Source organism: Streptomyces adelaidensis, assembly GCF_016598475.1.
GTDB lineage: Bacteria > Actinomycetota > Actinomycetes > Streptomycetales > Streptomycetaceae > Streptomyces > Streptomyces adelaidensis.
The window spans coordinates 1-56,709 of the sequence record NZ_JAEMUX010000055.1; the positions used below are offsets into that span (position 1 = coordinate 1).

The 56,709-nt window shown below is 70.4% G+C and carries 53 protein-coding genes and 1 pseudogene (1 of these 54 only partly in view); 27 read left to right on the forward strand and 27 right to left on the reverse strand.

The features are described 5' to 3' along the window. The first annotated feature begins 142 nt into the window (after positions 1-142). Together I8N67_RS27290 and I8N67_RS27295 are read left to right on the forward strand one after the other, a co-directional pair. On the forward strand, positions 143-1,081 hold the full coding sequence (locus tag I8N67_RS27290; RefSeq protein WP_200306576.1) for a helix-turn-helix domain-containing protein: 939 nt from the start codon (positions 143-145) through the stop codon (positions 1,079-1,081). Positions 1,082-1,087: 6 nt separating this feature from the next. After that, entirely contained in the window at positions 1,088-1,318 is a 231-nt protein-coding gene (locus tag I8N67_RS27295; RefSeq protein ID WP_200306578.1) for a DUF397 domain-containing protein, read from the forward strand. On the opposite strand, the pseudogene I8N67_RS27300 reads toward I8N67_RS27295, so the two are convergent. From I8N67_RS27300 to I8N67_RS27315, 4 genes and pseudogenes are all read right to left on the reverse strand, one after another. Further along, positions 1,305-1,604 (reverse strand): annotated as a pseudogene (locus tag I8N67_RS27300) (SAM-dependent methyltransferase); the annotation flags it as partial. The gene I8N67_RS27295 and the pseudogene I8N67_RS27300 overlap by 14 nt on opposite strands. Before the next feature lie 292 nt (positions 1,605-1,896). Beyond that, positions 1,897-2,706, reverse strand: a complete 810-nt coding sequence (locus tag I8N67_RS27305; RefSeq protein ID WP_200306580.1) for a hypothetical protein — start codon at positions 2,704-2,706, stop codon at positions 1,897-1,899. Positions 2,707-2,751: 45 nt separating this feature from the next. After that, positions 2,752-3,192: a hypothetical protein gene (locus I8N67_RS27310; RefSeq protein WP_234046371.1), complete on the reverse strand. Its 441-nt coding sequence runs from the start codon at positions 3,190-3,192 to the stop codon at positions 2,752-2,754. Positions 3,193-3,450: 258 nt separating this feature from the next. Further along, entirely contained in the window at positions 3,451-3,600 is a 150-nt protein-coding gene (locus I8N67_RS27315; RefSeq protein ID WP_200306584.1) for a hypothetical protein, read from the reverse strand. A 403-nt stretch (positions 3,601-4,003) separates the two neighbouring features. Here I8N67_RS27315 and I8N67_RS27320 point away from each other — a divergent pair, with 403 nt between their 5' ends. Together I8N67_RS27320 and I8N67_RS27325 are read left to right on the forward strand one after the other, a co-directional pair. Next, complete coding sequence (locus I8N67_RS27320; protein ID WP_200306586.1) at positions 4,004-4,669, forward strand: hypothetical protein; 666 nt, start codon at positions 4,004-4,006, stop codon at positions 4,667-4,669. 182 nt (positions 4,670-4,851) lie between these two features. After that, complete coding sequence (locus I8N67_RS27325) at positions 4,852-5,475, forward strand: hypothetical protein (RefSeq protein WP_307835382.1); 624 nt, start codon at positions 4,852-4,854, stop codon at positions 5,473-5,475. A 427-nt stretch (positions 5,476-5,902) separates the two neighbouring features. Here I8N67_RS27325 and I8N67_RS27330 read toward each other — a convergent pair whose 3' ends face one another. After that, the gene (locus tag I8N67_RS27330; protein WP_200306589.1) at positions 5,903-6,580 is read right to left on the reverse strand and encodes a response regulator transcription factor; all 678 of its coding nucleotides are present in this window, start codon (positions 6,578-6,580) and stop codon (positions 5,903-5,905) included. After that, positions 6,577-7,836 carry a sensor histidine kinase gene (locus tag I8N67_RS27335; protein WP_234046372.1) on the reverse strand — a complete coding sequence of 420 codons (1,260 nt, stop codon included), beginning with the start codon at positions 7,834-7,836 and terminating at the stop codon, positions 6,577-6,579. The genes I8N67_RS27330 and I8N67_RS27335 overlap by 4 nt, the downstream gene beginning before the upstream one ends. Positions 7,837-8,161: 325 nt before the next feature. Between I8N67_RS27335 and I8N67_RS27340 the strand changes: the two genes are divergently transcribed. Further along, on the forward strand, positions 8,162-8,758 hold the full coding sequence (locus I8N67_RS27340; protein ID WP_307835383.1) for a hypothetical protein: 597 nt from the start codon (positions 8,162-8,164) through the stop codon (positions 8,756-8,758). Positions 8,759-9,261: 503 nt separating this feature from the next. On the opposite strand, the gene I8N67_RS27345 is transcribed toward I8N67_RS27340, so the two are convergent. From I8N67_RS27345 to I8N67_RS27355, 3 genes are all read right to left on the reverse strand, one after another. Continuing rightward, on the reverse strand, positions 9,262-10,866 hold the full coding sequence (locus tag I8N67_RS27345; RefSeq protein ID WP_200306591.1) for a cellulase family glycosylhydrolase: 1,605 nt from the start codon (positions 10,864-10,866) through the stop codon (positions 9,262-9,264). A 155-nt stretch (positions 10,867-11,021) separates the two neighbouring features. Then, positions 11,022-11,861: an ABC transporter permease gene (locus I8N67_RS27350; protein ID WP_200306593.1), complete on the reverse strand. Its 840-nt coding sequence runs from the start codon at positions 11,859-11,861 to the stop codon at positions 11,022-11,024. After that, positions 11,858-12,934, reverse strand: coding sequence for an ATP-binding cassette domain-containing protein (locus I8N67_RS27355; RefSeq protein ID WP_200306595.1), 1,077 nt, complete (start codon positions 12,932-12,934; stop codon positions 11,858-11,860). The genes I8N67_RS27350 and I8N67_RS27355 overlap by 4 nt, the downstream gene beginning before the upstream one ends. 88 nt (positions 12,935-13,022) lie before the next feature. Here I8N67_RS27355 and I8N67_RS27360 point away from each other — a divergent pair, with 88 nt between their 5' ends. Beyond that, positions 13,023-13,808: a TetR/AcrR family transcriptional regulator gene (locus I8N67_RS27360; RefSeq protein WP_200306597.1), complete on the forward strand. Its 786-nt coding sequence runs from the start codon at positions 13,023-13,025 to the stop codon at positions 13,806-13,808. A gap of 19 nt (positions 13,809-13,827) precedes the next feature. Here the strand turns inward: I8N67_RS27360 and I8N67_RS27365 are convergent, their stop codons facing one another. Then, positions 13,828-14,847, reverse strand: coding sequence for a WD40 repeat domain-containing protein (locus I8N67_RS27365; protein WP_200306599.1), 1,020 nt, complete (start codon positions 14,845-14,847; stop codon positions 13,828-13,830). Between the two features lie 241 nt (positions 14,848-15,088). On the opposite strand from I8N67_RS27365, the gene I8N67_RS27370 reads away from it, so the two are divergent. The 4 genes from I8N67_RS27370 to I8N67_RS27385 all read left to right on the forward strand — a co-directional run bounded on the left by I8N67_RS27370 (position 15,089) and on the right by I8N67_RS27385 (position 19,175). Then, positions 15,089-15,763: a GDSL-type esterase/lipase family protein gene (locus tag I8N67_RS27370; RefSeq protein ID WP_200306601.1), complete on the forward strand. Its 675-nt coding sequence runs from the start codon at positions 15,089-15,091 to the stop codon at positions 15,761-15,763. Positions 15,764-15,910: 147 nt separating this feature from the next. Next, entirely contained in the window at positions 15,911-16,501 is a 591-nt protein-coding gene (locus I8N67_RS27375) for a Uma2 family endonuclease (RefSeq protein ID WP_200306603.1), read from the forward strand. Positions 16,502-16,611: 110 nt separating this feature from the next. Continuing rightward, a complete protein-coding gene (locus I8N67_RS27380; protein ID WP_200306605.1) occupies positions 16,612-17,913 on the forward strand; it encodes an MFS transporter in 1,302 nt (433 codons plus the stop codon). Between the two features lie 269 nt (positions 17,914-18,182). Further along, entirely contained in the window at positions 18,183-19,175 is a 993-nt protein-coding gene (locus I8N67_RS27385; protein WP_200306607.1) for an aldo/keto reductase, read from the forward strand. Between the two features lie 188 nt (positions 19,176-19,363). Here I8N67_RS27385 and thpR read toward each other — a convergent pair whose 3' ends face one another. From thpR to I8N67_RS27400, 3 genes are all read right to left on the reverse strand, one after another. Further along, positions 19,364-19,936 carry an RNA 2',3'-cyclic phosphodiesterase gene (thpR, locus tag I8N67_RS27390; protein ID WP_200306675.1) on the reverse strand — a complete coding sequence of 191 codons (573 nt, stop codon included), beginning with the start codon at positions 19,934-19,936 and terminating at the stop codon, positions 19,364-19,366. A gap of 159 nt (positions 19,937-20,095) precedes the next feature. After that, positions 20,096-21,430 carry an MFS transporter gene (locus I8N67_RS27395; protein ID WP_200306609.1) on the reverse strand — a complete coding sequence of 445 codons (1,335 nt, stop codon included), beginning with the start codon at positions 21,428-21,430 and terminating at the stop codon, positions 20,096-20,098. A 536-nt stretch (positions 21,431-21,966) separates the two neighbouring features. Beyond that, complete coding sequence (locus tag I8N67_RS27400) at positions 21,967-22,404, reverse strand: MarR family winged helix-turn-helix transcriptional regulator (protein WP_200306611.1); 438 nt, start codon at positions 22,402-22,404, stop codon at positions 21,967-21,969. A gap of 165 nt (positions 22,405-22,569) precedes the next feature. Here I8N67_RS27400 and I8N67_RS27405 point away from each other — a divergent pair, with 165 nt between their 5' ends. The 4 genes from I8N67_RS27405 (at position 22,570) to I8N67_RS27420 (ending at position 27,507) form a co-directional block, all read left to right on the forward strand. After that, positions 22,570-22,752, forward strand: coding sequence for a ribbon-helix-helix protein, CopG family (locus I8N67_RS27405; protein WP_200306613.1), 183 nt, complete (start codon positions 22,570-22,572; stop codon positions 22,750-22,752). A 206-nt stretch (positions 22,753-22,958) separates the two neighbouring features. Continuing rightward, entirely contained in the window at positions 22,959-23,297 is a 339-nt protein-coding gene (locus I8N67_RS27410) for a DUF2530 domain-containing protein (protein WP_200306615.1), read from the forward strand. 112 nt (positions 23,298-23,409) lie between these two features. Beyond that, on the forward strand, positions 23,410-25,815 hold the full coding sequence (locus tag I8N67_RS27415; protein WP_200306617.1) for an HAD-IC family P-type ATPase: 2,406 nt from the start codon (positions 23,410-23,412) through the stop codon (positions 25,813-25,815). A 162-nt stretch (positions 25,816-25,977) separates the two neighbouring features. Beyond that, positions 25,978-27,507 carry an NCS1 family nucleobase:cation symporter-1 gene (locus tag I8N67_RS27420; RefSeq protein WP_200306619.1) on the forward strand — a complete coding sequence of 510 codons (1,530 nt, stop codon included), beginning with the start codon at positions 25,978-25,980 and terminating at the stop codon, positions 27,505-27,507. A gap of 79 nt (positions 27,508-27,586) precedes the next feature. On the opposite strand, the gene I8N67_RS27425 is transcribed toward I8N67_RS27420, so the two are convergent. From I8N67_RS27425 to I8N67_RS27440, 4 genes are all read right to left on the reverse strand, one after another. Next, entirely contained in the window at positions 27,587-28,435 is an 849-nt protein-coding gene (locus tag I8N67_RS27425) for a hypothetical protein (protein ID WP_200306621.1), read from the reverse strand. A gap of 256 nt (positions 28,436-28,691) precedes the next feature. Beyond that, positions 28,692-29,441, reverse strand: coding sequence for a calcium-binding protein (locus I8N67_RS27430; RefSeq protein WP_307835385.1), 750 nt, complete (start codon positions 29,439-29,441; stop codon positions 28,692-28,694). Positions 29,442-29,701: 260 nt separating this feature from the next. Then, positions 29,702-32,842, reverse strand: coding sequence for a sacsin N-terminal ATP-binding-like domain-containing protein (locus tag I8N67_RS27435; protein WP_200306623.1), 3,141 nt, complete (start codon positions 32,840-32,842; stop codon positions 29,702-29,704). 293 nt (positions 32,843-33,135) lie between these two features. Then, on the reverse strand, positions 33,136-34,062 hold the full coding sequence (locus I8N67_RS27440; protein WP_200306625.1) for a DUF3027 domain-containing protein: 927 nt from the start codon (positions 34,060-34,062) through the stop codon (positions 33,136-33,138). A gap of 660 nt (positions 34,063-34,722) precedes the next feature. On the opposite strand from I8N67_RS27440, the gene I8N67_RS27445 reads away from it, so the two are divergent. The 4 genes from I8N67_RS27445 to I8N67_RS27460 all read left to right on the forward strand — a co-directional run bounded on the left by I8N67_RS27445 (position 34,723) and on the right by I8N67_RS27460 (position 38,333). Further along, on the forward strand, positions 34,723-36,069 hold the full coding sequence (locus tag I8N67_RS27445; protein WP_307835386.1) for an MFS transporter: 1,347 nt from the start codon (positions 34,723-34,725) through the stop codon (positions 36,067-36,069). 167 nt (positions 36,070-36,236) lie between these two features. Next, positions 36,237-36,707 (forward strand): hypothetical protein, encoded by a 471-nt coding sequence (locus tag I8N67_RS27450; RefSeq protein ID WP_200306629.1) that lies wholly within the window; start codon positions 36,237-36,239, stop codon positions 36,705-36,707. 65 nt (positions 36,708-36,772) lie between these two features. Next, a complete protein-coding gene (locus tag I8N67_RS27455; RefSeq protein ID WP_307835387.1) occupies positions 36,773-37,486 on the forward strand; it encodes a futalosine hydrolase in 714 nt (237 codons plus the stop codon). Beyond that, entirely contained in the window at positions 37,473-38,333 is an 861-nt protein-coding gene (locus I8N67_RS27460; protein ID WP_200306631.1) for a 1,4-dihydroxy-6-naphtoate synthase, read from the forward strand. The genes I8N67_RS27455 and I8N67_RS27460 overlap by 14 nt, the downstream gene beginning before the upstream one ends. A 17-nt stretch (positions 38,334-38,350) precedes the next feature. Here the strand turns inward: I8N67_RS27460 and I8N67_RS44320 are convergent, their stop codons facing one another. Then, positions 38,351-38,734, reverse strand: a complete 384-nt coding sequence (locus I8N67_RS44320; RefSeq protein ID WP_200306633.1) for a cold-shock protein — start codon at positions 38,732-38,734, stop codon at positions 38,351-38,353. Positions 38,735-38,916: 182 nt separating this feature from the next. On the opposite strand from I8N67_RS44320, the gene I8N67_RS27470 reads away from it, so the two are divergent. Further along, the gene (locus I8N67_RS27470) at positions 38,917-39,168 is read left to right on the forward strand and encodes a hypothetical protein (RefSeq protein WP_200306635.1); all 252 of its coding nucleotides are present in this window, start codon (positions 38,917-38,919) and stop codon (positions 39,166-39,168) included. Here I8N67_RS27470 and I8N67_RS27475 read toward each other — a convergent pair. Together I8N67_RS27475 and I8N67_RS27480 are read right to left on the reverse strand one after the other, a co-directional pair. Further along, positions 39,165-39,782 carry an HAD family hydrolase gene (locus I8N67_RS27475; protein ID WP_234046374.1) on the reverse strand — a complete coding sequence of 206 codons (618 nt, stop codon included), beginning with the start codon at positions 39,780-39,782 and terminating at the stop codon, positions 39,165-39,167. The two genes, I8N67_RS27470 and I8N67_RS27475, sit on opposite strands and share 4 nt — an antisense overlap. 203 nt (positions 39,783-39,985) lie before the next feature. Next, positions 39,986-40,942, reverse strand: coding sequence for a hypothetical protein (locus I8N67_RS27480; RefSeq protein ID WP_200306639.1), 957 nt, complete (start codon positions 40,940-40,942; stop codon positions 39,986-39,988). Positions 40,943-41,226: 284 nt separating this feature from the next. Here I8N67_RS27480 and I8N67_RS27485 point away from each other — a divergent pair, with 284 nt between their 5' ends. After that, a complete protein-coding gene (locus I8N67_RS27485) occupies positions 41,227-43,809 on the forward strand; it encodes a helicase C-terminal domain-containing protein (RefSeq protein ID WP_200306641.1) in 2,583 nt (860 codons plus the stop codon). A gap of 189 nt (positions 43,810-43,998) precedes the next feature. Then, positions 43,999-44,169 carry a hypothetical protein gene (locus tag I8N67_RS27490; RefSeq protein WP_200306643.1) on the forward strand — a complete coding sequence of 57 codons (171 nt, stop codon included), beginning with the start codon at positions 43,999-44,001 and terminating at the stop codon, positions 44,167-44,169. On the opposite strand, the gene istB is transcribed toward I8N67_RS27490, so the two are convergent. After that, entirely contained in the window at positions 44,153-45,547 is a 1,395-nt protein-coding gene (gene istB / locus I8N67_RS27495; protein WP_307835388.1) for an IS21-like element helper ATPase IstB, read from the reverse strand. The genes I8N67_RS27490 and istB overlap by 17 nt on opposite strands. Positions 45,548-46,084: 537 nt before the next feature. Here istB and I8N67_RS27500 point away from each other — a divergent pair. Next, complete coding sequence (locus I8N67_RS27500; protein ID WP_200306645.1) at positions 46,085-48,553, forward strand: SpoIIE family protein phosphatase; 2,469 nt, start codon at positions 46,085-46,087, stop codon at positions 48,551-48,553. Then, on the forward strand, positions 48,546-48,848 hold the full coding sequence (locus tag I8N67_RS44325) for a DUF397 domain-containing protein (RefSeq protein ID WP_200306683.1): 303 nt from the start codon (positions 48,546-48,548) through the stop codon (positions 48,846-48,848). The genes I8N67_RS27500 and I8N67_RS44325 overlap by 8 nt, the downstream gene beginning before the upstream one ends. 523 nt (positions 48,849-49,371) lie before the next feature. On the opposite strand, the gene I8N67_RS27510 is transcribed toward I8N67_RS44325, so the two are convergent. Continuing rightward, positions 49,372-49,677: a recombinase family protein gene (locus I8N67_RS27510; protein ID WP_307835389.1), complete on the reverse strand. Its 306-nt coding sequence runs from the start codon at positions 49,675-49,677 to the stop codon at positions 49,372-49,374. Positions 49,678-49,704: 27 nt separating this feature from the next. Here I8N67_RS27510 and I8N67_RS27515 point away from each other — a divergent pair, with 27 nt between their 5' ends. Then, positions 49,705-51,345 carry a DNA repair helicase XPB gene (locus I8N67_RS27515; protein WP_200306649.1) on the forward strand — a complete coding sequence of 547 codons (1,641 nt, stop codon included), beginning with the start codon at positions 49,705-49,707 and terminating at the stop codon, positions 51,343-51,345. 157 nt (positions 51,346-51,502) lie between these two features. Here I8N67_RS27515 and I8N67_RS27520 read toward each other — a convergent pair whose 3' ends face one another. After that, positions 51,503-51,697: a hypothetical protein gene (locus I8N67_RS27520; protein WP_200306651.1), complete on the reverse strand. Its 195-nt coding sequence runs from the start codon at positions 51,695-51,697 to the stop codon at positions 51,503-51,505. 408 nt (positions 51,698-52,105) lie between these two features. Between I8N67_RS27520 and I8N67_RS27525 the strand changes: the two genes are divergently transcribed. Continuing rightward, complete coding sequence (locus I8N67_RS27525; RefSeq protein WP_234046387.1) at positions 52,106-54,085, forward strand: HelD family protein; 1,980 nt, start codon at positions 52,106-52,108, stop codon at positions 54,083-54,085. Here I8N67_RS27525 and I8N67_RS27530 read toward each other — a convergent pair. After that, positions 54,082-54,753 (reverse strand): dihydrofolate reductase family protein, encoded by a 672-nt coding sequence (locus tag I8N67_RS27530; protein ID WP_200306653.1) that lies wholly within the window; start codon positions 54,751-54,753, stop codon positions 54,082-54,084. The two genes, I8N67_RS27525 and I8N67_RS27530, sit on opposite strands and share 4 nt — an antisense overlap. Positions 54,754-54,758: 5 nt before the next feature. On the opposite strand from I8N67_RS27530, the gene I8N67_RS27535 reads away from it, so the two are divergent. Next, positions 54,759-55,181, forward strand: coding sequence for a hypothetical protein (locus tag I8N67_RS27535; protein WP_200306655.1), 423 nt, complete (start codon positions 54,759-54,761; stop codon positions 55,179-55,181). A 51-nt stretch (positions 55,182-55,232) separates the two neighbouring features. Here the strand turns inward: I8N67_RS27535 and I8N67_RS44330 are convergent, their stop codons facing one another. Then, positions 55,233-55,412 (reverse strand): hypothetical protein, encoded by a 180-nt coding sequence (locus I8N67_RS44330; protein ID WP_200306657.1) that lies wholly within the window; start codon positions 55,410-55,412, stop codon positions 55,233-55,235. Between the two features lie 38 nt (positions 55,413-55,450). On the opposite strand from I8N67_RS44330, the gene I8N67_RS44335 reads away from it, so the two are divergent. After that, positions 55,451-55,651 (forward strand): recombinase family protein, encoded by a 201-nt coding sequence (locus tag I8N67_RS44335; RefSeq protein WP_200306659.1) that lies wholly within the window; start codon positions 55,451-55,453, stop codon positions 55,649-55,651. 568 nt (positions 55,652-56,219) lie between these two features. Here the strand turns inward: I8N67_RS44335 and I8N67_RS42980 are convergent. Both I8N67_RS42980 and I8N67_RS27555 read right to left on the reverse strand, forming a co-directional pair. After that, positions 56,220-56,633, reverse strand: coding sequence for a DUF6221 family protein (locus I8N67_RS42980; protein WP_307835390.1), 414 nt, complete (start codon positions 56,631-56,633; stop codon positions 56,220-56,222). Positions 56,634-56,678: 45 nt separating this feature from the next. After that, positions 56,679-56,709 carry the 3' portion of a hypothetical protein gene (locus I8N67_RS27555; protein ID WP_200306663.1) on the reverse strand. It continues 314 nt past the right edge of the window, so only the last 31 of its 345 coding nucleotides appear in the window; its start codon lies off the right edge, out of view; the stop codon is at positions 56,679-56,681.

Below are 56,709 nucleotides of genomic sequence, written 5' to 3' on the forward strand. Positions count from 1 at the left end.
TTCAGGCATGGCAAACGACCCCCGAAGGGTGCGACGGAGCGGACGGTGAGCGTTCGACTACGAACCGCTTAGTAAGCGTGCACCGCCGCAAGGCGCGGTGCAACTGTGCACCGAGAGTTGCCCCGAACGAGTGACGCGGGGCGTGTCGAGCATCGCGATCCGGCAGCCTGTCAGCGCAGGCCGGACCAGGGGAGGCAAGCAGGTGGGAGCACGCGCAGAGCCGACGGCGCGTCAGGTGCGGCTGGGCCACATCCTCCGCAAGGTGCGTGAGGACGGCTCGCACGGCAGCCAGGACACCATGGCACGGTCGCTCAACTGGTCGATAGCCAAGCTGAGCCGCATCGAGTCGGGGCGTATCGGCATCTCCGAACCAGACCTGGGCCTGCTGCTCGACCGATACGGCATCGAGGACCAGGACCTGCGTTCCTACATGCTCGACCTGCGCAGGCGGGGCAACGTGCGCGGTTGGGAAACGGACATCCGGTCAGTAGTGAGCCCCATGTACGCCGACTACATCGGCTACGAATCGGACGCGTCGGAGGCGTACAACGCCGAAGTCAACCTGATTCCAGGGCTATTGCAGACCTACGCGTACGCGGCGGCCATCCTTGACCTGCACCTGCCCGGCATCCCGGAGGACGAGAGACACGAAAGGCTCGCCATCCGCAGCAAGCGGCAACAGGTCTTCGACCGACCAAACCCGCTGATTCTCTGGGGCGTTATCTCTGAGTCAGTGTTTCGGCGTGTCATCGGCGGACCCGACGTGATGGTCGAACAACTCGAACACCTACTTTCCCTGGCCAAGGAATGCCCTGGCACGGTCAACATTCACGTGCTGCCCGAAGCATCAGAGTCTCACGGGCTGCTCTACGGCCCCTTCGTGGTCCTATCGTTCCCCGAACGTTGGGAGCCCGACATTGTCTACCTCGAAGGACTGACCGGTAACAGGTTCCTGGAAGAGACCGGGGAAGTCCAGGCATACAGCCGACTGTTCAATCGGCTCATGATGTCGGACTCTCTCAGGGGAGCCGAATCGATGAAGCTCATAGAGAGACACCTCAATAATCACCGCAAAGGATAGGCAGGAATGTCGGAGCACATAATCCCGGACGCCTCCAAAATATCCACGGCATGGCAGAAGTCATCCGTTTCCGGAGGCGACGGCAACTGCGTCGAGTTCGCCCCCCACGACAACGGCATAGCCATCCGTCACAGCAAGGCCCCCAACGGCCCCGCCCTCCTCTTCACCCACTCGGAGATCGCCGCCATGCTCGCGGGCGCGAAGGCCGGCGAGTTCGACCACCTCACCCAGGGTTGACGTTCGCGCGGACGAGCAGCGTGCCGATGTGGCCCGGCGTGGGCGCATCGAGCACGCGCGCCTCGGCCGAGGCGAAGCCGGCCCGGGTCAGCAGGCGCTCCCAGACAGCGGGGCGGTAGCTGTAGCGGTAGGTGAACATCGCCTTGCCCGCGAAGCCGCCCTTGTACATGCCCTGCGGGCCGTACGCGCCGGGGATGGCCGGCGGCTGGGAGAACACGAACACGCCACCCGGGTTGAGCCGTGCCCGCACGAGCGGGAGGAGGCGGCCCGGGTCGGTGAACCATGCCCAGCTGCTGAACGAGCTTCCAGCCGGCCTCAGCGAGTGGGCTGCGCATCCCGCGCTCGAGGATGAGGAGTGGCGGGCGATCGAGCCTGTCGGCTGGCGTGTGCGGCGGAACCGACTACGAGTTCCTCACGTCGCCTGATCTGAACACCGGCAACCACTAGCCACCGCCCTGGAAAGCCGTCCACCCGACGCGTCAGTCGGGCCACACCCCTGCCCACTCTCCCTGCAACGAGCCCGACGGCCAGACAGGCCGAAACCTGACCAACCGTCGGCCACTACCTGTGGATTCGGGTCAGACCTCCGAAGAGACCGTGATGAGGATCAGGCCCGAGAGTCCCGTCACCGCCCGGATCGAGTCCGCGAACACCTCCGTCGTCCAGGCGGCCACGTCCGTGGACCACTCGCGCACGTCGCAGCGGAAGGCGAGCGCCCGGCGCAGGCCCTCGGCCTGCACCACCCCGGCGAGGGGACGGGCGAGCCCCGGAGTCATCGTGTCGGCGGGCTTGAGGGGCTCAACCGTCATGTGTTGGTACGTGCGTTCAAGCGCTGCCTCGCGGATCTCGGCGGCCCGCGCGGCGAGGTTCGCCGACGGCAGGGCGGAAACGGTGACCGTCAGCGAGGCCGCGCCGGACGGGTCGGCGAGGGCGAACCACTCGGCCACTTCGGCGAGTTCGACGCGGGCGTCCCCGGCGCGGTGCAGCGGCACGAGGGCGTGTGTGCCGGTGAGGCGGATGGTGCCGACGCGGCGTAGCGCGTCCGAGAGGACCGTGATGACGGGCAGGACCGGGAGGCGGCGGGCGCGCTGCTTCTTGCCCTGAGTTTTCACGGGCCGGGGAAGCGACGACTGCAGCCAGGCCAGCTGGCGGACCTGGCCGTCCTGCGTCCAGTCGCCGTCCGCGTCGTTGTGGTCCCAGAGGTTGTCGGCGGGCTTGTCCGTAAGGGCGGTGGAGCTCCAGGCGTAGGCGGACGCCCGCTTCACGGCGAGGCTGAAGACGTCCTCGTCGAGGTCGAACTCGGCGCTCACCCGGTCGATCCAGGGATGCCGGTCCAGTACCCCGTGCAGTCCCACGATGAGGGTGGCGTCCGGACCGGTATCACTCATGGTCGTACTCCTGGATCAAGCGGATGGAATGGCAGAACTAGAAAATCAAACGCCGCACTTGACCGTGACCGACTTCGTGTAGACCTTCTCCGGCGAGTCGGCCACGCCGATGAGGTCGACGTCGATCATGGTGCGCCACTGGCGCTTGTTTTGGTTCGCGCACTTCTTGCGCGCGACGACCCGACGGGCGCTGCCGCCGTTGCCGGACTTGAGGTTCTTCGCGTTCTTGGCGACCGAGTGCCACTTCGTGCCGGACTTCATCTGCAGCCAGATGGTGACCTTGGCCTTGGTGCCGGGGCCGCTGACGTGGGTCCACCAGGCGTGGGCGGACGCCGTGCGCGGCGGGGTGCTCGAGATGTGCACGCGGTCGCCGTTGGTGATGAAGACGCCGGGGCCGTTCGCGGCGGCCGGCGCGGCCACCGCGGGGGCGACAGAGCCGCCGAGCAGCGCGGTGGCCAGAGCCGCCGACGTTATGAAGGTGCGCATGCGCATGGTGTGGTGTCCTCCGTTGGTCGGATGCCGTGTGCGCGGGATTTGCCGACGGTGGACGGATCTGACGTATGCATGCCATACCGGCGCCGGTCAAGCGCGGGCGTGTGACATGACGTCAGCCCCGAGAGCATCCCCGTGATACCCGTTCCCCGTTGGGCGGTCGGCAAGAGCGGTGCCGTCCGCGCGTTCTCTCGCCTGTTGCGAACTGTTGCTTCCGACGTCGATTCGTCACGGTTCACCTGCCGTTTCCGCCTAGCAACAGAGTGAGCGGTTACGGGCGGCCTTGGCGGTGATCACCTTCGGGGCGGCGGCCCGGCCGCTCTCGTCGATGTCGATGAAGCCCAGATCGGCGATCGCGCCGAGCCCGGCCGCCCGTAGCTTCTGCGTGAGCTTGAGCCTCATAGTCGTAACGGGTGGGTGCGCCACAGAGCACGTCCGGGTCTGGCCGCCGAGGCCCACAGCAGGCGGCTGATGTCATCCCGAGAGTCACCCCGACCGCCCGGTCAGACGATCTTCACCCTGGACACGACCGTCTTGCCACGCGAGGCATGGCAAGACGCCCACACACCAGACCCGTGACCTGCAACTTCACGATGCACACCGCTCAGTAGACACACGAGGGGTGCCGTGAATGACGCAGCAATCCGCCACTAAAAGTAACAAGTGCTGTGAAATCGCACTTCTGACGGTCATTCATGTCCGGAGCATGATCTTCCATACGGAGAAATGATGTTGTAAAGATGTAGTCGAACATCTGTACCCGGCCGGGGGAGGAATCGGCCGGAAGTTGAGGAGGGGTGAACACGTGCAAGCACTCTTGCAACGGAGCGCGAGAAAGCTCTTCGCTGTCATGGCCATGGCTGGGGCTTTGTTTGTCGGCTCTGCGCTGACCGCCCAGGCGGCGAGCTTCGACAACATGTACAAGACCGACAACACGTACTGGGACTGTGAGGACGACGGCTATTTCTGTCGGACCGACAACGGTTACCTGACTTTCGCCATCGAGCCGGGCATGACCGACGCCGGCGACACCGATGTGCGCGAAGTGCTTCGGGATGAGTACGGGCCCACCGATCTCGAACGGCACGAGCACACGGGCAGTGAAATCCAGTACGACGGCTCGTCCGAGACGGACATCATCTTCGACTGGAACGACCCGAGTCTTCCCGCCGGCGTTCAGGGTATGACCTGGTGCAATGACGCCGCGAGCGAGTATGAGTGCGACCAGCACTACATCAGCTTCGACAACATGGGTGGCGGGGCGGCGAATCCCTGGAAGGCCGTTGTCTGCCACGAAACCGGGCATGCCGTCGGCCTCACCCACGGGTACGACGCATCACCCCGGCAAGGCAATACGGACAGCGACCTGGGCTGCATGCGCACGGGTGGCACCGTTGAGCAGTTGATTTCCTGGACGAATCTCGGGTCGCACAACGTCGGCCAGATCAACGATGTCTACGTCAAGCCGTGACCGGCCCTGCTGCGGGAACCGATTCTGCCGGGCGGCCGTCGAGGCGTCGGGCTGTACCAGTCCATATGAGGGGAAGCCGTTTCGTGTTTCGTGTGAAGAGTGACCAGTCTGCTGCGGGTCGGCGGTGGCTGCCCGCGACGCGGTGCGGGCGCCTGAGCGTCCTTGCTGTCGCGGTGGCTGCCGTGGCCGGTGGGACTTTCGCCGGTGTTGCCACCGCCAATGGCGGGGACGAGGGGCCGCTGGCAGTCGCGGTCCACATGTCGGAGGGCTTCCCGACCCTGACCGCGTCCGACTGGGTCACCCACGGCGACCACGCCGTCGTGATCGAGATGGTGCCCGGCAGCGAGCGCAAGGGTGCCCTGCCGGAGGACAAGAAGGACAACGGCGAAGGGCACATCCCGCGCACCGCGACGATGAAGGTCGATCAGGTGCTGTGGTCCAAGCCCGGCGCCGAGGCCGCGCCGGAGACCTACCCGGTCGAGCTCCTGGGCTGGTGGTGGGAGGGCGGCAGCGAGCGGGAGTTCGCCTGGCAGGGCGAGCCCCGCTACGAGGAGGGCCACAAGTACATCGCCCTGCTGGTGAAGGGCGATGACGGCAAGTGGAACGCGACCCTGCACACGATGCCCTACGACGACGGCAAGGTCGGCACCGGCGAAACTGCCGGCAAGACCAGCACCAGCGAAACCGCCGCGAAGACCGCGTCCGTCCACAGCGCCGATGAATCTCAGAGCCTGGAGAAGGAAGCCAACGGCAAGAACGCGGCCACGGTGAAGCAGCTCCTGGAAGCGGCACAGCCGACGAAGTAGTCGCACACGCCCACACCGGCCCCAGCGGCGGGGACTACTTCGCCCCGCCGCAGGGGCCGTCGCATCACTCTTGAGGACACCCGAGCAGGCTCCTCACTACGGTCGTGGTCACTTCGCTCTCAGCGGTGTCCGAGGCACGGCCGCAGGCCCACGGGCTGCTCCGGCAGGTGGAGATCGTTCGATGTTCCTCAACACCCAGCCCTTCGGTCGCCTGTGTCCGGCCTTGCCCACCCGGAGAACCCGTGGCAGGACTGCACCCGCCTGAGCGGGGAGGGAATCACGCTGCTCAGCCCGAGCCCTGCCGGCAGGCGACCACACCGCACTGCGGTCCAGGCCGCGGACTCCTGACGAACGTACGGCTGGCAGCTGGGGTCCACTCCGGCGAAGCCCGGCCGCGGCTCGCGGGCCGCCGGCCCCTGCTGACTGCTCAGCCGGGTGGTGCGGCTGGGTCGACGATCCGGTAACCCACGCCGGGTGTGGTGGTGATGACCGGTGGGTCGCCGAGTTTGCGGCGCAGGCGGCTGATGGTCACCGTGACGGTGTTGGTGAACGGATCGGCGTGCTCGTCCCAGACCTGTTCGAGGAGGTCCTCCGCGCTGAGGAAGGCGGGGCTCGCGCTCAGGAGGGCTTCGAGTACGCCGAACTCCTTTACGGAAAGGTCGAGGTGGCGGCCGTCGCGGGCGGCCGTACGGCCCAGCGTGTCGAGTTCGACGCCCGCCATGCGCAGGGTGCGGGACCGGGCGGCGGGGCGACGGCGGCCCAGCGCGCGGATGCGCAGGACAAGTTCGGGGAAGTGGAAGGGCTTGGCAAGGTAGTCGTCGGCGCCCAGGGCCAGGCCGCTGACACGTTCGCCGGGAGAGCCGGCGGCGGTCAGCATCAGCACCATCACGCGGCCGTCCCGCTCGATGATCATCTGACAGAGAGTGTCGCCGTGGATGCCGGGCAGGTCGCGGTCGAGCACGACGACGTCGTACGCGTTGACGTCCAGCTTGGCTGCGGCGTCGAGCCCGTCGTAGGCCACGTCCACGGCCATGCCCTGGTCGCGCAGCCCCTCGGCGATGACCTCGGCGAGAGGGCGGGCGTCCTCGACCACCAGGACCCTCAACGCGCCACGCTCCTTTCTGCGTTGGGTGCCTTCGCCGTCTCGTAGTCTCCGTCGTCCGTGCGGGGGAGGATGACGGTGACGCGCAGGCCGCCGTCGGGGCGGGCGTGCAAGTCCAGGGTGCCGTGATGGGCCGCGACGATGGCCGCGACGATGGACAGGCCGAGGCCGCTGCCCCGGCCGGTGCTGGTCCGGTCGGCGCCGAGGCGGCGGAAGGGCTGCGCGAGGTCCGCCACCCGCCGCTGGTCCAGGACCGGACCGCTGGACTCGACGACGAGGGACACTGTGCCCCCGCCGTCCCCTGCACGTTCTTCGGCCCGTACCGCAGCTCCGATCCAGCCCCCTGAGTCGTTGTGCGCGATCGCGTTGTCGATCACGTTGTCGGCCGCGCGGCGCAGAAGTGTCCGGCTGCCCCACACCCACGCGGAGCCGTCGATACGGGGTTCGCGCACGGTCAGGCCCTTGGCTGCGATGTCCCCCGCTCGCCCGGCCAGGGCGTCCCATGCGAGCCGGCCGAGGGCGAGCCGCCCCGAGTCGGTGAACTCGCCGTGCTGGGCGCGCGCCAGGACGAGGAAGCTCTCCAGCAGCAGGTCCACCTGGTCGAGTTCAGCACGCATCCGGGCGGCCAGCACGGCGGTGGTCTCAGGCACAGGGCCCGGCTTGGCGAGGGCCACGTCCAGGGAGGCCCGCATCGTGGTGAGCGGAGTGCGCAGTTCGTGGGAGGCGTTGGCGACGAACAGGCGCTGTGCCTCGAAGGAGCGCTCCAGGCGGCCGAGGAGGTCGTCGATGGTGTCGGCGAGGTCCTTTACCTCGTCGACGGGGCCATCGATCGCCAGGCGTTCGTGCAGGCTGTCGGCGGTGATCCGGCGGGTGGCCGCCGTCATCACGCGCAGTGGGCGCAGTACCCGGCCTGCGAGGAACCAGCCGAGACCGACCGAGACCACCGCCATGACGCCGAGCGCGATGGCGGACCCGATCAGGATCTCCTTGGTCTGATTGTCGTGTGCCTGAGCCAGTTGCTGCTCCAGCTCGTCGATGCGGGCCTGGGCACTTGACGCCCGGTCGGGCCAACCCGTACCACCGTCGGGCGCGGCCGGGCTGAAGAGCGATCCGCCCACGGCCGCGATGGCGAGCAGTGCCGTTCCGGAGACCAGGAACAGCGTGACGTACAAGGCGGTGAGGCGTGCGCGGGCGGTGCCACGGCGCAGGCCGAGCCAGGCGGTCAGGCTCGCCAACCGGCGGGGGGGTCCCCACTTCATCTGTCTGCTCCCTTCCTCGGACTGAACCGGGGACGTCCCGGCCAGGGCCCTGTGACCAGGCTAAGCGGGGGCGCCTAACAGTGAAATGACAGCGCCCGTTCGGCCTCTGTAACCCATGCTGTCGCAGGGTGGGGCCCCAGAGCGATGAAGGCTGTCGACGACGCAGATACGAGGGCGGCCGTCGAGGCGTCGGGCTGTACCAGTCCATATGAGGGGAAGCCGTTTCGTGTTTCGTGTGAAGAGTGACCAGTCTGCTGCGGGTCGGCGGTGGCTGCCCGCGACGCGGTGCGGGCGCCTGAGCGTCCTTGCTGTCGCGGTGGCTGCCGTGGCCGGTGGGACTTTCGCCGGTGTTGCCACCGCCAATGGCGGGGACGAGGGGCCGCTGGCAGTCGCGGTCCACATGTCGGAGGGCTTCCCGACCCTGACCGCGTCCGACTGGGTCACCCACGGCGACCACGCCGTCGTGATCGAGATGGTGCCCGGCAGCGAGCGCAAGGGTGCCCTGCCGGAGGACAAGAAGGACAACGGCGAAGGGCACATCCCGCGCACCGCGACGATGAAGGTCGATCAGGTGCTGTGGTCCAAGCCCGGCGCCGAGGCCGCGCCGGAGACCTACCCGGTCGAGCTCCTGGGCTGGTGGTGGGAGGGCGGCAGCGAGCGGGAGTTCGCCTGGCAGGGCGAGCCCCGCTACGAGGAGGGCCACAAGTACATCGCCCTGCTGGTGAAGGGCGATGACGGCAAGTGGAACGCGACCCTGCACACGATGCCCTACGACGACGGCAAGGTCGGCACCGGCGAAACTGCCGGCAAGACCAGCACCAGCGAAAGCACCGGTGAACTTCAGGGTCTGGAGAAGGAAGCCCACGGCAAGAACGCGACCGCGGTGAAGCAGCTCCTGGAAGCGGCCCAGCCGACGAAGTAGCCGCACACGCCCACACCGGGCCCTGCTGGTCCTCACGAACCGCGAAGTCGCCCGATGACCGACGATCTTCACCAAAGTCACCCGCCAGCGACCAGCACGAGCATCCCGATGCCTGCGCACACCAGCCCCGTGACCACCAACTTCAGCTTGCACACCTCTCAGTGCACCTGCCACCGCGCCAACGGACCGGCATCCACCTCAAGTTCATCGATCATCAACTAGTGAACATACAGCCACTCACAGTCACTGAAATCCCAGCAACAGTCGCTTGTGGCTAGAGACCGCGTGAAGTACCGCCTGCGGCGTCCGTTGCGGTGAGTTTCGCTGCTACAGGGTTCTCGAAACCGTCGTACAAGAGCATCGCCGAGGTAAGCCTCCTCAGGCGACGCACGTCACTGACACAACCCTGCGCCTCGCTGACATCTACTCTGCGCCCGACAGGACATCCACCCCACCGAAGAGGGCGCCCGGCCAGCACCAGGCGCCCCCGTCTCACGCCGCGGTCACTGCGCCGCACAACTCACGCTCGGCACACCTCCGCCCCCGGGCGCACCCCCGAAGCCGAAGCTCGCCGAACCTCCGGCGGCCACAGCCCCGTTGTGGGCGGCGTTCGTCGCCGTCACCGTCGCCCCGCTCTGCGTGTACGAGGCGTTCCAGATGTTGGTGATCTGCTGGGAGCCCGGCCAGGTCCAGGTCACCTCCCAGGAACTGAACGCGGTGGTGCCGGTGTTCGTCACCTTCACGTCGGCGTTGAAGCCGCTGCCCCAGTCGCTGCTGACGGTGTAGGCGGCGGTGCAGGCGGCCGTCCCGCCACCGGGGTCGCCCGGGTCATCCGGGTCATCCGGGTCACCAGGGTCCGCCCCGCCGGACGGGAAGCCCGGGGCCTTGATGCTCGCCAGGTAGCCGTCCTTGACCGTGTCGACGGTCTGCCAGTCGTCCTTCAGGATGCCGCCCGTGTCACCGGAGTTGGGGTTCCAGGACCAGAAGGTCCAGTGGAAGGAGTCGTTGCCGTAGGCGGAGGTGGAGCGGAGGTACGTCACCAGGGCCGCCAGCCACCTCTGGTCCACGGTCGGCTGCAAGGTCGTGCCGAACTCGCCGACCCACACCGGCGCGATGTTCTGCTTGAAGATGTAGCCCCAGTACTTGTCCCAGATGCCGGGCATGTTGGCGGGGAAGGCCGGGTCGCTGAACCAGCTCTGCTGGGCGACACTCGTGGCGTAGTCGTGGGCCGAGTAGACCACCCGGTTGGGGACGTCCAGTTGCACCGGGTACTGGGCCACACCCATCAGGTTGCCGCCCCACCAGCCGGAGACGCCGTCGTACGTCTGGACGCCCTCCACGAGGATCAGCAGGTCGGGGTTGACGGACAGCACCGCGTTGCCGGCGCGCTGGGCGGCCAGGCGCCAGTCCCTGGCCGTGTCGCCGCAGCCCCAACAGGCGGGATCGTGGGGCTCGTTGTGGAGGTCGATGCCAATGACCGTCGGGTCGCCCTTGTAGCGGGTCGCCAGCGCCTTGAGGTTGGTGATCCAGGTCGTCTCGGGGACGGCCGAGGTGTACCAGAGGGCGGACTGGCCGGCCGCGTCCGGGCGGTGCCGGTCGAGGATGATCTTCAGGCCGCTCTGACCGGCGTACGTGACGATCTTGTCCATGACCTGGAGCGAGGTCAGCCCTTGCAGGTCGGCGTTCTTGCCGTCGGAGTAGTTGATGCTGTCGGGCATGGCGCCGGACTTGAGGATGTCGTCGCTGTAGGGCATCCGGATGGTGTTGTAGCCCAGCGACTTCATCTGGTCGATCATGCTCTTGTAGTCGCGGGACCAGAGGCCGTGGGGCACCCGGTTGGCGGTCTCGAAGCCGAACCAGTTGACGCCCGCGATACGGACCGACTGGCCGGACGCGTCGAGGAGTTGGCGGCCGTTGGTGTGCCAGTAGCCGGCGCCGGCCGCGGCCGCGTCGACCCCGGCCGCGCGGACCTCCGGTGCGGTGGCCGCCGCCGCCGACCGCGCACCGCCGGCCAGCGGCAGCGCGAGCACGGCGGCGGCCGCGCACAGGGTGCCCAGGGTTCTCCGTAAGCCGCGGAACCTGCGGATCCTGTGGAATCTGCGAAGCATGTCGCTGTTTCCTCCTCGGGAGGCGCGGGTCCGGAACGAGTGGGAGCGCTCCCACCACCCGTACCCCCATGGAAGACAGGTCACATGGACACGTCAAGACATCCGGCGTCACCTGATACACCGGACACCTTTCCGCGCCCCTCAGCCGAGGCCCGTCACCGGCTCAGCTTCTGGAACCTCCGCACCGCCAGCGGCAGGAAGACCAGCGTCAGCAGCACCGGCCACACCACGGCCATCGGCAGCGCGTTCTGCTCGATCCAGGTGTCGCCCCCGGCGACCGGGGTCCCGAACAGTTCGCGGGTCGCGGCGGCCGTGGAGGAGATCGGGTTCCAGGCGGCGATCCAGCCCAGCCAGTCGGGCATGAGCTGGGGCGCCACGAAGATGCTGGAGATCATGGTCAGCGGGTAGGCGACCGCGAACAGGCCGCCCGCGGCCTCCGGGTTGGGGACGAGCAGGCCCAGCCACACACCGATCCAGATCAGCGCGAAGCGGAGCCAGAGGAGCAGGCCGAAGGCGGCCAGGAAGCCGAGGCCCGCGTCCGGGCGCCAGCCCATCGCGAGGGCCGTCAGCATCATGATGGCCAACTCGGCGCAGGCCACCAGCAGATCGGTCACCCCGCGCCCGGCGACCACCGCCGACGCCGCCATCGGCATGGAGCGGAAGCGGTCGATGACACCCTTGGTGGAGTCGTGGACCACCAGCGTGGCCGTGTTTATGAAGCCGAACGCCATCGTCATCGTGAACATGCCCGGCATCAGGAAGTCCCGGTAGTCCCCGCCGCCGGGCACCTGCATGGCGCTGCCGAACACATAGCCGTAGAGGAGGACGGAGAGGATCGGGAAGCCCAGCTGCCAGGCGATGTTGATGGGCTGGCGCCGGTAGTGGGTGAGGCCGCGGCGGACGATGTTCCAGCAGTCGGCGAGCAGCCAGTACGTACGGCCGCGCGGGCTCGGCGCACTGGGCGTGCCCGGCGCGCTCAGATCGACGGCGGTCATGCGGCTGCCCCCTTCTCGGACGTCGAGAACTCCTCAGATGCCGCAGAGTCACCCGACTTCTCGGGCTTCCCTGACTTCTCTGGCTTCCCTGGCTTCTCGGTGCGGTGGCCGGTCAGACGCAGGAAGACGTCGTCCAGGCTCGGCCTGCGCAGGCCGATGTCCTCGACCCGTACGCCCTCGTCCTGGAGCGTGCGCGCGACCTCGGTGAGGGCCGAGACGCGGTCGGTGACGGACGCGTGGACGCGCAACTCCGTCTCGTCCGACTCCGGTTCGCCGTGCGCGACGCGGGCGACGACCTTCACGGCGTGCGGGATGTCGGCGCGTTCGGCGACGACGACCTCGATACGGTCACCGCCGACCGTGTTCTTCAGCCCGTCGGGGGTGTCGTCCGCGATGGCCCGGCCCTGGTCGATGACGGTGATGCGCGAGGCGAGCCGGTCGGCCTCCTCCAGGTACTGCGTGGTGAGCAGCACGGTCGTGCCGCCCGCCACCAACGCCCTTACGGCTTCCCAGACTTCGCCCCGGCTGCGCGGGTCGAGGCCCGTTGTCGGCTCGTCGAGGAAGAGGACGGCCGGGGCGAGGATCATCGAGGCGGCGAGGTCGAGCCGCCGCCGCATGCCGCCGCTGTACTTGCCGACGCCCATGTCGGCGGCGTCGGAGAGGTCGAACCGGTCGAGGAGTTCGGTCGCGCGCAGCTTCGCCGCCCGCCCGCCAAGGTGGAAGAGCCGACCGAACATCTCCAGGTTCTGGCGGCCCGTCAGCACCTCGTCCACCGCCGCGTACTGGCCGGTGAGGCCGATCCTGGACCGCACCTCGCGCGGGTGCCGCGCCACGTCGAGGCCGGCCACCGTCGCCCGGCCGCCGTCCAGTCGCAGCAGTGTGGAGAGGATGCGCACGGCCGTGGTCTTGCCCGCGCCGTTCGGGCCGAGGAGGCCGTGCACCGTGCCCTCGCGGACGATGAGGTCGAAGCCGTCGAGGGCGAACTTCTCGCCGTATCGCTTCTCCAGCCCCTCCGCCCGCACCGCGTATCCGTCTGTGCCACTGCCGCCGTTGCCGCTCTTGCCGTCCTTCATGGAATCCCCCTTCTCCTTAACCGAGTACACCGTACCCTATTTCGCGTACGTCGTACCCAGTTCTTTTCGCCAGGATTAAACTCGGCACATGACAAGGGGCAAGGACGCCAAAAGCAGCGGCGGTACGGAGACCAGTGGCAGCGGCGACATCGTCCGGACGATGCACCTGCTGTGGGACACCGGCCCGCGCCCCAGCCGCGGCCCCAAACCGGGGCTCACCCTGGACCGGATCGTGGAGGCGGCCGTCCAGGTCGCCGACGCGGAAGGGTTGGACGGCGTCTCCATGCGCCGCGTGGCCACCGAACTGGGCACCGGGACCATGTCCCTCTACCGCTACGTCCCCGGCAAGGCCGAGTTGCTCGACCTGATGCTCGACCGCGTCCAGCGGACCTCCCAGAACCCCGCCGACCTCGGCGACGGCGGTTGGCGCTCCGCCCTGGAGGCCATGGGCCACGCGACGCTCGCCCTCTACCGCCGCCACCCCTGGCTGCTCCGGGTCAACCAGTCCCGCCCGATCCTCGGCCCGAGCGCCCTCGACGGCATGGAGAAGGTCCTCTCCCGCATCAAGTCCATGGGCCTGACCGACCCCGAACTGATCTCCGTGATCATCGCCGTCGACGGCTATGTCGTCGGCGCCGCCCGCACCCAGCTCTACGCGCAGGAGGCCGAGCGCCGGACCGGCCTGACCGACACGGAGTTCTGGCAGGCCCAGGCACCGGTGCTCGGAGAGCTCATGGCCTCCGGCCGCTATCCCCTGCTCGCCGGCCTCTCGGAAGACGCCTTCGCCACGGACTTCGACCACTTCGAGTTCGGACTCCAGCGGATCCTGGACGGGCTGGAGGTGCTGGTCGGGCGACGCGGTGGAGAGCGGTAGAAAGTGGTGACCGTGAGGTTCAGGACGGCCGCCGCAGCAGCCTCTTGAACCCCCATACGACGACGATGACGCCCCCGAGGGCCAGGGCGCCGACCTTGACGGTGGAGCCGGCGCCGTCGCCGTCGCCGTCGGCCTGCGCGGTGTCCGAGCCGCTCCCGCCGGAGGACGAGGAGCCGGAGCCACCGCTGCCGGAGCCGCCGGGCACGTCCCGTGCGACGACCGTGCTGCCCGACCCCTCACTGCCGTACAGGATCGTGGAGCCGTCGGTGGTGAAGGTCACCGACTCGCCCTGCCGCTGCAACGGCACGCTGAGCCGCTCGGCCTTCTTGATCTTTCCGTCGTTCCAGTCGTAGAGGATGGCGCCGAAGTACGCGCGCAGGGCGAGGTGCTTGCCATCGGGCGAGAACGCGCCGTCGGTGACCTCCAGGTCGGGGACGGAGCCGACCTTCTTGAAGACGTTCGTGCCGGAGGCGGAGAGCTCGGCCGGACCCTCGTACAGCGACCCGCCCGCCTCGTTCTTGTCGGCGATGTAGACCCGCCCGGTCTTCGGATGCACCATCAGCGCCTCCGCGTCCCGCGCCCCGTCCTCGTACTTCACCACGTACTGCGTGGCCCGGATCGTCTGGTCCTTCAGCTCCGTCGGCTCCGGCAGCTCGTAGATCCACACATACGCCCAGGTGCCGCCGAGGTTGTCGCCGATGTCGCCGACGTACAGCTTGTTGTCCGGGCCCATGGAGATCGCCTCCACGTCGCGCGGGGTGCCGACGCCGGTCATGGTGACCGTGGCGACCGTCTCGCCGGTCCTGCTGTCCACGGCGTAGAGGAACGCCCCGTCGTCGCTGTCGTTGTGGGTCCAGTAGACGCCCGGATGCTGCCGCGACGCGGCGAGACCGCTCGACTCGGTGATCCTCGAATCCTTCATCGTGAACCCGTCGTCGTCCGCGGCGACCGCGGGCTGGACGGCGGCGAGCAGGACGGCGGCGAGTCCGGCCAGCCCGACGAGGGCCGCGGAGAACGGGTGGAGAAGGCGACGACGCATGTCCCCAGCCTGCCATCTCGCTCCGCTGGGTGGAGGGGGAGCGCCGTTGGGGGGGAGGGGTCGGGTGCGGGATCGGTGGGGGCTGGTCGCGCGGTTCCCCGCGCCTCTGAAGGGGCTGAGTGCCGCGAACGGTGGATGTGCGGCCAAAAACACCTGTCCGACACCGGCACGTGGCAAGGTTCACAGCGCCGTGTGAGCCGCTGACTGCTACCGGCTGGTAGCGATCGTTCATGATGTGCCAATGCTCAGGTTCATGCCCGTAGGCGACTCCATGACCATCGGGAGCGCGGGCGAACACACATGGCGCTACCGGCTCTGGCAGCACCTGCGCACGACGCACGACGGCCCCTTCAAGATCGTCGGTCCGCGCGAGACGCTCTACGACAAGGCGACGGACACCCCGACGTCGTACGACTACGCCACCCCCTTCCCGCACGCCCATCTCGCCGGCTGGGGCGAGGGCTGGCTGCACATGGCCCCGCTGATCGCCGACGCGATCCGCGGCCACCGCGCGAACGTCCTCCTCGTCTCCCTCGGCCTCATCGACCTGGGCTTCTACACCGACGCCGAGCAGACCGCCGAGAACACCCGCCGCTTCGTCGGCGCCGCCCGCGAGGCGAACCCGCACGTCCGCATGGTCCTCCTCCCGGTGACCCCGAACGTCCGCGCCGAGACCGACGCCCCCTTCGCCGCCCAGGTCGCCCGCTTCAACGAACTCCTCGCCAAGACCGCCGCCGACCTCGACGAACCCCGTTCCCCCCTCCTCATGGCCTCCCCGCCCCCGTCGTACGACATCAACTGGGACACCTACGACGGCACCCACCCCAGCGCCTCCGGCGAACACAAGATCGCGGCGGCCTTCGCGGGGGCGATGCACGAGGCGTGGGGGCTGGGGGGACCGTACGAGCTGCCGTAGGCCCTGTCGTCGACTCGGCCGGTGACGCTACAGGGCCGGGGCGCCACGCAAGGAGTTTCCCCGTACCGGCCGTGCCCTGGTCACCGTGCGTATCGTTGTACTGCGCGGCCGTCTTCGAACGACAGGCGGCCGGGGAGGAGCGCCACGATGACCGTCCTTGAAGACAGGATCGCGATGGCCGAGAGCGACAACACGCGCCAGCTCGACGAGATGTTCGAGCGGCTCGAGAAGATGCCCGTCCCCGAGGGATACAAGGTAGAGATCGTCGAGGGGACCATCTACATGTCGCCGCAGCGGGACGTGCACTGGGAGACTATTCGCGAGGTCCTCTGGGCGTTGGAGGATCGCTTCGGACGACGCTCGAAGGTGTTGTCGGACGTCCGCATCGACTTTCCGGGCCATTTGAACGGTTACTGCCCGGACGTGGCCAAGCTGCGCGACGGCGCCGAGAAGGACGCCAAGGGCCGCTGGCGCTATGAGGACGTCGAGTTCGTCGCCGAGGTCATCTCCACGGACACCGGGAAGAACGACTACGGTCCCAAGAAGACCGCGTACGCGCTCGCCGAGGTCCCCGTCTACCTGATCGCCGACCCCTACGTGGGCAAGTGCCGACTGTTCACCCAGCCCAAGGATGGCGACTACGTCAGCGACCTGTCCGTCGCCTACGGCAGCGACGTCGACATGACCACGACTCTCCTCGGCCTGGTCCTCTCCACCGGCGATTTCCCTCGCGGCTGATCCCGCTTGCCCGCAGGCCTCCCACCCGCTTGGATGACCCGGTCGGACGCGACCCACGCGACCCACGCGGGCCGCGTCGAGCGACGCGGCGGCGGGGGGGGGTACCGAAGATGGCGCGAGCCGGGCGGGGCGGCGCACTGGGCCGGGAGTTCGGGTGGCTGTGGGGGGCGTACACCGTCAGTGCGTTCGGTACGCGGCTGGCGTTCGACGCGATGCCCCTGCTCGCGGTGCTCGTGCTGCATGTCGGGCCGGCGGAGGTGTCCGTGCTGGCGGCCACCGGGCTGGCGGTGGGCGCGGTGGCGGCGGTGCCGATCGGGCCCTGGGTGGAGTTCCGCCGTAAGCGGCCGGTGATGATCGCGATGGACCTGGTCCGCTGCGCGACCGTGCTGTCCGTCCCGGTGGCGTACGCCCTCGGTCTGGTCACCTTCACCCAGCTCCTGCTGGTGTCCGTCGTCGTCGCCGCGGCCGACATCACCTTCGTCGCGGCGAGCGGCGCCTGTCTGAAGTCCCTGGTCCCCGGCGGCCCCGACCTCCTCATCGCCAACGGCCGTCTGGAGGCGACGACCTGGACCACCACCATGCTCGGACCGCCCCTCGGCGGCGCCGCGATCGGTCTGTTCGGCCCGGTGACGACGCTGGTGATCGACGCCGTCAGCTACCTGCTCTCGGCGGCGGGCATCCGCGCGATCGGCGGCGAGGAGACCCGGCCGGAACGGGTCGGCCCGCCCCCCGGAACCTCGCCCCGCCTCCGCGCCGACGACCTGCTCGAAGGCTGGCGTCACCTCTTCACCAGCCCGTCCCTGCGCCCCCTCTTCCTCAACACCGTCCTCGTCAACGCCCTGATCATGGCGCCCGCACCCGTGCTGCTCGTCCTCATGGTCGGCGAACTCGGCTTCGCCCCCTGGCAGTACGGCCTCGCCTTCGCCGTGCCCTGCGTGGGCGGCCTGATCGGCTCCCGCCTCTCCCGGCGTCTGGTCGCCCGGCACGGCGCTCACAGGGTCCTGCTGACCGCCGGGGCGCTGCGGGTGTGCTGGCCGCTGGGGCTGGCGTTCGTGGGTCCCGGTGTCTGGGGACTCGTTCTCGTCATGGTCGTCGAATTCGGCCTGATCGCCTGTATCAGCGTCTTCAACCCGGTGATGGCCACGCGACGCCTCACCCTGACCCCGTCGGACCGCGTGACCCGCACACTCTCCGCCTGGTCCATCACCGGCAAACTCGTCACCGCCGCCGTCACAGCCCTCTGGGGCCTCCTGGCCGCCGTCACCACCCCCCGCACCGCCATCACCCTCGCCGGCCTCCTCCTCCTGGCGACCCCGCTCCTCCTGCTCCCCCTCCTCGGCCAACGCCCGCCCCGGCCGCCCCTGGAGGCCCCCCAGGATCGCCAGGACCCGCAGGGCCTGGCGAAGGGCTGAGGAGACCGAGCGAGGCGGCGAACCCCGAGAAGGCCGGGGCCACCACCCGCCATGCGTACCGCCCGGGCCCGGTCCAGCAGTCGCTGCCCACGACCCGGGGGTCCGAGGGATCGGTGCGGCGCAAACTGTCTCTTGAAGTTTCAAGCTATGAGCTTTCCAAAGGAGGGCACTAACCCCGAGTTAGCGTCAAGGTCTCACCCATCCGGCCCGCGCCACGCACCCGATTCACCCTTGCCTAGAGCGCACTCCACGCCCTTGGCTAAGGAGTCATGAAGTACACACAGCTCGGACGCACGGGACTCAAGGTCAGCCGACTGGTCCTCGGCACGATGAACTTCGGCCCGCAGACGGACGAAGCGGACAGCCACGCGATCATGGACGGCGCGCTGGACGCCGGGATCAACCTCTTCGACACCGCGAACGTATACGGCTGGGGCGAGAACAAGGGCCGTACCGAAAGCATCATCGGCAGCTGGTTCGCGAAGGGCGGCGAGCGCCGCGACAAGGTCGTGCTCGCCACCAAGGTGTACGGGCACATGGCGGCCTCCGGCGACGCCTGGCCCAACCACGACAAGCTCTCCGCCGTGAACATCCGCCGGGCCGTGGACGCCAGCCTCAAGCGGCTGCGGACGGACCACATCGACGTCTACCAGTTCCACCACATCGACCGGGACACGTCCTTCGACGAGATCTGGCAGGCGATCGACGTCCTGGTCCAGCAGGGCAAGATCCTCTACGCCGGGTCCAGCAACTTCCCCGGATACAAGATCGCCCAGGCCAACGAGACCGCCGCCCGCCGTGGCGGCACCATCGGCCTCGTCAGCGAGCAGTGCCTCTACAACCTCGCCGAGCGCCGCGCCGAGATGGAGGTCATCCCGGCCGCGCGGGAGTACGGCCTCGGCGTCATCCCCTGGTCGCCTCTGCACGGCGGGCTGCTCGGCGGCGTCATCAAGAAGCAGACCGAGGGCGGCCGCCGCGCCTCCGGCCGCAGCGCCGAAGCCCTCAACGACAGCGCCGTACGCGGCCAGGTCCAGGCGTACGAGGATCTGCTCGACAAGCACGGCATCGAACCCGGCGAGGCGGCCCTGGCCTGGCTGCTCACCCGCCCCGGCGTCACCGGCCCGATCGTCGGCCCGCGCACGGCCCAGCAGCTCGATTCCGCGATCCAGGCGCTCGACCTCGAACTGAGCGACGAGCTCCTGACCTCACTGGACGAGATCTTCCCGGGCCCGGGCCCGTCCCCGGAGGCCTTCGCCTGGTAGCCACCGGTCCCTGAAGGGGCGCGGGGAACCACGCGACCGGCCCCCACGGGCCCATCGCACCCGCGGCGGCCCTCGTCACGAGACGACGGTCACTTGCCGAGCGCCGCCGCGAGAGCGACCACCGCGAACATCAGCACAAGCACACCGGCCATGATCCGGTTACGGGTCTTCGGGTCCACCCCCCGAGACTAACCGGCCGCCCCGAGCGCCCAACGCCCGACCGCCTCGTACCGCGGCTGCTCCCCCGGCACCCCCGAGGTCGGCAGATCGCTGCGCACCAACGCCAGCTCCTCGACGCTCCACGTACGCCCGACGAAACCGGCGAGCGCGTCGACGTACGGCCGCACCTCGAACGCCTCCCGGCTGCGCGCCACCGTCAGGTGAGGGGTGTACCGGCGGTGCTCCCCCATGTCGACCCCGGCCTTCCGCCCGGCCGCCTCCGCCCGGTCGGCCAGCAGCCGCAGCGCACGCAGGTCGCCCTCGGCCCCCGCCCACAGCGCCCGCCCATGGCCGAACTGCCCGCCACCCGCCACGGCCAGCGCGAACGGCTCCGTATGCCGGGCCGCCCGCGCCAGCCGCTCCGACAGATCGGATACGGCGTACGCGTCGACCTCCCCGTAGAACGCGAGCGTGAAGTGCCACCCGGCCGACTCGGTCCACCGCAACCGGTCGGCACCCGCCAGTCCCCTCAACCCGCCGACGGCCGACCCCAGTTCATCCACCACATCAGCCGGTGGCAGCACCGCCGCGAACAGTCTCATGGCACTCATGTCCGTCACCCTTCCAGGGAACGGATCACCTGGCGAGCACCCCACGACCGTGGCGATCGGCACGATGCGCGTACACGCCGCGCGAACGGCATCGCGTGAACCTCTGGGCGACCACCCGTTCAGCGGCCCGCTGAAAGTCGGCCCGACCGCCTATACGGGGACGACCTCGTCCGTGGACGTCTCCTTGGACGTCTCCTTGGACGACTGCTGGGGCAACTCCTTGGACGTCTCCTTGGACTTCTCCTTCGCCACGAACCGCACCCGAGGGTGCCGCTCGTGCCAGCCCACCGACAGCCGCAGGCCGCCGGCTCTGACGAGCACCAGGCCCACCGTGACGGCCGCGGCGGTGGCGACGACGCCACCGGCGACGAAGCCGGCCCGGGGGCCGTACGCGTCGGTGACCCAGCCGGCGATCGGCGCGCCCAGCGGTGTGCCGCCGAGGAAGACCATCATGTAGAGAGCCATGACGCGCCCGCGCATCGCGGGGTCGGTGCCCATCTGGATGGCCGTGTTGGTGGTCACGTTCACCGTCAGCCCGAACATCCCGATCGGCACCATGAGCAGGGCGAACATCCAGTACGTCGGTGCCAGCGCGGCCACGATCTCCAGCAGGCCGAAGGCGAGCGCGCCCGCGATCAGCACCCGCAGCCGGGCCGTGCCGCGCCGGGCGGCGAGCAGGGCGCCCGACACCGAGCCGACCGCCATGAGCGTGTTGAAGAGGCTGTACGCACCGGCGTCCGCGTGGAAGACGTCGTCCGCGTACGCCGAAAGCCAGACGGGGAAGTTGAAGCCGAAGGTGCCGATGAAGCCGACGAGGACGATCGGCCAGAGCAGCTCGGGACGGCCCGCCACATAGCGCAGGCCCTCGCGGAGCTGGCCCTTGGCGCGCGGTGCGCGGCGGACGGGGCGCAGATCGCGGGTCCGCATCAGGAGCAGGCTGGTGATGGGGGCGATGAAGGAGAGGCCGTTGAAGAGGAAGGCCCAGCCCGTGCCGACGGTGGTGATCAGCACACCTGCGACGGCCGGGCCGACCAGCCGGGCCGACTGGAAGTTCGCCGAGTTGAGGCTGACCGCGTTCTGCAGCTGCTCGGGGCCGACCATCTCCGACACGAACGACTGCCGGGCCGGGTTGTCCACCACCGTCGCCATCCCTACGGCGAAGGCGGCCACGTACACGTGCCACACCTGGACGTGTCCGGAGAGCGTCAGCGCGGCGAGCGCGAGTCCGGTGAACGCCATCGAGGTCTGCGTCAGGAACAGCAGCCGCCGCTTCGGGAACCGGTCGACCAGTACGCCGCCGTACAGCCCGAACAGCAGCATCGGCAGGAACTGCAGGGCCATCGTGACCCCGACCGCCGTCGACGAACCCGCCAGGCTCAGTACCAGCCAGTCCTGCGCGATCCGCTGCATCCAGGTGCCGATGTTCGACACCACCTGCCCGACGAAGAACAGCCGGTAGTTCCGGATACGCAGCGAACGGAACATGGACGCGCGCTCACGATCGGGCTCACGGGCGGGAGGGGGCTCGGCGGCGGGAGAGGCCTCGGCGGCGGCCGGCGGAGATTCAACGGGCGCCGAAGTCTGGGCAGGCACAGGCACAGGCACAGACACAGGCACAGGCGCCGGGGAGGGTGGAGAGGCAGGCGGCGACCCGGAGGGCACGAGGGGGTCCGCGGCGGCCAGGGCGGGGGAAGTCTCCGGGCCGGTCGTATCCGGCGGGGCTTCGGGAACGCCATGGGTGGGCGGGGGCTCGTGGGTGGTCGTCGGTGCGGGGACGGAAGCTGCTCCGGGTCCCGAACTCAAAGGGGTTCGCCTCCTTGCGTAAAGCTCGGCGGTTGCCTCACCGCTCCTGTTCTGTCTGCTGGTTTTCAGATCCGCCCATACCCGCCACAGGGTGGCGCGCGGGCTGCAGTCCGGGGCGTACCGGCGGCCGATCCGGCGCACCGGCGGCCGATCCAGGCGCCCCACGGTCACGGCACGGCGCATCCGGCGCCGCGCCCGGCGTCGGAGCCGCGCCCTGATCAGAGATGCGCCAGTTTCTCCAGCACCGGCGCGGCCGCGCGAAGCTTCTCCCACTCGGCCTCGTCGAGGCCCTCCACGAGGGAGGCGAGGAAGGCGTTGCGCTTGCTGCGGCTCTCTTCGAGCATCGTCTCGGCCCGCTCGGTCTGGGTGACCACCTTCTGCCGCCGGTCCTCGGGATGCGGCTCCAGCTTCACCAGCCCCTTGCTCTCCAGCAGGGCGACGATGCGGGTCATCGACGGCGGCTGTACATGCTCCTTGCGGGCGAGCTCGCCGGGTGTGGCGGTGCCGCAGCGGGCGAGGGTGCCGAGCACCGACATCTCGGTCGGGCTCAGCGACTCGTCGACCCGCTGGTGCTTGAGCCGACGGGACAGGCGCATCACGGCGGACCGCAGCGCGTTCACAGCGGCCTCGTCGTCGCCATGGGTGAGGTCAGGCATGTTCTTTAGCATAACTCATTACTCTCGCTAAAGACCACCGAAACTCCACACCCGCGCCCGTGACGCCCGCCACGCATACGGCCCCGGCGGTCTTCATCACTCATACGAGTGACTAATACGCAGATCGCGACACGGTGGCCCACAGCGCACCTGACCCTTGTACGCATGGGGACCACTGTGCTCAGCCTGCGGATAGACGGGGAGCTGCTCGACCGGCTCCGGGACCAGGCGGCGAAAAGGGGAATGAGCGTCCAGGACTATGTGATCCGGACGCTCATTCGAGACGACTTCGACCAGCGGTTCCAAACCGCCGTGGAGGAGACGGAGAAGTTCTACGGGGTTACGTGACCGACCCGCCGCACATGATCCCGCAGCGATTCCGCCGCACGTGAGCCCCGCAGCGACGCGCGGCTCACGTCAGGCCCGCCCGGCGGAGGTCGCCGGGTCACATCAGACCCAGCATCGGCATCAGGCAGCAGAAGACGTACGTCGCGGGGGACACCATCTCCGCCCCATCTCCGCGCGTAGACCGGTCCGCCTCGTAAGCTGTGCCCATGGCGAAGTGGACCCCCAAGCACGAGGCACCGGCACCCCTGGAGGGGCCCGTCGTCTCGACGATCACCGGCGGCACGATCCTGTGGCTCGTCCTCTTCGTCATCCAGCTCCCCTTCTACGGCTGGTACGACGACCACGGGCGCACGTGGCTGATCTGGACCTGCCTGGCCGGTGGCGGGCTCGGATTCATCGGCATCTGGTACGTCCGGAGGCGGGACGCGGCCATCAAGCGGGACGCGGCACGGACGCCCGCGTCCGACTCGGACGCCGACTCGGACGCCGACGCGGCTCACATGACACCGGTCGAACCGGTCGAACCCGTCGAACCCGTCGAGTAATACCCGCGTACGAGGCCCCTGGTACCACCCCGCCCCTCCCCCGTCCTCCCCTGGTCGGATCTTTGGCGCACTCGGCGGGTGAACCCCCAAATCCGCACGTACCGTCGAATGCATGACGCACACCGACGCGGGCACCGGCCTCGATCCTGTGCACCCCACCGCGCCCTCCCTCCGGCTCGACGGGCGGGCGCGTGGGTTGACGGCCGCCGAGGTCGCGGAGCGGGTGGCCCGTGGCGAGGTCAACGACATCCCCGTACGGAGCAGCCGCTCCACGGTGGACATCGTCCGCGCGAACGTCTTCACCCGGTTCAACGCGATCATCGGTGTGCTCTGGCTGATCATGCTGTTCGTGGCGCCGTTCCAGGACAGCCTCTTCGGCTACGTGATCATCGCCAACACCGGCATCGGCATCATCCAGGAGTGGCGGGCGAAGAAGACCCTCGACTCCCTCGCGGTGATCGGCGAGGCGAGGCCGACGGTCCGGCGGGACGGAGTGGCCGCGGCGGTCTCCACGTCCGACATCGTGCTGGGGGACCTCATCGAGATCGGGCCCGGCGACAAGATCGTCGTGGACGGGGAGTGCGTCGAGACCGACGGCCTGGAGATCGACGAGTCGCTGCTCACCGGCGAGGCCGACCCCGTCGTCAAGAAGCCCGGCGAGCAGGTGATGTCGGGCAGTTTCGTGGTCGCGGGCGGCGGGGCCTTCACCGCGACGAAGGTGGGCCGGGAGGCGTACGCGGCCCAGCTCGCCGAGGAGGCGTCCCGCTTCACCCTGGTCCACTCGGAGCTGCGCTCCGGCATCTCCACGATCCTCAAGTACGTGACGTGGATGATGGTCCCGACCGCGATCGGGCTGATCATCAGCCAGCTGATCGTGAAGGAGCACGACTTCAAGGACTCGGTCGCGCGCACGGTCGGCGGCATCGTCCCGATGGTCCCCGAGGGCCTGGTCCTGCTGACCTCCGTCGCCTTCGCGATCGGGGTGATCCGGCTGGGCCGCAAACAGTGCCTGGTCCAGGAGCTGCCGGCCATCGAGGGCCTCGCCCGCGTCGACACCGTCTGCCTGGACAAGACGGGCACGCTCACCGAAGGCGGCATGAACGTCACCGGGCTGCGCTCGCTCAACGGCGCGGACGAGCCGTACGTACGCCGTGTCCTCGGCGCACTCGGCGAATCCGACCCCCGCCCGAACGCGTCCCTCCAGGCGGTCATCGACGCCTACCCGGACAGCGAGGAGTGGCGCTGCACGGAGTCGCTGCCCTTCTCCTCCGCCCGCAAGTACAGCGGCGCGTCCTTCAGCGAGGGCGACGGCGAGTCCAGCACCTGGCTGCTCGGCGCCCCCGACGTCCTGCTCCCGGACGACGACCCGGCCCTCACCGAGACCGAACGGCTGAACGAGGAGGGGCTACGGGTCCTGCTGCTGGCCCGTGCGACCCGAGAGCTGGACGACCCGGAGGTCGCCCTCGGCGCCCGCCCCACCGCCCTGGTCGTCCTCGAACAGCGGCTCCGCCCCGACGCCGCCGACACCCTGCGCTACTTCGAGGAGCAGAACGTACGGGCGAAGGTCATCTCAGGTGACAACGCGGTCTCCGTCGGCGCGGTGGCCGGAAAGCTCGGCCTGACCGGCGAGGTCGTCGACGCGCGCCGGCTCCCCGCCGAACGCGACGACATGGCGCGGGCCCTCGACTCCGGCACCGTCTTCGGGCGCGTCACCCCGCAGCAGAAACGGGACATGGTCGGCGCCCTCCAGTCCCACGGCCACACGGTCGCGATGACCGGCGACGGCGTGAACGACGTCCTCGCCCTCAAGGACGCCGACATCGGCGTGGCGATGGGCTCGGGGTCCGAGGCGACCCGGGCCGTCGCCCAGATCGTGCTGCTGAACAACAGCTTCGCGACACTGCCGTCGGTGGTCGCGGAGGGCCGGCGGGTCATCGGCAACATCACGCGGGTCGCGACCCTCTTCCTCGTGAAGACGGTGTACTCGGTCCTCCTCGCCATCCTGGTGGTCTGCTGGCAGGTCGAATACCCCTTCCTCCCCCGCCACCTGACCCTCCTGTCCACCCTGACGATCGGCGTCCCGGCCTTCTTCCTCGCCCTGGCCCCCAACAAGGAACGTGCGAGACCCCACTTCGTACGGCGGGTCATGCGCTATGCGATCCCGGGCGGCGTACTGGCCGCCCTCGCCACCTTCGCCACCTATCTGATCGCCCGTCACCACTACACGGGCGAGGGCGCGTTGGAGGCCGAGACCAGCGCGGCCACCCTCACCCTCTTCCTGATCTCCATGTGGGTGCTGGCCATCATCGCCCGCCCCTACACCTGGTGGCGCCTGAGCCTGGTCCTCACCATGGCCGCCGGCTTCGTCCTGGTCCTCGCCGTCCCCTGGCTCCAGGACTTCTTCGCCCTCCGCCTGGTCGGCACGACGATGCCGTGGCTGGCGGTCGCCATCGCGGCGGGAGCGTCGGCCCTGCTGGAGTTCCTGTGGCGGTGGGTGGACCGGCGGTTCCCCGCGTAATCGTGGTCCTGGCACGGCCATCCGCATATCAGATCTCGGATATCGGAAGAAAAATTCCGTTGACCGGGAAGTTACCTGCGCGCCATCCGGGAGAAATGCCCCGACCGTTCTCTGTACGCGATCGAACGCCGTTGGGGCGGCCCGCGCAGGAAGAGAAACGCCATGACCGGAACGACCGACGCCACCGGCGCGGGAACGGGAGACAGAGGTACGGCGCCCGTGGCGCTCCCCGAGGGTTACTCCCCCCGCCTGTACAACGAGGACCTGGCCCCCGCCACCGAGCGCAAGTGGGGCGCGTTCAGCATCTTCAACGTGTGGACCTCCGACGTACACAGTCTGTTCGGCTACTTCCTGGCCGCCAGCCTGTTCCTGATCGCCGGGAACACCTTCAAGTTCCTGATCGGCATCGGCGTCGGATCGCTGATCATCTACTGGCTGATGACGCTGATCGGCAAGGCGGGCGTCCGGACCGGCGTCCCGTACCCGGTCCTGTCCCGCGCCTCCTTCGGCACGTTCGGCGCGAACGTGCCCGCGCTCGTCCGGGCCGTCGTCGCCACCTTCTGGTACGGCGCCCAGACCAGCGCGGCGGCCGGCGCGATCGTCGCGTTCCTGGTCCGCTACGACGGCCCGAAGGATCTGCACGAGACGACGCGGCTCTTCGACCACAGCGGCCTGGAGGTCATCTGCTACCTCGTCGTCTGGGCCGCCCAGCTGCTGATCATCAGCAAGGGCATGGAGACCGTCCGCCGCTTCCAGGACTTCGCGGGCCCGGCGGTCTGGCTGATGATGCTGATCCTGGCGGTCGGCCTGTCCGTCAAGGCGGGCACCCTCTCCTTCACCGTCGACATGTCCGACAAGGAACTCGCCACCCTGGCCAAGAGCGCCACCGGCCTCGACGTCACCCCCGGCTCGTTCGCCGCGATCGCGGCCATCGCCGCCACCTGGGTGACGTACTTCGCCGCCCTCTTCCTCAACTTCGGCGACTTCGCCCGCTTCACCCCGGACGAGAAGACGCTGCGCAAGGGCAACGTCTGGGGCCTGCCGGTCAACCTGATCCTGTTCTCGCTGGTCGCCGCCCTGACCACGGCCTCCGCCAGCAAGGTCTACGGCGAGGTCATCCTCGAACCGGCCGCCATCTCCGCCAAGTTCGACAGCGCGTTCCTCGTCCTGCTCGCCGCCCTGACCTTCGCGGTGGCGACCCTCGGCATCAACGTCGTCGCCAACTTCGTCAGCCCCGCCTTCGACTTCGCCAACGTCGCCCCGAAGCACATCACCTTCAAGCGCGGCGGCCTCATAGCCGCCGTCATCGCTCTCCTCCTCTACCCCCTCCACCCCTGGGACAACGCGCCCAGCTTCGTCAACGCCATCGGCTCGACCATGGGCCCGATCTTCGGCGTCCTGGTCGTCGACTACTACCTGCTCCGCAAGGCCCAGCTGAACGTCCCCGCCCTCTACAAGGAGGACGGCGAGTACCGCTTCCAGGGCGGCTGGAACATCCGCGCCTTCGTCGCCGCCGGCATCGGCGCGATCTTCTCCAGCCTCCTGCCGGTCTACGGCCCCACCGAGTACGGCGCGACCCTCGGCCCGTACTCCTGGTTCATCGGAGTCGGGGTCGCCGGAGCCCTGTACTTCGCGATCAGCGGGGCGAAGAGCCCGCTGACGAGGACGGCGCGGCCGGAGACGGCCGAGTAGAGCGACGCAGGAACACGCACGACGAACGGGCGTCGCGACCGACAACCGGTCGCGACGCCCGCCCGCTTCTACTTCACGTCTACTTCACGTCGACGTAGTCACCCGTGGCGCTGACCGACGCGGTCGTGGTCGTCCCCGCGAAGCTGAGGCGCCAGTAACCGTCGTACGTGGCGGTGCCGGTGGCCTTCACATTGCCGTACGCGTCCGAGTACACCGTCTTGATCGTGGTGTACGTGCTCGTGCCGGCCTTGCGGAACTGCAGCTTGACCGGCTGCTTCGCGAAGCCCTTGTAGGTGTGGCTCTGCCAGTCGGCGCGGGTCAGCTTGCCGGTGGAGGTGACGGTCCTGCCCTTGGTGACGGGCTCCGGCCCGGCGTTGACGATCAGCTTGGCCAGGCGCAGGACGGAGGTGGAGCCCAGTCCGCCCTGCTCCTTGTAGCCGACCTTGCCGTAGTCGAGGCTGTCGCTCGCGGGATCCTGGCCGTTGAACGCGATGGCGTCGGCGCCCGCCTTCCAGACCCCGGCCTGCGAGTTGAGCAGGTCGCCGTCGGCCGGGTGGATGTCGATGGCGCCCTTGCAGGTCGCCGTCGTCGACGAGGTGGCGGTGCAGGTGGCGAGGTCCTCCCCGAAGAGCTGCGGGGTGCTGTCGTCGCCGAAGGTGCCCCGGTAGAGGAAGGGCTCGGTGTAGAAGTCGTCCGCGGTGATGTCGACACCGGAACCGTGCGTCAGCGTGTAGCTCACCGGCACGGCGACCACGGCGGAGGTCCCGACCTTCACCGACTTGGCGACCTTGAAGTTCGAGAAGCTGACGTCCATCGTGTACGGCGTACCGCTCGTCGCCGCCGAGTCGGCCGCGTGCGCGGCCGGCATCCTGAGGGCGGAGAAGGCCAGGGCGCCGACGGCGGCGGCCACAGTGGCTCTTGTGCGCATGTGTTCCCCAAGTGGAGAAAGAGTGATCGTGGGGCCTGTTGGCCCGGATGATCTGAACACGCCCACCTCGACCCGAATCCACCCCCGACACGGATTTGGCCCGGACATGCGCACTCTTGGAACACGGATACGGAACCCTTGGTTCAGCTCTTACGGAAACTTACGGAAACCGCGCTCGCTTCTTACGGAACACGGAAAAGGCGCCGGCCCCGGGAGAACCCGGAACCGACGCCAAGACCTCTACCGCTGACGCGGCTTACTTCACGTCGATGGAGTCGCCCACAGCGGTCGCCGCCGCCGTCGTCGACGTGCCCGCGAAGACGTAGCGGTACGTGCCGTCGACGGTCGCCTTGACGGTGGTCTTCAGGTCACCCGTGGCGGCCGTCTTGACGGTCTTGACCGTCTTGTAGGAGGACGCGCCCTTCGCCTTGAACTGCAGCTGCACGGACTGGCTGCCGAACGAGGCGTTCTTGCCGGCGTCCCAGCTGGCGCGGGTCAGCCGGCTGGTGACGGTGACGGTCGCACCCTTCGCGACCGGCTCCGGAGCGGCGTTCGCACCGGCGAGCTGGGCGGCGCGCAGGACCTTGAAGGACTTGGCGTTGTCCTTCTGGATGTAGTTGTTGTCCTTGGCCTGGGCGATCAGCCAGGTCTTCCAGGTGCCGGCGACCTTGTTGATGGCGTTGCCGCCGGCCTTGAAGGTGTAGTTCGCCGAGCAGGTCGACTTCGTCGAGCTGACCTTGCTGCACTTGATCCAGGTGCTGCCGGACGGGGCGGCGCTGTCCGCGTCCTCGATGGTCTTGCCGTGGAACAGCTGCGCGGCGGCCCGCCACACACCGGAGTTGTCCGTCACGGTGAACTTGAGCGCGACCGTCTTCTTGCCCGTCGCTCCGACGACGACGGACTTGCCGCCGTTGACGACGATGTTGGAGACCTTGATGTTGCCGACCTTCTCGTCGGCCTGCGCGGCCGGAGCGGCAAGGCCGGTCAGAGCCAGGGCGCCGGTCACGATGCCCAGAATGGCACGCTTGTGCAATGTATTCCCCACGTGGAAGGGACCTCGCGGCACGCACGGTCACACGAGATCCGGTCTAGATCTGAGGAGTCGGCGGGCTCCCAGGAGTCAAGTGACACCAGTTACGGCGGTGACTCCTGAGGAAGCCGTCGGCTCGGGGGATCAGATCCACGAGGGCCGCGAATGGTTGTACGAGTTTCGAACATCCCGTACAGATGTTGCGCAGATCACATCCATTCGCCTCCACACCGCCCTCAGTCGAACCAGCGGTCCCGCTCCAACTCCTCCGTCCGCGACGGGTCTTCAAGCAGCGCGGCCACCTCGAACCGGCGGGGCCACTGCTCGGCCGCCCAGGCCAGCCCGGCGGCGACGCCCTCCAGCGTGGCGGCGTGCAGCACGCCGTCGCGGGTACGGCGCCAGTCCAACTCCACTCCATCCACGACGAGTTCCTCGTGCTCGAAGTACGTGGCCGGCGTACGAGGGCCGAGGAGGACCCGTACCGGCTCCGGTACGTCGTGTTCCGTGCCCTCCGAGTCGACCTCGCCCGTCACGGACTCGCTGAGCCGCCGCACCTGGAACAGTTCGGCCAACTCGGCGGCCCGGGACGGCCGTACGGGCAGGAGGGGCGTGCCGGAGGTGAAGGGGAGCAGGTCGGGGGAGTCGACGACGACGGCGTCGGCGGCGTCCACGACCGTCACCTCGCCGTCGACCACCGCGCGCAACTCGTCCGGCAGCGTCACCTGTTCGGGGTCGAGGTCGGCCAACGCGCCGTAGAGGCCATGGAGTTGGGCGGCGCCGACCGGACGGTCCGGGTCGGCGAGGCGGTCGAGCAGTTCGGCGGCGCCGCCCGGCTCGTCCAGCAGCGCGGCCACCGAGGTGCGGACGCCCAGCGCCCGCAGGACCTGTTCATCGTCGAAGCCGGTGGCGTCGGCCTCGTCGTACAGGCCCCTGAGCAGCGGGTCTCCGCCCGCCGCCAGCAGGCCGGCGGGGCGGCGGCCGTCGAGGACCGGGTTGCCGCGCAGCCACCAGGCCGTGTACGGGCGTACGGTCTCGTGGGTGCCGTCCGGGAGCAGGACGCGTACCGGCTGGACGAGCGCGTCCCGCAGCGGGGGCCGGGCGAGCAGGGCGAGCGCTTCGGGCCAGCGGTCCTCGTCGACGAGATCGAGGTCACGGACAGCCACCAGCTCGGTCGCGACGGGCGGGACCGGGCTGTCCGAGAAGCGGTCGAGGATGTCCTCGCACCACACGTCCACCGCGTCCAGCAGCCCCGCGTCGTCGGGTTCGGCGAAGTCGCCGTCGCGCGGCTCCAGTTCGTCCGGGTCGAGGACGACGTCGGTGGCGCGTACGAGGGCGAAGTCGGCGAGGACACCGCAGGCGGCCAGCGGCTGTTCGCCCCAGCGGTCGGCCAGTTCGGCGTCCACGTAGGCGAGTTCGTCCTCGCGGATGACCTGGGCGAAGGGGCTGCCGGGGAGGACGAGTTCACCGGCGGGCGACAGTTCGCCGTCCTCGTCGGGGAGGGCGAGGGCGCCGAGCCAGGGTTCGTCACCGGGGTCGAGGGCGGCGTCGCGGACGAGGGCGAGGACCAGCTCCGCGAGTTCCTCGGCGTCCGGCCGGCCGTCCTCCTCGTCCCACACACCCCCGTCGTCGTCCAGGGACGCGGCCACGGCGGCCCGTACCTGCGGGGTGGTGAGCACGGCACGCGGAGTCGCGGGCAGGGCGCCGAGCTTCTCGAGGAGCGGATGCGCGGCGTCCGGATGCGCGACCTTCAGGCCCAGCCGGGCGAGGGTCTCGGGGGCCGCCTGCGGGCCGTCGGGGGTCGGGAGGAGGACCTGGCGGGGGCCGATCGTCGTACGGCCGTCCGCGAGGGGCACGGGCAGGCCGGAGAGGCGGTCGGGGTCGACGCCGGCGAGGCTGTCGTAGAGCCGCCGCCACCAGTCGGGCGACTTCTCCAGGCCCGCGAGCCGGTCGATCGTGTCGCCCAGCGGGAGGCGTGCGACGCCCAATGTGCGCAGCTCCGCGCGCCGTTCGAGCCCGGCGGGCAGCAGGTTGGGCAGCACGTCGGCGAGGACCCGTACGGTGTCGGCGCCGGCGCCCTCGACGACCTCGGCGTCACGCGGCCGGAGGGACACGGGAAGGTCGTCGTCGGGTTCCGGCGTCACCGCGCGCGGCAGGAAGGACGTCCGCGGCAGCCGTTCGAGGATCGCCTGGCGCAGGGCGCCGTCCAGCTCGCCCTTCCCGAGCGGGCCGGGCACGAGGCCGATGATCCCCTCGCCCACCGGCTCCCAGGCGGCGAGGAGCCCGGCGTACGCGTCCGCCGCGCGCTGCACGAGGAAGTCGGTGAGCGGGCCGGGCGCGGCGTGCCGCCGGGTCGTGTCCAGGGGGAAGGACGCGATGAGCAACGCGGGTACGCCGAGGGCCTCTTCGCTGGGCGTGGGCGCGTGCACGACGGGGGCGGTGCGGGGGCGGGCGGGGGCGCCGTCGGGCCCGGTCGGCACCGCCCAGGTCACGGACCACTGCGGCCGCAGCCGCTCCTCGACCGGCCGGTCCGCGAGCAGCCCGGCCTCGATCGCCCCGTGCTCGGCGACGGTACGCCAGCGCGTGTCCCCGTCCCGCGAGTCCTCGACGACGACGTACGCCCCCTCGACGCGCCGCCGCAACGTCCGCACGGCACCCGGCTCGTCTCCGCTCCCGACCTCGATGACGACCTCGTCGAGGCCGGGCAGGGCGAGGAGCAGCGCGTCGTCGACGCCGTGCAGCAGCCGCTCGGCGAGATCGGCGGCGGCGGTGTCGCGCAGCGGCAGGATGACGACGGTGTCGTACGACTCCGGAGCGGTGCCCTCGGCCGCGAACGGCAGCCGCAGCAGGGGCACATGGCCGTCCCGGCGCCGGATCTCGTCGCCCAGGCCAGGGCTGTGCCGGCCGGTGTCGGCGGCGAGCATCCGGGCCTCGGCCAGTGACCAGCGGATACCGCCGTGCCGGCCGACGACGGCGGGCTCGTCGGTGACGGCGAGGACGGCGGCGAAGCCGACGCCGAAGCGGCCGACCGCGCCGTCGTGCGAGGTGTCCCGCTTGGCGGACGCGCGGAGCGTGGACAGCGACTCGACGCCGGCCGCGTCGAGCGGGGCGCCGGTGTTGGCGGCGACGAGGACGCCGTCCCGGAGGGTTAGCCGCAGCCGGCCCGGCACCTTGGCCCGGGCGGCGGCGTCGGCGGCGTTCTGCGCCAGCTCCACGACGAGACGGTCCCGGTAGCCGCCGAGGACCAGATCCTCCTCGGCGTTGGCGTCCTCGCGGAAGCGGGCCGGACTGGTCGCCCAGGCGTCCAGCACCCCGCGCCGCAGCCGAGCCGTCCCGAACGGATCCGCACCCTCGGCCGCCGGCCGCACGAACTTGCTCACGGTTCCACTCTCCTCCTGCGCCCGCGCCCCACTGGGCGCCGCCGCACGAAAGGTATCGCGCGGGTGGCTGCGCCGCTTTCGCCGGGAGGGTGCGGTTGTCAGGTGGGTGCGGGTGGGTGGGGGTTGTTCGCGCAGTTCCCCGCGCCCCCAAAAAACCAGGGACGCGCCCGGGGCCTTTCAGGGGCGCGGGGAACTGCGCGAACAACCACAACGCACCCGCACCCGCACCCGCACCCGCACCCGCACCCGCACCCGCCGGAGGCGACACGTGGCGCCGAGTTATCGGGCGAGCCTCACGAATGCCCCAGATCCGCTTCCGCCTCGGACTCCTCCGCCGGTACCGATCCCGAGTCCGGTGACGGCCGGAGCGGGAAGGGGTCGACGCGGGTCTCGTCGAGCCGCGGCGGCGTCGGCTGCGGCGGCTTCGGCATGACGGCTGCTTCCGAATGGCCGCCGCATCCGTACGTCAAAGAGACAACGCGTCCGTCCGCCGGGGCGAACTCGTTCGCGCAGACCCCGAAGGCCTGCCCCAGGGAACCGCCGATCGCGACCAGGAACCCGCAGCTGACACAGGACGCGGGTGCGGCCTGGGCCATCGCGGTCTTCGCGCCGAACCCGTCCTCCCACCGGTCCGCGGCCGTGTGCAGGCCGTACCGGGACAGGACCCGGGCCCGCCGCATGCCGAGTTCCTCGGCGACCGCGGCGATGGACCCCCGGGTCGGCGCGAGCGGCAGGTTCGCCGGCACCCCGGCGGTGACCTCCGCGTCCTCCGCCTCCACCAGCTCGGCCATGTCGGGCGAGACCGCCGAGTTCGGCGGCGGCTCCTCCTCGCCGGAGAACCCGGGCTCCAGCCGCAGATCCTCGGCATCGGTGGGCAGCAGATCGCCCGGCCCCATGTCACCGGGCCGGAGCCGCTCGCTCCACGGCACCCACTCCGGCGCGAGCAGCGCGTCCGGCCCGGGCAGCAGGACGACCTCGTCCAGCGTCACGAACTTCGCGCGCGAGGCCCGGGCGACGGTCACGGCCCAGCGCCAGCCCCGGTAGCCCATTTCCTTGCACTCGAAGAAGTGCGTGACGACTCGGTCACCCTCGGATACAAGGCCGGCGTGCTCGCCCACCACCCCTGGTGCGGCCGCCTCCTCCGCGGCGGTGCGGGCGAGGTCGACGGCCTCGGCACACAGACGGTCGGGGGTGCGGCTTCGCGTGGTCGCTGCGCTCACAGGTATCGCTTCTCTCCTACGCCGTCTCACGAGTACGCCTCCCTCGGCGGAGGTGCGGACGGAGCGGACCAGTGGGCCGCGTCGACGTCCGCGCCCGATCGCACTCGGGCGCACCTATGTCATCCATTCTGCGGGATGAACGAGAGGCGCGCGGCCGAGAACAACCGCCGCAGGCGCGCTATGCACGCTACCTTCTCCGAGGCTCCGCGCCCACACCGACGTAGCGGTTCCGCGATTCCGCTGCGCTCGGCCTTGGCCGGGGAGGGGGTCGGAGGGGGCTCGACAAGCACCGTCGGCGGTTGGCAGGAAACCGCCGGGGCCTGCGGCTCCGGGCCACGCGCGACAGCTCGGCAGGCCAGGTCGTCGGGCGGCCGCGGGTGCGTCGTGGTTGATCGCGCGGTTCCCCGCGCCCCTGAAAAACTTCGGGCGCGACCCATGCTCATAAGCGGCGCGAGGAACTGCGCGACCAGCCCCCACCCGCCCGCGGACGAAAGAACGAACCCCAGGCCGCCCCAGGCGCCGCCCCAGGCGCCGCCCCAGGCGCCGCCCCAGGCCCCCGGGGCCATACGAGCGGTAACCGCACTACCCACCCCCTTCTCGGGGCACTATGACGAGGTGACCGGCGCCGAGCGGAGCGGAGCGCGTGGCGGATCGGGTCGGGTGACCGGGGCCGTCCGCTCGGTGGGCCGCGCCTTGCACTTCCCGGTGACCGGCCCGGCACGAGGCATCCGGAAGGCGACACACGCGCACGGCGCGGGCGAATCCGGCCTGGGCAAGCTGATCGAACTGCACGGTGTGAACGGCGCGGGTGACGTGATGATCACCGTCTCGCTCGCCTCCACGGTCTTCTTCTCCGTCCCCACGGACGAGGCCCGCGGCCGCGTCGCCCTCTACCTCGCCATCACCCTCGCCCCCTTCGCCCTCCTCGCCCCCGTCATCGGCCCCCTCCTGGACCGCCTCCCGCACGGCCGCCGCGCCGCGATGGCCGGCGCCATGCTGGCCCGCGCCTTCCTCGCGCTGCTCCTCGTCGGCGCGGTCGAGACCGGCACCCTCGAGCTCTACCCCGCCGCCCTGGGCGTCCTGGTCGCGTCGAAGGCGTACGGGGTGGTGCGCAGCGCGGTGGTGCCGCGGCTCCTGCCGCCCCGGTTCTCCCTGGTCAAGGCCAACTCCCGGGTCACGCTCTGCGGGCTGCTCGCGACCGGCGTCGCCGCGCCGATCGGGGCCGGGCTGCAGGCCCTGGGGCCCCGCTGGCCGCTCTACGGCGCCTGCGTGATCTTCCTCGCGGGTACGTTCCTCTCCTTCACGCTCCCCTCGAAGGTCGACTCGGCGAAGGGCGAGGACACGGCCCTGCTCGCGGCGGACCCCGAGCATCTGCACGGCCCGCACCGCAGCGACACACTCAAACGCCCCGGGCTGCGGACGGTCGGCCCGGCGGTCACGCACGCGCTCACCGCGAACGCGGCCCTGCGCTGTCTCTCCGGCTTCCTGATCTTCTTCCTGGCGTTCCTGCTGCGCGTGCACCCGCTGCACGGGCAGAGCGCCGCCGTCTCGCTGGGCATGGTGGCCGTCGCGGCCGGTACGGGGAACGCGCTCGGCACGGCCGTGGGGGCGTGGCTGAAGTCGCGTACGCCGGAGCTGATCATCGTGACCGTCGTCGGCGTCGAACTCGGGGTGGCGATCACGGCGGCGCTGTTCTTCGGCACGTTCTTCATCGCCTTCCTGGCGGCGGTCGCGGGCTTCTCGCAGGCCCTGTCGAAGCTGTCCCTGGACGCCCTGATCCAGCGCGACGTCCCCGAACTCGTCCGGACCTCCGCCTTCGCCCGCGCCGAGACCCTCCTCCAGATGTCCTGGGTGGTCGGCGGCGCCGTCGGCATCGCGCTCCCCCTCAACGGCACCCTCGGCCTGACCGTGGCCGCCGTGATCGTCGCCGCCGGCTGGCTCACCACGACCCGCGGCCTCCTCTCCTCCGCCCGCCACGGCGGCCCGGCCCGCACCCGCGTGGCGTGACCCGGCGACCCGGCGAACCGTCGGACCGGCAAACCCGCAAACCCGCAGACCCGCAGACCCGCAGACCCGCAGACCCGCAGGGACCGGCGACCGCCGGAACACGGTCCGGCCCGGCACGCCGTACCCCACGTAAGGGCACCCCTGGACATGCCAGATAGCCTTCGCCCATGACCTCCCAGCGTTCCCGGCGCGCCGCAGCCACTCTCGGCGCCGTTTCCGCCGGACTTCTCGTCCTGTCGGCCTGCGATGAGCCGACGCCGATGGCGACCGTCACGATCGGCACCGACTCGATCAGCGCCGAGGCCGCGTGCTATCGGACCCTCGACGCCGCACAGGCCAAGGAGTGCGCGCAGGAGAAGCCCTCCAAGTCGATCGAGCTTCCCGAGGGCGAGACCCTGCGCGTCGGCGTCGACCCGGAGGTGTCGGATACGGGCTGGGCCCTGTGGATCAACGGGGAGCAGGCCACCAGCGACACGTTCGAGAAGACGTACTGGTCCTTCGAGAACCCCGGTCTCTTCGCCACCCAGCCGGGCCAGGCCGCCCAGAAGTCCCTGACGATCAGCATCGTCGAGCAGAACGCGGCCGGCAGTGAGATCAACGGCGTCTGGAACTTCGAGCTGAAGAACCCGGACGCCTGATCCTGACCCCGAGCCCCGCCCCGACGCCTGATCCCGATCGGGCGCCCTCGCCCCCGCGCATCCTCGTGGCCACCGCGGTCCCCGCCGAACGGGACGCGGTGGCACGGGCGTTCGTGGGCCCAGGCACCGGCGTCCGGCTCCCGACGGGGACCCTCGACCGCTTCCACACCCCCGGTCAGGGTCAGGTCCACGACCTCCTCGCCGCCGGTGTGGGCCCCGCCCTCGCCGCCGCCTCCACCGCCGCCGCGCTGACCGCCGCGGCCCTCGACGGCAGACCGTACGACCTGGTGGTCTCCACCGGGATCGCGGGCGGCTTCCAGCCCGAGGCGCCCCTCGGCTCGCTGGTCCTCGCCGACGAGATCACGGCCGCCGATCTGGGCGCCGAGACCCCCGACGGTTTCCTCCCGGTCACCGACCTGGGCTTCGGCACCGTCACCCACCACCCGCCGGAGTCCCTCATGCGCGCCGTCGCGGCCGCGACCGGCGCCCGCACCGGCACCGTACTGACCGTGTCGACGGTGACCGGCAGCGCGGCACGCGCCGCCGCGCTCCGCACCCGCCACCCGCGCGCCCTGGCCGAGGCGATGGAGGGCTTCGGGGTCGCCGAGGCCGCCGCCGCGCACCGCACGCCCGTCCTCGAACTGCGCGCCGTGTCCAACCCCGTCGGCCCCCGCGACCGCGCGGCCTGGCGCATCGGCGACGCGCTGGACGCACTCACCGAGGCCTTCGGGAAATTGCCGCCCGTACTGGAGAGTTGGGATCCATATGAGCTCCGATAAGCCGCACGGCGAGCTGCGGATGGCGTACTCGCCCTGCCCCAACGACACCTTCGTCTTCGACGCCTGGGCCCACGGCCGGATCCCCGGCGGCCCCCCGCTCGACGTGACGTTCGCGGACATCGACATCACCAACGGCATGGCCGAGCGCGGCGACCTCGACGTACTGAAGGTGTCGTACGCCGTGCTGCCGTACGTCCTCGACGAGTACGCGCTGCTGCCCTGCGGCGGCGCGCTGGGCCGGGGCTGCGGTCCGCTGGTGCTGACGCGGGAGCCCGGCACGGACCTCACCGGCGCCGCGGTGGCCGTGCCGAGCGAGCGGTCTACGGCGTATCTCCTCTTCCGCCTGTGGGCGGCGGACACGCTGCCCGGCGGGGTCGGGAAGATCGTGGTGCTGCCGTTCCACGAGATCATGCCGGCGGTGCGGGACGGGTGGGTCGACGCCGGCCTCGTCATCCACGAGGCCCGCTTCACGTACCAGAACTACGGCCTCCACAAGCTCGCCGACATGGGCGAGCACTGGGAGGACACGACGGGTCTGCCGATCCCGCTGGGCGCGATCATCGCGAAGCGCTCACTGGGCGCGGAGACGCTGACGCTGCTCGCCGAGACGATCCGTACGTCGGTCCGCGCGGCCTGGGACGACCCCGCCGCGTCCCGCCCGTACGTCCTCGAACACGCCCAGGAGATGGACCCGGCCGTCGCCGACCAGCACATCGGCCTGTACGTCAACGAGTTCACGGCGGACCTGGGCGAGGACGGCTACGCGGCGGTCCGGGGCCTCCTCACACGCGCGGCGGCCGAGGGGCTCGTACCGCCCCTCGGCCCGAACGCGCTCGATTTCCCGTAACGGAATTTCGTGGCCGGCTACACGTCCAACTGGTCGGCCACGGCGCGGAGCAGACCCGCGATCTTCCCGCCCGCGACACGGTCGGGATAGCGGCCCCGCTCCAGCATCGGCGTGATGTTCTCCAGCAGTGTCGTCAGATCCTGCACGATCGAGGCCAGCTCGTCGGGCTTCTTCCGCTGGGCGGCGGCGACCGAGGGGGCCGGCTCCAGAATCGTCACGGAGAGGGCCTGGTCGCCACGCTGACCGGCGACGACGCCGAACTCGACCTTCTGTCCCGGCTTCAAGGTGTCGACACCGGCGGGCAGTACGGAGGAGTGGACGAAGACGTCACCGCCGTCGTCACGGGAGAGAAAGCCGAAGCCCTTCTCACTGTTGAACCATTTGACCTTGCCGGTAGGCACGTCTGTCCTCGTCCTCGTACTCGTCGGAAACTGCGTCTGAAAGGTGTTCTGGGCGTGCGCGAACTGCTCTGGACAGCACTGCAGCGGGTCGTCGGACCCGCCGGTACCAAGGCTAATGGCCTTGGAGCGGGTGACAAGACGTCGGCCGACTGTTCCCTCGCGCTGGGAACTACCCTGGTCGGGTGCGTGACAAAACCCAACCGAATTCCGCCGAACCCGGTGACCGGCTGATCCGTGCCGGTGCCATCGTCTTCTTCGTCGGCGCCGTGGCCACTCTGGTCACGGTGGCCCCGCTGTTCCTCGGAACGGACCCGTTCCCCACCTACATGTTCGCCTTGAGCATGCTCATGGGCGTCGGATTTCTCATCGCCGGCGCTGGAGTACTCCAGTCCGTGGCCGCGGGCCGCAGGAGGGCGGGTGAGGTTCGTCCTTAGCGCTGCTGGTGGGCCGTCAGCCACGCCGGGAAGGCGGTCAGGTCCGTGAGTACGACATCGGCGCCCGCCTCTGTCAGCTCCCGCTCGTCGCAGGGGCCGGTGGCGACGGCGACCGAGTACGCCCGCGCTGTGCGGGCGCCGCGTACGTCGCCGGTGTGGTCGCCGACGTACACGCTCGCGCCGTGCTCGCGCAGCGCCTCCGCCTTGGCCTCGGCCCACAGGTCGCCGATGACCGCGTCGGGCTCCATGCCGAGGTGTTCCAGGTGCAGCTTGGCGTTCGGCTCGTACTTGGCGGTGACCACGATCGCCCGCCCGCCGGCCGCCCGGACCGCGGCGATCGCCTCCGGCGCGCCAGGCATCGCGGGGGTCGCGGCGATCGCGATCGCCGGGTACATCTCGCGGTAGAGGTCCGCCATCGCGGGGACGTCCGCCGCCGGGAACCAGTTCACCAACTCGTCCGCCAGCGGCGGCCCCAGCCGGGTGATCGCCAGATCGGCGTCTATGTACGTCCCCGTCCGCGCCGCCAGCGCCTCGTAACAGGCGTGGATCCCCGGCCGCGAGTCGATCAACGTCATGTCGAGATCGAACCCGACGGTGAGTACACGAGAAGTCATGTCCCCCATTGTGCCGATTCGCTGCGCGGCTGGGGCGGGGGGTCAGTGGGGGGGTTCGGGGGGGTTCGGGGGGGGGTGGCGAGTGCGGGTGCGTGGGGGCTGGCCGCGCAGTACCCCGCGCCCCTGAAAAGCAGGGGCTGCGCCCCGTGCTTTTCGCTCCCCACGCACCCGCAGCCGAAAACGGGGCGAGGAAAGGACGCCGGTCAGCGGGGGCGCTGGGAGCGCCAGAGCAGGTACAGCGCGGACGAGACGGCGGCGGCGCGAAGCACCCACGGCCAGGTGTCGGCGAGCGCGTCACTCATGTGCCCCTGGGCAACGGGATCGCCCCACCGCCCATCCGTACGCCCCCACAACCAGACGATCCCCCCACCCGCCACCACCCCGGGAAGCCCCAGCACCGCCCACTTGGACTCCGACGGAGTCAACCGCCGCGACAGATAGGCGATCAACCACCCGAGCCCCAACGGCACCAGACTCCCGATGACCGCCCCCACCACCAGCAACCCGGCCGCCAGCACCAGCAGCGGATTGCTCCACCCCTCACCACCGCCCCGCAGCCGCGGCAGGCGCAGGCGCCGCCGAGGCGCGTCCTCCTCCACCTGGGCCGCCTCGGCCACGGGCGCCGCCCGCTCCACGACCTCCTCCTTCACCGGCGGCGCCTTGAGCAGGTCGGGAATCTCCACACCCCCGACGAACCCCGGCACGGCATCCCCGATCCCGAACCCGATGTCACCGCCGCCGGGCACACCCCCGCCGACCCGCCACCAGTCGGGCTGCTCGTCGCCCTCCCCCAGCTCGTGCAGCGGAGCGAGATGCGGCGGCGCCGCACCCTCCGGCACCGGGGGCGCCGCCTCGGCGGGCCGCGGCCGGGGGACGATCCGCCGCGGCCGCTGCACCGGCACGGCGGCGGCCGGCGGCTCCGGTACGTCACCGGGGGCGCCCGCGGCCTCGACGACCTCGTCCGGGGTGCCGAGGCGGGCGATGATGCGGCGTACGGCGGCCGGGCTGTCCACCGGGGTCTTCGCCCGCCGCCGGTCGATCTCGTCCCGCAGCCCCGACACGAGCCGCATCCGCGTGCCCGACGGCAACTGCCGCTGCTGGGCCACATCTCCGACCCGGCTCAAGTACTCGTAGACGACCTGGTCGCTCTCAATCCCCACGAAGCCCCTCCGGGGTCGGCGCCTGCTCCTCCGACCGTACCGCGCGCCCGAAAGCGAAAAGCACGGGGCGCAGCCCCCGCTTTTCAGGGGCGCGGGGAACTGCGCGAGCAACCACCCCCAACCCGCACCCGCCGAACAACAAGCACCCTCCACCCCCTGGGCGCCAAAGGGGCGCGGGGAACCGCGCGAGCAACCCCCACCGAACCCGCACCCGCCAAACACCACGCACCCCCGGGCCATGAGCCGCCCCAGCCCGGCGGAGCCCCTCCGCTACCGTTGGCCGGATGAGCACCGAGGAGCACACCCCCACGGAGGCGGCGCAGCCCACCGGCGGAGCCCCCCGTTCGCTGGCGGAGGCCCTGCGCGGGCGGGACGACCGTTCGCTCGCCGCGCTGCTGCGGGCGCGCCCGGATCTCATCACCCCGGTGCCCACGGACCTGACGCAGCTGGCGACGCGCGCGGGGACGCGCGCGTCGGTCGTACGGGCGCTGGAGCGTCTGGACCGGTTCGCCCTGCAGACGGCGCAGGCGCTGGCCGTGGCGGCCGACCCGGCGTCGTACGACGAACTCGCGGGGCTGCTGGCCGGCGACGAGGCGGACCCGGCCGTCGCCGCCGCGCTGCCGCACGCGCTGGGCACGCTGCGCGAACAGGCCCTCGTCTGGGGCCCGGAGGCCCGCCTCCGGCTCGTCCGCACGGCCCGCGAGCTGCTCGCCCCCTCCCCGCAGCACCCCTCCCCCACGGGTCTCGGCCCGACGGTCGCGGAGGCCACGGCGGGTATGTCGCCGGGGCGGGTGCAGGAGATCGTCGCGGAGGCGGGCCTGGCGAGCACGCACGACTCGGTCTCCGCCGTGACCGCGCTGAGCGGCCTGTTCGGTGACCGCCGCCGCATGGCCGCCCTCCTCGCCACCGCGCCCGCCGAGTCGCTCGACGTCCTGAGCCGGCTGGTGTGGGGCCCGCCGTACGGCCAGGTCACGGCCAATCCGGCGGCCCATCTGCGCTGGCTCCTGGACCGGGGGCTGCTGCTGCCCACCGCCCCCGGCACGGTGGTCATCCCGCGCGAGGTGGCCCTGCATCTGCGGGCGGGCCGCGCGCACCGGCGGGTCGAGCCCGTACCGCCGCCCGTGGAGACGGCGGCCGTCCACGCTCCACAGGTGGTGGACGCGACGGCGGCCGGCCAGGCGTACACCTCGCTGTCGACCGTCGAGGAGCTGCTGAAGGACTGGGACGAGGGCGGTCCGGCCGTGCTCCGCGCGGGCGGACTCAGTGTGCGGGACCTGAAGCGGACCGCCGTGGCCCTCGACCTGCCCGAGCCTGCCGCCGCCTTCTGGATCGAACTCTGCTACGCAGCGGGCCTGTTGGCGTCGGACGGCGAGGCCGACGAACGCTACGCGGCGACCCCCGCGTACGACGAGTGGCTGGAACTGCCCCCCGCCGAGCGCTGGGCGCGCATCGCCACGGCCTGGCTGACGGCGACCCGTACGCCGGGCGTGATCGGCGAACGGGACGCCAAGGAGCGGACGTTGTCGGCGCTGGGCCCGGGCCTGGACCGTTCGGCCGCGCCCGAGGTACGCCACCGGGTCCTCGCCCTGCTCGCCGGCCTCCCCGAGGGCACCTCGGCCGCCCCCGACTCCGTACTGGCCCGGCTGCACTGGGAACGCCCCACCCGTGGCCAGCAGCACCCTCCGCACTCCGACGACCTGCGGGCCCGCCTCGCCCGCTGGACCCTCTCCGAGGCCGAGACGCTCGGCATCACCGGGCGCGGGGCCCTCTCCTCGCAGGGCCGCGCGCTCCTCGGCCTGCCCCACGAGGCGCCCGCCGACAGCCGCCACCCGCTGCCCCGGACCCCCGGCGACAGACTCCCCGCCCACCACACCCCGCCGCCGCACCACGTCCCTTCCCCCGACCCGGTCCTGGAGCAGGCCGCGGCCGCCTCCCACGCCGCCCGGCTGCTCGCGCCGCTCCTTCCCGAGCCGCTGGACCACGTCCTGCTCCAGGCGGATCTGACGGCCGTCGCACCGGGCCCGCTGAGGCGGCCGCTGGCCGACATGCTGGGCGTACTGGCGGACGTGGAATCGAAGGGTGGCGCGACGGTGTACCGGTTCACGCCGGGGTCCGTGCGCCGGGCGCTCGACGCGGGGCAGACCGCCTCCGACCTGCACGACTTCCTGACCGCCCACGCCCGCACGCCGGTCCCGCAGCCGCTCGCGTATCTGATCGACGACGTGGCCCGGCGCCATGGGCATCTGCGGATCGGCGCCGCGTCGGCGTATGTGCGCTGCGACGACGACGCGATGCTCAGCGAGATCCTCGCCGACAAGCGGTCGCTGGGGCTCGGGCTGCGGCGGCTGGCGCCGACCGTGCTCGCCGCCCAGGCGGACCCGGCGGCGCTGCTCGACGGGCTGCGCGCGATGGGCTACGCGCCGGCCGCCGAGTCCGCCGAGGGCGACGTGCTGATCACCCGGGCGCACGCCCACCGCACCCCGCCCCGTACGGCCCCGGAACCCGTCCCGGACGGTCCCCCGGCCCCGGACGACACCCTGCTGGGCGCCGCGATCCGCGCGATCCGCGCCGGTGACCTGGCCTCGACGACGCCCCTGAAGACACCGGCCGGCCCGGCGCCGTCCGGCGCCCTGCCCCGCACCGGCTCCGCCGAGACCCTCGCCACCATGCAGGCCGCCGTCCTCACCGGCGAGGCCCTGTGGATCGGCTACGTCAACGCCGAGGGCTCCGCCAGCCAGCGCGTCATCGCCCCGGTCCGCGTCGAGGGCGGTTTCGTCACGGCGTACGACCACACGGCGGACGAGGTACGGACGTTCCCCCTGCACCGGATCACCGGCGTCGCGGAGCTGGCGGACGACTCGATCTGATCAAGTTGATCAAGTCGCTGCTCGGACGTCACTCGTTCGGGCGTATGCGGGAGTTCATGCAGGCCATCCGGTCTTTTCCCCCCGATGAGCGGTACCGAGGGGGCGCGCGCATCGTGGCGTGGGCCGCGGGGCAGCCACCCTGTGTCCGATCGAGATCGACTCCTGCGCTCGAAAGGCCCACCCGTACACATGCGCCCCATCACCACGCTTCTCTCCGCCGTAGCCGCCGTCGCCCTGGTGGGTGTGCTCGCCTCTCCGGCAGCGGCGAACCCCCTGCCCCTCCCCGAACTCGGCACGCTGGTGGGCGAGGGCCTGAGCGTGGAGGGGCCGTTGGTCCAGAACGTCAGTTTGCTGAAGTAGCGCGGCGCAGCCGGTAGCTGTCCCCTTCGAGCCGGACGATCTCGGCGTGGTGCGCGAGGCGGTCGACCATCGCCGGGGCGGCCCCGCCGAAGATCTCCTCCCAGCGGCCGAGCGGGCGGTCGCTGGTCACGATCAGCGAGGCCCGCTCGTAGCGGTGGGCGACGAGCTGGAAGAAGAGCCGGGCGGTGTCGGTGTCGAAGGGCAGATAGCCGACCTCGTCGACGATCAGCAGGGGGCAGGCGTCGAGCGCGGCCAGTTCCTCGGCGAGCCTGCCGTCTGCCCGCGCTCCGGCCAGCCGCGCCGCCCACTCCATCGCGGTCGCGAACAACACGCGGTGCCCGGCCTGGCAGGCCCGTACACCGAGCCCGATCGCCAGATGCGTCTTGCCGGTACCGGGCGCCCCGACGAACACCACGTTCCGCGCGGAGGCGACGAACTCCAGCGTGCCGAGCCGGGCCATCAGCCGCCGGTCGAAGGAGCGCGGGTACCCCTCGTCGAACTCCTCCAGCAGCTTCCGGGCCGGAAACCCGGCCGCCCGTACCCGCCCCTCGACGCCCACCCCGTCCCCGTACCGCTGCCCGCGCCGGGTCTCGTACTGCACGAGCCCCGCCCCGCCCTGCGTGAACCGGGTCTCGTAGTTCTCGTACGACGTGGCCTGGGCCGGAATCGGCAGCGGGGCGGTGCGCGGGACGACGGGGGCCGGGGGGCGCGGCTCGGCCGGCGCCGGTTCCGATGGCGTCGCCGGTGCCCGCGGCGTCGTCGGGCAGCCCACGGGGTTCTCCGGGGCCCTGAGCGGGCCGTGGTGGTGCGGTCCGTGTGCCTTGTCCTCCCGCAGCATCGGCCCCGACATGTACGCCAGGAGCACCGCCGAGGCGATGAAGGCCATGTGGATCACCGTGCCCCACAGCAGGGCGTGGTGGGAGGTGTGGTGGACGTCCACGAACATCTGGAGCAGGTGGACGGAGGAGATGCCCACGATGGCGGTGGCGAGCTTGACCTTCAGGACGTTGGAGTTGACGTGCGAGAGCCATTCGGGCTGGTCACGGTGGCCCTGGAGGCCGATGCGGGAGACGAAGGTCTCGTAGCCGCCGACGATCGTCATGATCAGCAGGTTGGCGATCATGACGACATCGACCAGCTTGAGCACCGCGAGCATGACGTAGGTCTCGCTGGCGTTCCCGCCCACGCACCGGAGGATTAACGTCCACAGCTCGTTGAAGAACTTGTAGACGTACACCCCCTGGGCCGCGACCAGACCGAAGTACAGCGGCGCCTGGAGCCATCGGGTGGCGAACAGGGCGTAGCCGAGTGTCGTGCCCTGGGGGGAGGCGGACGGAGTCACGGGATCGGCTGGGTCGGCCGGGATAGGTGGCTGCACGGTTGGCCATTCTTCGGAACCGTTGCCACAAATCTGAATTCCCGCCACTCATGGGAATGAATAGACATCCAATAACACTGGCAAGAGGGGAAGGGTCTCGCGGACGGGGCCGGGCGGGGCGGCGGAGCGATGAGGCAGACTGGTCGTTTGGCCGCACCGTTTGGCCGCAGCGAAAGGGTGTCGCGCGTGAATGGTCCACTCACTCGTACGATCCCCGCAGGGACCCCGGCCTCGTAGTCCCCGTTCTCCCCGGTCGACGGCAAAAACCCCGCGGGACCGGACGGGAGTCGGCCGCCCGGCTGGGCCGGTCGTCAGACGCTTGCGGCACTCGTTGTGATCGACCTGGCCGCCGCGGATTCCGCGACGCCGGGCGTTGTCGCGGCCGGGTGGGAATGGGCAGCGTACCGTTGAGGTCAGCGGATGAGTCCGGCCGATCACGAGGTCATAATGCGAACGTACAGCCGCGAACTGCTGGGTGCGCGAGTCTGGCCACCACACGCTGAAGGCGGTGAAGATCTCCGTAGGAGATGAGCATCAATGGCGCGACGCAGAGCCGGCGACCGGGTACTGGGGGCGTCCGAGAACGTCCTCGACGAGGCGCTCAGTGCACAGGTCACCGTCGACGAACACGGCATCGTGACAGCGTGGAACGCGGGGGCCGAGAAGTTGCTCGGGTACTCGCCCATGCAGATGGTGGGACGCTCAGCGGCTGGTCTGCTGGCCGAGGAGATCGATGAGGAGGAACTGCGGTCCCTCGCGCGCCTGCCCAGGTGGAACGGGAGGGTCGCTCTCCGGCACCGCGACCGCCACTGCTTGGAGGTCAGGGTCCTGGCACACAAACGGGCGCCGGACGGCGGGCGGCCCGGAGAATGGTTGCTGGTCTCCGCGCTGACGGGGTTGCGACCTGAGCCCGAGGACGACGCTCTCGCGAGTCTGCACCACGAGCACGCTTCGGGCTGCCACATGGGGTTGTACGACACCGGGCTGCGCCTGCTCCGGGCCAACGAGGTCTGGCAGCGCGCCTTGGTCCTCACCGAGGACGACATCCGCGGGCTGCGGCCGTCGGAGTACTTGGACGCTCCGGAGATGGTCAGGATGGAGCGGTTGATGCTGCGGGCGCTCGAGACCGGTGAGTCGCAGACCATGGAGGTCTATGCGAGGGCCCCCGGCGAGGGCCGTGAGCACGCCTGGTCGATCTTCGCCACCCTGCTGAAGGACGAGGACGGCCGTGTCCGAGGCCTGGGTATGGCCGGTCACGACATAACCGACCAGTACTGGGCTCGTAAGCGGCTGGCGCTGCTCGCGGAGGCCAGTACGCGGATCGGCAGCACCCTGGACGTGACGCGGACGGCTCAGGAACTGGCGGACGTGGCCGTCCCTGAATTCGCCGACTTCGTCAGCGTCGATCTACTCCTTTCCTTCGACGACGCGCAGGAGCCGCCCCAGGGCACGCCGCGCGGCCCGGTCTCACTGCAACGCGCCGCCCACCGGTCGGTGAACCCGGGAACCCCCGAGGCGGTCGTCGCCCCGGGCCAGGTGGACAGCTATCCGGATGGTTCGCCGCCGATCGAGAGTCTCAGGTCGGGACGTGCGCTGCTGTACCACGCGACCGACCCCGCGATCACCGAATGGACGGCCCGCGATCGGGGCCGGGCCGCCGCGGTCCGCGACTTCGGCATGCACTCGGCGATGACCGTGCCCCTGACCGCCCGCGGCGCCACCCTGGGCGTCGTGGTCTTCGTCCGCCACCGGCATCCGGAGGTGTTCCGCCAGGACGACCTGGTGCTGGCCGAGGAACTGGCCTCCAGAGCGGCGGTCTGCATCGACAACGCCCGGCGCTACACCCGTGAACGCGCCACCGCGGTCACCCTGCAGCGCAGCCTGCTGCCCCAGGCACTGCCGGCGCAGGCCGCAGTGGAGGTCGCCTCCCGCTACCTGCCGGCAGGCGCCCGGCCGGGCGTGGGCGGGGACTGGTTCGACGTCATCCCGCTGTCCGGCGCCAGGGTTGCGCTCGTCGTCGGCGATGTCGTCGGCCACGGCATCCACGCCTCCGCCACCATGGGGCGACTGCGCACCGCTGTGCTCACCCTCGCCGACATCGACCTGCCCCCCGACGAACTGCTCACCCACCTCGACGACCTCGTCGCCCGTCTGTCCGCCCAACAGGACGAAGCCCCGCCGCCGGACCCCGGAGCCGAGAGCACCGGAGACGTCGGCGCGACCTGCCTGTATGCCGTGTACGACCCGGTGTCCCGCCACTGCACGATCGCCCTGGCCGGGCACCCGGCACCCGCCCTGGTCACCCCCGACGGCACCGTAAAGCTGCTCGATCTCCCCGTCGGCCCCCCGCTGGGACTGGGCGGGCTCCCCTTCGAGGCGACCGACATCGAACTGCCCGAGGGCAGCCTCCTCGCCCTCTACACCGACGGGCTGATCGAATCCCGCGAACGGGACATCGACGCCAGCCTGTCCCTGTTCTGCCAAACCATCGCCCAAACGCCCGCCCGGCTGGACGACCTGTGCGACGCCGTACTGGCCGCCCTGCTGCCCGCCCGTCCCTCCGACGACATCGCCCTGCTCCTCGCCCGCACCAAAGTGCTGGACACCGACAGGGTCGCCACCTGGGAAATACCCACTGACCCGGCCGCCGTCGCCCAGGCCCGAAAGGACGCCCATGCCCAACTGTCGGCCTGGGGACTGGAGGACGTCGACTTCGTCACCGAACTGGTCGTCAGCGAACTTGTCACCAACGCCATCCGATACGCGGAATCCCCCATACAACTGCGTCTGATCCACGACCGAAACCTCATTTGCGAAGTCTCCGACGCCAGTGGCACCGCCCCCCACATGCGCCGCGCCCACACCTACGACGAAGGCGGCCGTGGCCTGCTCCTGGTTGCCCAGCTCACAGCCGCCTGGGGCACCCGCCAGACCACCGAGGGCAAAACCATCTGGGCGGAACAGACCCTCCCGGGCCAGCCCTTTGACCAGCTTCACCATGCTTGATACGGGGGCTTTCCCTGGGAAGCCCCCGGGAAGCCCCCCTCGCCACCTGCCCCCTGGTGAGCGACCCCCACAGAGAGCGGCTGCCCGTCCCCGAAACGTAGCCCGTACGCACTCCCTCAGCCTCCCACCCGTTTACAGCGGCGACAACGGCGCGTGCGCGGAGATAGCCGAATCCGCGCCCAACGTCGTATACGTTCGCGACAGCAAGGACCCTGACGGGCCACGGCTGAACTTCCCCGGCCCCGTATGGCTCGGGCTCATCACCGACATCCAAGAGGGTCGGTTCGACGCCTGATACGTCAACCCGCATGACACACGCGCCCCCGCTGCCACATCGGAGCGGGGGCGCTGCCATATACCGGCGGCACGGAACGCCCGACGTGGCCGAAAACCCCCGCCCGAAGTGGCCAAGATCAGCCGATACCGGTCGCGTTCGAACACCCGACCTGGGACGGGGCGTGATCGCCGGGCATATGACCCCGGCGGAACCGGACATAACGTATCCGAACCGGCACAAAGCGTAGCGATCTACGAAACCTCGGCGTTACGTCGAATCAACCGAAACGGCCGTAGATATATGCGCCCGAAGTCCCCCACGGCGCAACGGCCTCGGACCCACGAAGGGAAACGAATCGCTATGTCACAAACGATCCGGCCGGCGTCCGTGATCGCCGCCATCACGGCGGCGCTCGGCCTCGCCGTCGCCGCGCCCGCCAGCGCCGCCCCCGCCAGCGCCCAGACCATGGCTGCCCTCGCCTACCCGGAGGACAACTTCGGGGGCGTCCCCATTGTGCTCGTGGACGACGTCCAGACGTGCTCTAGAAGAAGACGATCACGTCCAGCTCTGCCGGCCTGGTCAGAATGCGCTGTGGTCCCGGCCGGTCCAGGCCCCGGGAGAACCCCGAGACATCGATGTCCTCCTCGACGGCTACGACGTCCCAGCCACGTACCTCGCACAACGCCTCACATGCCGCGCGCTGGCGTTCGGGAGAAGTTGTTTCGTCGGTCTCGCGCGATAGGCGAACATAGATGGCGGCGCGCATCCCCGGCGCGCCGGCCGGGACGCCCTTCCGGCGTCGGGCACGGGGCATAGCCCGTGCTGTGACAGGCGTTGTTTCTGTCATGAGACGACCTTATCTCCGGAGGTATGTGTGTCCTGCCTAATCGTCCAGTCCGACAAGACCCTGCTCCTGGAGGTCGACCACGAGCGGGCGGACGAGTGCCGTCGCGTCATCGCGCCGTTCGCCGAGCTTGAGCGGGCCCCCGAGCACATCCACACCTACCGGGTGACGCCGCTCGGCCTGTGGAACGCGCGGGCCGCCGGGCACGACGCCGAGCAGGTCGTGGACGCGCTGGTGGAGTACAGCCGGTATCCCGTGCCGCACGCGCTGCTGGTCGACATCGCCGAGACGATGGACCGGTACGGCCGCCTCACCCTGTCCAAGCATCCGGTCCACGGGCTCGTCCTCACCACCACCGACCGCCCGGTGCTGGAGGAGATTTTGCGCTCCAAGCGGGTCGCCCCGCTCGTCGGCGCCCGGATCGACCCCGACACCGTCGCCGTGCACCCCTCCGAGCGCGGGCAGATCAAGCAGACGCTGCTCAAGCTGGGCTGGCCCGCCGAGGATCTCGCCGGGTATGTCGACGGCGAGGCACACCCGATCGAGCTGCGCGAGGACGGCTGGGCGCTGCGGCCGTACCAGAAGCAGGCGGTGGAGAACTTCTGGCACGGCGGGAGCGGGGTGGTCGTCCTCCCCTGTGGCGCGGGCAAGACCCTCGTGGGCGCCGGGTCCATGGCCCAGGCGAAGTCCACGACGCTCATCCTCGTCACGAACACCGTCTCCGCGCGGCAGTGGAAGCACGAGCTGGTGAAGCGGACGTCGCTGACCGAGGAGGAGATCGGCGAGTACAGCGGTACGCGCAAGGAGATCCGCCCGGTCACCATCGCCACGTACCAGGTGCTGACGACGCGGCGCAAGGGTGTCTATCCGCACCTGGAGCTGTTCGACTCCCGTGACTGGGGTCTGATCCTCTACGACGAGGTGCATCTGCTGCCCGCGCCGGTCTTCAAGTTCACCGCCGATCTCCAGGCGCGGCGGCGGCTGGGTCTGACGGCGACGCTCGTCCGGGAGGACGGCCGCGAGTCGGACGTGTTCTCCCTCATCGGTCCCAAGCGGTTCGACGCGCCCTGGAAGGAGATCGAGGCGCAGGGCTACATCGCGCCCGCCGACTGCGTCGAGGTCCGGGTGAACCTGACCGACGCCGAGCGGCTCGCCTACGCCACCGCCGAGCAGGAGGAGAAGTACCGCTTCTGCTCGACCACCGCGACCAAGCGGAAGGTGGCCGAGGCGATCGTCCGCCGCTTCGCGGGCCAGCAGATCCTCGTCATCGGCCAGTACATCGACCAGCTCGACGAACTCGGCGCCCACCTGAACGCGCCGGTCATCAAGGGCGAGACCAGCAACGCGCAGCGCGAGAAGCTCTTCGGCGCGTTCCGCGAGGGCGAGATCAACGTCCTCGTCGTCTCCAAGGTCGCCAACTTCTCCATCGACCTCCCCGAGGCCACGGTCGCCATCCAGGTCTCCGGCACCTTCGGCTCGCGCCAGGAGGAGGCCCAGCGCCTCGGCCGCGTCCTGCGCCCCAAGGCCGACGGCCACCAGGCCCACTTCTACTCCGTCGTCGCCCGCGACACCATCGACCAGGACTTCGCCGCCCACCGCCAACGCTTCCTCGCCGAACAGGGCTACGCCTACCGGATCATGGACGCGGACGAACTGCTGTCGGAGGGCTGAGGGACGGGTCACGGCGCGGGGCGCCCGCTGGGATTCTTCGACGACGCGGACGCGGGGAGAGGCGGCGAGCAGGGGTGAGTGCCCCGTAGCGGCGCGCGGGAGGCTGCGCGCGCGGGCAGGCGTCGGGCAAGCCGGCGTCACGTGCGCGAGCGGGGTCTCACCGGTGGCGTATGCCCGCTTCCTCCGCGTACTCGCCGAGGACGATCACGCCGAACGCGGCGCTCGCGAAGACCTTGACGGCGCGGAGGGCGTCGGCGAGGCGGTGGTGGTTGTGGTGGTCGAGACCGGTGGCGCCGGGCGGCGGACCGGATCGGCCGGCGGCCGAGGCTGGGATGAAGGTCGCTGCACTCATGTATCCATAGTGGAACTTCCGCCTTTGGATTACGTCGGTCTGCGGAGTGAACCCGCTGAGCCGCCGACTCCCTCTCAGGTCCCGCCCACCCCTAATACCCGCGCAGTACAGACCCCCTAGGGGTACGCCGAACGCGGTGGAAGCCCGTGAGAAATCCGTTGGCCTCCGCCCCCTCACGTCGCCTAAACTCTCCGCTCTTGCCCGCCTCCCGTCCGTGGAGCGCCGCCGCCCGGACGGAAACCGGTAGGCCCCCCCACCAGGCCGAACCCCTGGACCCAGTAGGTCACCGGAGGCACCCCCTTGTCCGAGATCGCCGACCCCACCGACCCCACCGACCCCGCTGACCCCGCTGACCCGCTCTCCCGCGAGCGTTCCCACCTCAGCGCCTCCCGTTCCGCTCTCCGTGCCATGCGGGAGGACGCCGAGGCGCTGGACATCAGGGACGTCACCGCGAACTGGGTGAACGCGGAGGTTCTCGCCCGCCAGATCGGGGAGCGGATCAAAGCGCTGGCCGACCTGAGCCACACCCCGCTCTTCTTCGGCCGCCTCGACTATCTGCACGCGCCCGGCGCCGACCGGGCGGAGGGAGCGGAGGGGGAGCGGTTCTACATCGGGCGCCGGCACGTCCACGACGCCGACGGCGACCCCATGGTCATCGACTGGCGCGCCCCCGTCTCCCAGCCCTTCTACCGGGCCTCCAAGAAGGACCCGCTCGACGTCGGTCTCCGGCGCCGCTTCGGATACACCGGCGGCGACCTCACCGCGTACGAGGACGAGCATCTCTGCGACCCCACCGTCGAGACCGCGGGCACCAGCAAGCTGCTCCAGCAGGAGATCGAGCGCCCGCGCGTCGGCCCGATGCGGGACATCGTGGCGACGATCCAGCCGGAGCAGGACGAGATCGTCCGCTCCGACCTCTCCGGCAGCCTCTGCGTGCAGGGCGGGCCCGGCACCGGAAAGACCGCCGTCGGCCTCCACCGCGTCGCCTACCTCCTCTACGCCCACCGCGACCGCCTCGCCCGCACCGGCACCCTCGTCATCGGCCCGAACCGCTCCTTCCTCCACTACATCGAGCAAGTGCTTCCGGCTCTGGGCGAGTTGGAGGTCAAGCAGGCGACCGTCGACGACCTCGTCGGCCATGTCGAGGTGCGGGGCGCGGACGAGGCTCCGGCCGCCGTCGTCAAGGGCGACGCCCGGCTGGCGGAGGTGCTCCGCCGGGCCGTCCGCTCGCACGTCACCCTCCCCACCGAGCCCGTCATGGTCGTACGGGGGTCGCGTCGCTGGCGCGTACCGGCGTACGAACTGGAGGGCATCGTGCGGGAGTTGCTGGACCGGGAGATCCGCTACGGCGCCGCCCGTGAGGCGCTGCCGCAGCGGATCGCGCACGCCGTGCTGGTGCAGATGGAACGGTCCGGGGAGGCGCCGGACGACCGGGTGCAGGACGCGGTGGCCCGCAACCCCGCCGTGAAGGCGGCCGTCAAGGCGATGTGGCCGCCCGTCGAGCCCGCCAAGCTCGTCCTGCGCCTGCTCTCCGACGCGGACTTCCTCGCCGTACACGCGGACGGGATCCTCACCGACGACGAGCAGAAGACGATCCTGTGGGCGAAGCCCGCGCGGAGCGTGAAGGCGGCCAGGTGGTCGGCCGCCGACGCCGTGCTGATCGACGAGACCACCGACCTCGTGCAGCGCACGCACTCCCTCGGGCATGTCGTCCTCGACGAGGCGCAGGACCTGTCCCCCATGCAGTACCGGGCGGTCGGCCGCCGCTGCACCACCGGTTCCGCGACCGTCCTCGGCGACCTCGCGCAGGGCACGACGCCCTGGGCGACGAGGAGCTGGCAGGAGGCCCTGACGCACCTCGGCAAGGCGGAGGCCCACGTGGAGGAGCTGACCGCCGGTTTCCGCGTCCCGACCGACGTCATCACCTACGCCTCCCGCCTCCTCCCCCACATCGCGCCCGGCCTGACCCCGGTCGCGTCGGTCCGCGAGAACCCCGGCTTCTTCGACGTACGGCCGAGCACCGCCGACGCCCACGTCATCGCCGCCTGCGAGGAGTTGCTCCGCAACGAGGGCTCGACCGGGCTCATCGCCGCCGACGCCCGCGTCCCCGCCCTCGCCGAGGCACTCACGGCGGCCGGCATCGGCTATCTCGCGCCGGGCGAGGAGACGACGTACGAGACCCGCCTCACCCTCGTACCGGCGTCGCTCGCCAAGGGCCTTGAGTACGACTACGTCGTCCTGGACGAGCCGCAGGCCGTCGTCGACGGCGAGCCGGACGAACGGACCGGCCTGCGCCGCCTGTACGTGGCGCTCACCCGCGCGGTCTCGGGCCTGATCGTGACCCACGCGGCGCCGCTGCCGCCACAGCTCGTCCAGGGCATCGTCTAGGGCCTCGTCTGGGGCTTGGTGGGCAGACCGGCGCGGGTGAACGTCAGATGCGTGACCCCGCTGGGCGAGGAGACGGCCTCGACCTCGTAGTCCTTCTCCAGGCCCTCCATTCCGTCCCAGAGGCGTACGCCTCGGCCGAGCAGGACGGGGACCACCACGACGTGCATGTGGTCGATGAGCCCGGCGGCGAAGAAGTCACGGATCACGGTGACCCCTCCGCCGATGCGTACGTCCTGGCCGTCCCCGGCCTCGCGGGCCGCCTCCAGCGCCTCGGCGGGCGAGGCGTCGAGGAAGTGGAACGTCGTGCCGTCCTCCATCTCGATCGACGGGCGGGGGTGATGGGTGAGGATGAAGGCCGGTGTGTGGAAGGGCGGGTTGGGCCCCCACCACCCCTTCCACTCCGGGTCCTCGTGCCATCCGGGATAGCCGAACTTCCCGGCACCCATGATCTCCGCGCCGATCCCCGGTTTGAACTGCCGTGCGAAGGCGTCGTCGAGGCCGGCGGTCCCGCCGGCTCCGCCGGTCGCCTCGTTCCACCACCGGGTGGCGAACATCCATTCGTGCAGCTCTTCACCGGCGTGGCCGAACGGCGCGTCGCGGCTCTGGCCCTCACCGGTGCCGAAGCCGTCGAGCGAGACGGAGAAGTTGTGGACGCGGGCGAGTGACATGGCTGGTGACTCCCTTTCATTCGCTGGTCGAGCTTCGCCGGATCGGCTCCGTCGGCTCGGTCATGAGGGAGATGATGGCGGCCACGCCACGCGCGGCCTACTCCCGCGACGCCACCGCCGTCGCCCAGGCACTGACGGCCACCCGGATGGAGGTCGCCCTACTCGACGGAGTCGCCTCGCGGGCCCACATGTGCCGTCGATCGTCCGCGGCGTCGTCGTGGCTGGTCGCGCAGTTCCCCGCGCCCTACGGGGCGCTGCCGAACCTGCTCGGACCGGATCAGCCGGTCCACCTGGCCAGCTCGTCCGGGGTGTCGGGGCACGCGAAGTGGAAGGGGACCGAGAGGCGGGCGGCTAGGGCTCTGCCACAGCGGTCGGCGGCCACGGCCGACGGGTGGCCCCCGGTCCGGTCCCCCTCCTCACCGAGGTAGCGCTCGGCCCTCTTCCCATGGATGGTGGCCAGCCGGTGTTCCCCCGACGGGTCAGTCGTCAGGGCAAGCAGCTCCACGAACCAGTCGTGGACCGTGCGCCGTCCGAACCGCCTCGATGGCGACGACCCGGCCGGGGCAGTCGGCAGCGAGGGCGGCCAGCGACTCCGGGTCGAGGGTGCTGTCGGGGGTGCGGGCGACGCGGCCGTGGTGGGCGTAGCGGTCGTGCCACACCTTCCTTGGAGCGTGTCTACTTCTCTACTCTTGACCCCGTGAAGACCTCCGCCAGGATCCGCATCTCCGACGACCGCGAGGGAGCCGGACTCGGCGTCAAGCGCCAGGAGAAGGACTACCGCGCTCTCATCACCCAGCTCGGCTGGACCGTCGTCGAGATGTACGACGACAACGACATGTCGGCGACCAACCGCCGGAAGAAGCGCAAGGGCTACCACCGGATGCTGGCCGACAGGTAGAGCGGCCACATCGACGCGGTGGTGGCCTGGCACCCGGACCGCCTGTACCGACAGCCTCGGGACTGGAGGACCTAATGGACCTCCTGGGCTCCCCCGAGCTGGACGTGAAACTCCGAACCGTCCAGTCCAGCACCGTCGACCTGTCGACCCCTGACGGCCGGATGCTGGCCCGCATCCAGGTGGCCGTGGCCAAGCGCGAGGTGGAGCACCGCCAGAAGCGCATCCTGAGCAAGGTCCAGGAGCTGGTGGAGGCCGGGAAGATCCACGACTCCGGCCACCGGCCCTTCGGCTACGACCGTTTATACGAGGGCACCGGCCCGCGCCGGAAGACCATCGAGGACCGTCTCAACGCGGTCGAGGCCAAGTACGTTGAGGAGTGGGCGGACCGGGCTCTGGGAGGGGAGACGTTGTACTCCCTCGTCCTGGACTCCGTCGAGAAGGACATCCGGACCAGCACCGGCGGCTTCTTCACGTACCAGGCCATGCGAACCCTGCTGAGGTCGGGCCGTATCTCAGGCCGCAAGGACCATAAGGGCGTCATCGTCGGCAAGGCCGTCTGGCCCGCGTCTCAAACGCCCTCAGGCGTTGCGGTCTCCTTGGGCTCGCCCACGAGCCACTTCCACTCAGGCTGGAAGTCGGGGTGGTCGGCGTACGCCGCGACGAGTTCAAGGATCACCGGGCTGCGGAGGCGCCGCGACTGGTCGCCATAGAACTCCCCGCCGTACACCTGCCAGCGGGAGCGCCCCTCGCTGACCGCCGCCCTCCGTGGCATCTCCTCCACCCAGTCCATGAGCCTGCGCTTCGCCTCAGCGTCGGCAAGTACCCGGCCCCGCAGCCGAGTCATGCTCTCGTTCTTGCCGGGCTTCAGCGCCTTGGCCGCCGCCTCGTCCTCAGCAATACGAGCCTCCAGGAAATCCATCAAGTCCGCGAAGTCGACTTGCCCCATCACTGCCCCCTTGTCGGTATGCGATGAGGCCATCATTCACCCAACCCACGCATTCCAGGGCATCCTGACGATCCTCGGGGGTCACGCCGTCAGCTCCGCCGGGAGGGCGCCG

Coding starts and splice junctions, on each gene's coding strand:
- I8N67_RS27295 (WP_200306578.1), top strand. CDS start 1,088: ATGTCGGAGCACATAATCCCGGACGCCTCCAAAATATCCACGGCATGG.
- I8N67_RS27305 (WP_200306580.1), bottom strand. CDS start 2,706: ATGAGTGATACCGGTCCGGACGCCACCCTCATCGTGGGACTGCACGGG.
- I8N67_RS27310 (WP_234046371.1), bottom strand. CDS start 3,192: ATGCGCACCTTCATAACGTCGGCGGCTCTGGCCACCGCGCTGCTCGGC.
- I8N67_RS27315 (WP_200306584.1), bottom strand. CDS start 3,600: ATGAGGCTCAAGCTCACGCAGAAGCTACGGGCGGCCGGGCTCGGCGCG.
- I8N67_RS27335 (WP_234046372.1), bottom strand. CDS start 7,836: ATGAAGTGGGGACCCCCCCGCCGGTTGGCGAGCCTGACCGCCTGGCTC.
- I8N67_RS27345 (WP_200306591.1), bottom strand. CDS start 10,866: ATGCTTCGCAGATTCCACAGGATCCGCAGGTTCCGCGGCTTACGGAGA.
- I8N67_RS27350 (WP_200306593.1), bottom strand. CDS start 11,861: ATGACCGCCGTCGATCTGAGCGCGCCGGGCACGCCCAGTGCGCCGAGC.
- I8N67_RS27355 (WP_200306595.1), bottom strand. CDS start 12,934: ATGAAGGACGGCAAGAGCGGCAACGGCGGCAGTGGCACAGACGGATAC.
- I8N67_RS27360 (WP_200306597.1), top strand. CDS start 13,023: ATGACAAGGGGCAAGGACGCCAAAAGCAGCGGCGGTACGGAGACCAGT.
- I8N67_RS27365 (WP_200306599.1), bottom strand. CDS start 14,847: ATGCGTCGTCGCCTTCTCCACCCGTTCTCCGCGGCCCTCGTCGGGCTG.
- I8N67_RS27370 (WP_200306601.1), top strand. CDS start 15,089: ATGCTCAGGTTCATGCCCGTAGGCGACTCCATGACCATCGGGAGCGCG.
- I8N67_RS27375 (WP_200306603.1), top strand. CDS start 15,911: ATGACCGTCCTTGAAGACAGGATCGCGATGGCCGAGAGCGACAACACG.
- I8N67_RS27380 (WP_200306605.1), top strand. CDS start 16,612: ATGGCGCGAGCCGGGCGGGGCGGCGCACTGGGCCGGGAGTTCGGGTGG.
- I8N67_RS27385 (WP_200306607.1), top strand. CDS start 18,183: ATGAAGTACACACAGCTCGGACGCACGGGACTCAAGGTCAGCCGACTG.
- thpR (WP_200306675.1), bottom strand. CDS start 19,936: ATGAGACTGTTCGCGGCGGTGCTGCCACCGGCTGATGTGGTGGATGAA.
- I8N67_RS27395 (WP_200306609.1), bottom strand. CDS start 21,430: ATGTTCCGTTCGCTGCGTATCCGGAACTACCGGCTGTTCTTCGTCGGG.
- I8N67_RS27400 (WP_200306611.1), bottom strand. CDS start 22,404: ATGCCTGACCTCACCCATGGCGACGACGAGGCCGCTGTGAACGCGCTG.
- I8N67_RS27405 (WP_200306613.1), top strand. CDS start 22,570: ATGGGGACCACTGTGCTCAGCCTGCGGATAGACGGGGAGCTGCTCGAC.
- I8N67_RS27410 (WP_200306615.1), top strand. CDS start 22,959: ATGGCGAAGTGGACCCCCAAGCACGAGGCACCGGCACCCCTGGAGGGG.
- I8N67_RS27415 (WP_200306617.1), top strand. CDS start 23,410: ATGACGCACACCGACGCGGGCACCGGCCTCGATCCTGTGCACCCCACC.
- I8N67_RS27420 (WP_200306619.1), top strand. CDS start 25,978: ATGACCGGAACGACCGACGCCACCGGCGCGGGAACGGGAGACAGAGGT.
- I8N67_RS27425 (WP_200306621.1), bottom strand. CDS start 28,435: ATGCGCACAAGAGCCACTGTGGCCGCCGCCGTCGGCGCCCTGGCCTTC.
- I8N67_RS27450 (WP_200306629.1), top strand. CDS start 36,237: ATGACCTCCCAGCGTTCCCGGCGCGCCGCAGCCACTCTCGGCGCCGTT.
- I8N67_RS27460 (WP_200306631.1), top strand. CDS start 37,473: ATGAGCTCCGATAAGCCGCACGGCGAGCTGCGGATGGCGTACTCGCCC.
- I8N67_RS27475 (WP_234046374.1), bottom strand. CDS start 39,782: ATGACTTCTCGTGTACTCACCGTCGGGTTCGATCTCGACATGACGTTG.
- I8N67_RS27485 (WP_200306641.1), top strand. CDS start 41,227: ATGAGCACCGAGGAGCACACCCCCACGGAGGCGGCGCAGCCCACCGGC.
- I8N67_RS27490 (WP_200306643.1), top strand. CDS start 43,999: ATGCGCCCCATCACCACGCTTCTCTCCGCCGTAGCCGCCGTCGCCCTG.
- I8N67_RS27500 (WP_200306645.1), top strand. CDS start 46,085: ATGGCGCGACGCAGAGCCGGCGACCGGGTACTGGGGGCGTCCGAGAAC.
- I8N67_RS44325 (WP_200306683.1), top strand. CDS start 48,546: ATGCTTGATACGGGGGCTTTCCCTGGGAAGCCCCCGGGAAGCCCCCCT.
- I8N67_RS27510 (WP_307835389.1), bottom strand. CDS start 49,677: ATGACAGAAACAACGCCTGTCACAGCACGGGCTATGCCCCGTGCCCGA.
- I8N67_RS27520 (WP_200306651.1), bottom strand. CDS start 51,697: ATGAGTGCAGCGACCTTCATCCCAGCCTCGGCCGCCGGCCGATCCGGT.
- I8N67_RS27525 (WP_234046387.1), top strand. CDS start 52,106: ATGCGGGAGGACGCCGAGGCGCTGGACATCAGGGACGTCACCGCGAAC.
- I8N67_RS27530 (WP_200306653.1), bottom strand. CDS start 54,753: ATGTCACTCGCCCGCGTCCACAACTTCTCCGTCTCGCTCGACGGCTTC.
- I8N67_RS42980 (WP_307835390.1), bottom strand. CDS start 56,633: ATGATGGCCTCATCGCATACCGACAAGGGGGCAGTGATGGGGCAAGTC.